Here is a 57,671-nt window from a genome sequence, read left to right on the forward strand (position 1 = left end):
CTGCCTTGTCGAGTTCTTCCTGAGTCGGGCCGTTTTGACAAATCTTGTCCAGCACCTGACCGAGAGCCTCCTCCACCTTCTCCAGATCTTCGGCATCGCTTTCCGCTTCGACGGCGAAAAGGCCGCGATCCAATGCTGACCATGCGCCGGCCCCCACCCAGTGGGCAATGCCAAGGCGCTCCCTCAGTTCCAGATTGAGACGGGAACTGCGTCCGCTGCCCAGAATGAAGCCCAGCACATCCAGCGCCGGCTTGTCAGGATGGGAGTCCCCGTGGATGGGCCAGCCCAGGCTGAGTCGGGCGATGTCGGTGTTGAACTCCTTCTCGGACTGACGCGGGGCCACCTGCACGGGCTCCTCCGGCATCAGCACCGGCTCATAGGGGCGACGCTCCCAGCTGCCGAAATGCTGCTGAATCGCCGCGCGCACCGCCGTGGAATCAAAAGCCCCCACGATCACCAGGAAGCAGTTGTTGGGCACATAGTGCCGGCGCACAAAGCCCACCACATCCTCACGTCCCGCCTGATTGAAGATCTCCAGGTGCCCGATGATCGGATGACGCAGCGGGTGCTCGCGGAAGGCCGTCGTCTGCATCAGGTGTTGCAGCACGGACTGGGGGTCATCGTTGTCCATGGCGAACTCCCGCCGGATCACCTCCTGCTCCTTCACCAGTTCGTCCGCATGGAAGTTTGAGCTGCGGGCCATGTCGGCCAGGATGTTCAGGTATCCATCCACGTTCTCGGCCACCCCATCGATCCAGTACACGGTGCGGTTGAAGGTGGTGTAGGCATTCACATAGCCGCCCAGCGCCTGGATCTCCTGGGAGATCTGCGGGGCTGTCCGGCGCTCCGTGCCTTTGAAAAACATGTGCTCCACCAGGTGAGCCAGCCCTGCCCCGGTCCACTTTTCCTCATGCAGGCTGCCCGCCTTCACCCACAGTTGCACGCTCGCCAGAGGATGCGCGTGGTCTTCCAGCAGAATCACCTCCAAGCCATTGTCCAGGGTGTGCAGTTGGGCGGCATTGGGTGGGATGGTGAGATCACTTTTCATGGAGTCAGAATGCAGAATGAGATCGGCGGGAATGCAGTCTTCACGCCGGTGGAAAGGGGCTGGATTGGGATACGAACAGAGAGTCGGAGCAGAGGACTTCAGCGACGGCGGGCGACTTGAAACGGACGCCGCAGCGCCTCCATCAAGTCCACCCCGTCGAAAAAGTCATCTATGGAATCGGTCTCGTTCTTTCCGAAATAGCCGACTCCAATGAGGTTGTACACCATGTTTCCCACGTCCTCGCTGCGTTCCAGGCCCCAGTCCCGGATGACGAATGCCGCCATGGGACCAAATTCCAGCACCGCCAGGTCTCTGAAACCCGAGAGCAGTTCCCGGCCGTTGACGTGACGGTCGTCGTCATTTTCACGCTCCAGCATCTTCACCGTGTGGCCCAGGGCCTGGCACAGGAAGGCATAGCTCTCCGGAGCATAGCGGTTGTCGCGCTGCTGCACCTCATGGACGGCAAGCTGGAGGGCAAAGGATTCTCTCATGAACGAAAATAGCTGGTGGGGGGCACCCAAGATGGCGCAAAGGCGGAGTGGGTCAATCTGGAGCCGCTTGTGGGGGCTCCACCTCCTCAATTGCGGGGATGACCGCTTGGGGGACCTCCGTCTGGACACCGCGATAACGACAGGCCTTCACACCGGCTCCCAGCAACAGCAGGGCCAGAATGCCGAGGATCAGTCGTCGTTCGTCGGGGGATACCATGGAGGAATCCGCACCTCTGGGGGCAACCTTCACACTCGTCAAGCGTCCCGCCCCTCATTCTCCATTGACTCCGCCCCCTTGCAAAGGCACTCATCTTTCCCGTTCCATGAGCAATCCGACCGAATCCGCCACACCCCGACTCGACTTCATCCGCGAGTTCATCGCCAACGATGTACGCTCCGGCAAGAATGGCGGCCAAGTGGTGACGCGTTTCCCCCCGGAACCCAACGGCTACCTGCACATCGGCCACGCCAAGTCCATCTGCCTGAACTTCGGCCTCGCGGAGGAAAACGCCCCCAACAGCCGCTGCCATCTCCGCTTTGACGACACCAACCCCACCAAGGAGGAGACCGAGTACGTGGACTCCATCATGGAGGACGTGAAGTGGCTCGGCTTCGACTGGGGCACCCATCTCTACTACGCCAGCGACTACTTCGGGAAGTTCTACGAGTTCGCCGAACAGCTCATCACCAAAGGCCTCGCCTTTGTCTGCGACCTGAACGCTGCCCAGATGCGCGAGTATCGCGGCAATCTGACCGAGCCGGGGAAACCCAGCCCTTTCCGTGATCGCAGTGTGGAGGAAAACCTCGACCTCTTCCGCCGCATGCGCGCCGGAGAGTTTCCCGATGGCAGCCGCACGCTCCGGGCCAAGATCGACATGGCCAGCTCCAACCTGAACCTGCGTGACCCGGTGATCTACCGGATCCTGCATGCGGAGCATCATCGCACCGGCAATGAGTGGTGCATCTACCCGATGTACGACTTCGCCCACCCGCTGAGCGATGCGCTGGAGGGCATTACCCACTCCCTCTGCACCTTGGAGTTTGAGGATCACCGCCCGCTCTACGACTGGCTCGTGGAGAACGTGGAAGGCCTGCCCAGCCGCCCCGTTCAGCGGGAATTTTCCCGCCTGAACCTGAACTGGACCGTCATGAGCAAACGCAAACTGCTCCGGCTGGTGAAGGAAGATCGCGTCTCCGGCTGGGATGATCCCCGCATGCCCACCCTCAGCGGCATCCGCCGCCGGGGCTACACTTCCGCGGCCATGCGCAATTTCAGCAAGGGCGTGGGCCTGACGAAGTTCAAAGCGCTCACCGACTACGGAGTGCTGGAGAACGCCGTCCGCGAGGATCTCAACAAGGTGGCCCTCCGTCGCATGGCCGTCCTGCGCCCGCTCAAGCTGGTTCTCACCAACTACCCCGAAGGCCAGGTCGAGGAGATCGAGGCCCCGAACAACCAGGAAGATCCGAACGCCGGCATGCGCAAGGTGAAGCTGGGCCGGGAGCTCTTCATCGAGCAGGAGGACTTCGCCGAAGTTCCGCCCAAGGACTGGCGTCGTTTCACCCTGGGTGCCGAGGTTCGTCTCACCAACGCCTTCTGCGTCATCTGCACCGACGTCATCAAGGACGAGGCAGGCAATGTCATCGAACTCCGTGGCACCTATGACGAGACCACCCGCCACGGCAAGAACCCGGAAGGCCGTCCCAAAGTGAAGGCCGCCGTCCACTGGGTTTCCGCCGAGCATTCCGTCACCGCCCCGGTGCGTCTGTACGACCGCCTTTTCACGGTGGACGATCCCGATGCCGCGGCCGGCGAGAACGGGGACTTTGTTGATTTCATCAATCCCAAGTCGCTCGAAGTCCTTGAAGACGCCCGCCTCGAAGCCCCCCTCGGTGAAGCCAAAGCAGGCGAACACTTCCAGTTCATCCGCGTGGGCTACTTCGTGGCAGACTCCAAGGACTCCCAGCCCGGCGCCCCGGTCTTCAACCGCACCGTCAGCCTCCGGGACGGCTTCGCCAAAGGAAAGTAGGACAGGTTTCCAACCTGTCGGTACCGCAGGATTTCATCCTGCCTCATTTCAGACCAGCCCCTCCTTCCACCATGTCCCCCACCCCCGAAGACTCCCCTTTCGGCGGCCTGAGTTCCTCAGGACTGCCTCCTGGGCCTTCGGCCAAGGGTGGCCCCGACTCGCCTCAAAACCGGTGGAAGATGGGCAAGGTCACGCTGCAACGTGAGACCGCCCATCGCGGCGGAAAAACCGTCATCGTGATCAAGGACTTCGCGTCCCATCTCCCCGCCACCGTCATCGAGCAGATCGGCAAACGCGTCCGGGCCGCCTGTGGTTGCGGCGGCACCGTCAAGGACCGCCGCATCGAGATCCAGGGAGATCAAGTGGACCGCATCCGCAAGGTCCTCGAAGCTGAGGGCCTCGAGGTCGGCGGCATCAAAAAATAACGTCGGGGCTTCTCACTCCCACTTCAGGTCCAGGCCGAGCTTGTTGGCGCCCGCACCTTCCTTCACATCCCAGACCAGAGCTTCCCCGCCCTTGTTGGAGAGGGTCGTGGTGCTCACCGAGCCAGCTGGCGCATCTTGGTCCGTGATCGCCGCAGCCACTGCTGAAGTATAGCTCACCGTCAGCTTGTTCTTTCCCAACACCGCGCCATCACGGGCGGGCAGGTTGAATTTGCCGCTCATCACCCGCGCCGTCACCTCAGGGGCATGGGGATTCTCGGGAGTGAAGGTGACGCTGCCCCAAGCCACCGGAGTGCCGTTCACACTGACGGTTCCCTCCACCGCGCCACGCTTCGTGGTGGCTGGGCTCAGGAAACCCTCGTTGCGCAACCAGTCCGCCAGATGTTTACCCCAGGTGGACAGCACCGGATCTCCCTGAAAGAGCCCCACGCCATGAGGTCCGCGACGGTAGATGTGCATCTCTGCCGGCACCTTGTTCTTGCGCAGGGCCAGGTAAAACGCCACGGCATTCTCCGCAGGCACCACCGTGTCTTCATCCGTCTGGAAGATGAAGGTCGGCGGCGTGTGAGGCGAGACGTTGCGCTCACTCGAGACCTGGCGGGCAATCTCCTCGTTGTCCTTGTCCGGACCGAGCAGATTGTTCCTTGAACCCCGGTGCATGTAGCCCTCGGTCATGGAGATCACCGGGTAGCACACCACCAGGAAGTCCGGCCGGGAGCTGAGCTTGTCGATGGGATCGGGTGCATTTGGATCCCCGTTGTCGAAGAGCGTGCCCACCGTGCTGGCCACGTGACCGCCCGCGCTGAAGCCGATGACGCCGATGCGTCCCTTGTCCACCCCCAGCTTATCCGCATTGGACCGGAGCCACCGCACCGCCCGCTTGGCATCATTGAGCTCGGTGGGATGGTGATAACCTGCGGACCCGAGCCGATAGTAGCAGACCACCGCCGTCACCCCCAGGCTGTTGTAGAACTTCGCGATCTGCCTGCCCTCGTGATCGGCAGCCAGCCCACCGTAACCCCCTCCCGGCAGAACCACCACCCCGGCGCCGCAGGATTTCTCCTTGGCCGCAGGGAAGATTTCCACCCGGGGCACATCCTTCGGCTCCGTCCCCTTAGCCCCCGGCGCTCCCTCCGGCCAGAGCGGCACGGATTCAGGGGCAGCCGCGTTGACCGCACTGTTGAAGAACATTCCCAAGGCACAAACGATGGCTGGACCAGGCAGGTAGAATTTCAGGTTCATGGAAGCAGTAGTAGCAGGTGCGATTGCAGAGAGACGAGAAGATTGTGGAAGAGAAACGCAGTTCACTGAACAAAACTTCAACGGGAGGCAATTCCCCCGCGAGAACATCCTTCGCAGCCACGCCAGCTGTATCCCACAATGAACTCTTGGGACCCCAAGGAGCGGCGGTTTGTGCTTGCACAACCGCCGATGGGAAAACGGATAGTCTGGCTAAATTACCTTGGTGAATCACGGAGTCGCGACGTTGCATCCTCGATATGCAGGAGGCAGCGATGCCACCTCAGAAGGGCCAAAGGTCCGGCTTCAAGCCAGCCTTGGGCAACGCCCAAGGAATAGATGACCAAATAACCTTTGAGGGCTGAAGGCCCGACCTCACCAAACCTGCCCGCGACGAGCAACCCTGAATGCCCCCCGGGCTTTCAGCCCGTTCGCCAAAGGGAGATCATCGGCCTCACCACTTTTTCTCTGATGGCATTGGTCCCGCATGCGGGACGGCTCAGAACAAACTGAATGAGCAATCCGCACTGCCCGGCGAACCGAGTAGGGTTCAGGATGCTCATGTCGTCAGAAGTCGGCCCTGATAGATAACGGAAAATGACCTGGCCCATGCCATATCAGGGCAACTCAACAGGTTGCGGCAAATACTGCTGACCCGTTGATCATGGTAATTCTGATGGAAGCGAATGTCGATCCGCCCCGGCACGATCGTCGCTGCCAGAGCATTGCCCCGATAATCGTCCTCGTAGGAAACACCTTCCCGCTTCACATCACGATGCTGGATCGAACCCGGAAAAAACACCGCAACCGTATCAATCAAAAGGCACTTCACGAAGTAACCTGGCTGTTCGATGCAGTGCTGTATGGACTCGATACCAGCAATCGTCATGTCATGATTGATTGGCGTCCAATGGACCGACATTCTTACGGCGAGACCTCAGTACGAAATACGAAAGGATCAACGATTGGATGACAGCAGCAATGTTTACCGCTGTCATGGACGGCGAGAAGCCAAATAGCATGCCTACGCTCGTTGTGACGAGATTCGCAGGCTGGTAAAAAAGAATGGCCAATATGACGAGCGGACTCGTGTAGCTGATATACCAGGGATGGTAGTCTTCCCTCATCATCGTGAACGGGAGAAACAAGCACGGCAAAGGAATCCAGACGGCAATCAGCAAAAACAAGCGGCGCAATGGAGAGTTTCTCATGACTTGACCACCTGCGAGTGAGACGGAGTTGTCGTTCATCGTATGTCTAACCCGTGACAACGACGAATGCAAGACTTTGCCACTGGGACCAACTCCTGCCTGAGAGTCATTTCTGAACTGCGCTGATCTACTCTCTGCTCGGCTTTCGGGAGACAGTACTCGCCACGTCCACGAAGTCAGCCTTGTTGATGTCTGCATACTCCTCCGGAGAGATCAATCCTGTACTGCCGTCTGAGTACGCCACAGCATGAGTCGGAGGCCCCGGCCACCGCCAGATTCCCACCCTATGTTCGGGGACGTTGCTGTAGGGAGTATCACAGACCGCAACGATCCTTCGCGCTGTCTCAGAAAAACTGATTTTCCCGGATGCAACGTAAAACTTGGCTTCGCGATTCCAGGAGGAGTCAACCAAAGCTGCGAGCTGATCCAATTCGGCATCGGAAAGTTCCGAGAAGTTGAAGCTCCCGTCGTGCCTTTCGGCGATCGCCATCGCAGCGAAATTTTTCAGACTGTGCACCCTGTGCAACGCAGATGAGTTCCCACCACAATTTGAAGTACGCATCATCGGCGTGAAGCTCAACCCGACAAGAATCGCCGACAAGGTCACCGTAGCAATCACGACAAATCGCCAGAGAGCTTTGAACCCATTCACGATGCTCATCCTAGAAGCTTCTTTAGTGGGCCTCGCCCTCACAGCAGCACCCGGTCTGTTGTCGAGGCGAACGCCATTTTGAACCCTATCTTAGATTCCAACCTCTAGACTCACCTTCCAGCCGTTAGGCAAAAGCGCTTGGCAGACCAGGGTGGGTTGCATGACCAACCGTACAGTGACACACCACTTCATTCACTTCTCCCGAAGCATATTCCGAGCGGACAGCCATTCGTGAAGCGCGTCAATCCTTTCGGTGTTCGGCCCTTGGGGGGTGAACGTCGGACAAAGCCAACCACCTTCGGAGTGTTCGTTCCATGCGTAAACCAGGATGGTGTTGGCGGGAGCTTTGTCTGAATTGGCATGGGTCCAGGCAAAGGCAGACTCCATACTGGCAACCAATTGCTTGGGTGTCGCCGACCAGCCGACAAAGTCCTTCTCAATGTTTTCGCGGGGATACCAAGCGACATGAGTGTCCCGAAAAGGGGTGGGATCCCAACCGGTGCCCACATTGGGGATGATTTCTTTGAGCTTGGAGTAGTCGCTCCAGTTCTTCTCCATACCGCCTGCATACATGCTGACCGCGTCAGCGCCGACCGTTTCGCAGGCCTGCGCCGCCTCCGCGGCAGTCCAGCCCATCATGGCAACGTAGGGACTCTTGCCGCAGGAGTTTATCGAGAGCTCTCGCAACACCGCAAGGTCCTTGCGGGCGATTGGCGTGAAGAGATAAATCAGGGGACGGCCGTCGAGCACCTTCTGGTACTCCGGCTTGGCAAACTCCGCGGCAAGCCAGGGCGCGTCTCGATTCATGTCGAACGGATTTGTCCCCAAAACGACACACCATTTGAGCCCCTCCCGCTTGGCCGAAGTCAGATAGAAGTTGCGCGCGAGCTCCATCCCGCTGCCAGGTGGGTACCAATCAAACGCCCAGTAGTCGATGCCAGCATGGATGGCATAGCCGATCTCTGCGTCCATGATCTCCTGAGAGAGAGGTTTGAACTTGATGGAATCCGGACCAGTCGAGCCCACAAAAAAGGGTGCGCGATGCCGATACTTCGACGGACTGAGAACTCGCTCGCAGTCCCTCCCGACCTCGCAGTTGTTTCCCCAACCATCCCACCGGATGGCACCGATCAAAGGGCGTGCTGATGACGCAGGCGGAGTCGCCTCCTCGATGCCTTCCTTCCCGCCAGCCTCCCTTCCCTCATTTTCGGGAGTTTCGGCAGCCGGAGCCCCGAGGGGCACGGCAATGCCAAGGAAAAGCGCGGTGCTGAGTTGGATGAAATGCCTGGATGTCACCGGATCGGATTGTTTGTTCGGATAGAAGGCCAGCAAGCGAAGAGTACGACAATACTGCTGTAGAACTTGCCTAGTTTCCGATCAACCTAACCAGTCGCCCTAGACTGGCGAGGATGAGCCTATCGAATGGCATATGTGCCTAGCCCTGGCTGAATCCCCCGATTATTTGAACACGCATGCTATGCACCTAGCGCCCCCGAACTCAGCTACCGCCGGAGAGTGTTTGCTATAGTTCTTGGTAGGGTGGCGAGGTCATTGGGGTGTGGTCTTCATGGCATGCTCCAGCGTCCGGAAGAGAGCAACAATGAAGTCGGTCTTGTTGTCCTCAATACGATACTGGGCGGAGGTAAATGGAAAGCTGCGAGTTGGCGGATGTTCTGCGACCAGCGCGACGTCGCTGCCATGACTGTCAGTGACCCGCGCCCAACGGACGCCCAAATGCTGGATGGAGTGTGCGCCGAGAGCACAGCCGACGATGCGGGTAACGTCCTCGGCTGCAAATGTGCCGCGCCTGCCGGATTTAAGCCAAGCCGCGAAAGCCATGTCCAAGTCCTCAAGGTCGTCGCCCGTGCGATCGGCGGCAGAAATGAATGCCGTGATGAATTCTGGAATGCGTTTGTGATCACGTTCGATGGCGGCACGCTCTTCGGGTGTGAGTTCGGTAACGGTGTCGTTGAAGTCCTTTCGGTTGGGAATGGCACCTTCCTTGAAGGTTACTTCGCCGGACGGAGTTTGGATCGTGACTGGTTTTTTGTCATCTGCCATAGCGAGGACAGTTGCGAGTAGAATGGGCGCGATGAAGTGCTTCATGGGAGAACGCGAGGACGCCTAATGACCCAGGCTCAGCGCCCCGGCCCACGGGACGCCACGAATGCATCTGCAACGCTCAAGCAGGGTTCGCTGCAGCGCATGGTTCGGCCGCAAATCTATGGTCTCAATCATTGTCAAACTCTCCTGCTTGAACCTTAGTGGCGAATTCCGGAAAAGAAGCCCCTCTGTCATCCGTGTCTCCGGTCTCGTGTGACCAGCGAACAACTGGTGACTCGCCCTGCGAATCCCGACGCGAATAGTCGAAGCAATAGTAGTCGCCAGTGCCGTAGTCAGCGAACGGAAGCAAGTGGGTGAAGTCGCGCTGCTCGTCGGCGAAGTTGTCGAGCCACCGCGTCCACCCCTCGCGAAACCTGCGGTCAATCGAATCCCAAGTCATGCGAGGGTCGCGCCGGTCCATCACGGGAAAAATCGTGACCGCCTCGATCCCATGTCCGTTATTTTGGAGCAGCCACCCCCTGAAGGATGGAGGGAACGTCCGCCCGAGCGCAGCCTCTGCGTTGGCGATGGCGTCGTCCGTTGTTCCGAAGACTCTGGGGTGTTTGCCGCTCATGGCGTGTGATAGCGGTTTAACAAGTATACTTACCAACGAACCATTTTCGACTGCGGGGACCTGTTTGCTCATGCCGTGGTCTCACTGACGTCTCCAAACCGCGGCACACAGCTCAATCGTACCGTTAGTCCGTTCGTTTGCAATCTCAAGAGTTCCTACTGCTTATCTGGGTTCAACATCGAATCAGGCGAGACTTTGGCACCCTGCGCCTTGTTCGCATTGGTTCGTTTCCCTGTGGCGTCGATCAGACACAGGTCAGAGGGCCACTTAGAATTGTCATCGAAGATGACCTCTCCGGTCTTTGTGTTGAGGTACAGCGAGGTGTACCTTGGTTCATTGGCGTCGACGATGAAATAGGCCCAATGACCAAGTTCGCCTTCTTTTGGCGTGGCGCCTGTGAGTTTGGTCAGGAACTCAATGAGTTCGGGGGTGTTCCAGTGCAAGCGATCCCCCTGCGTCCGCAATCGTATGCCTGTCGCGCCTCCGGAAGCAAACCGCTTGGCAACGAATGGATGCTTTAGCGCAACATCGACCGCAGCAAGCAGGTCTTTCGGTGTGACTGAGGCCTCAATGCGCTTGTCATCCACAACAGGAAGCACAATCTCGATTCCGACCTCGGGCTTCATCTCCTTTCTCGGCCTGAGATCTGCCGTCCAAGTCTTGCCCTCCAAAGAGCAGCTTGAATACGTGCCTCGCATCGCCTCGATTCCTGAAACCTCAAAGTGACGCTCGAACTCTGCCTTGAATGGACTTGCGGCGAAGAGCTCCTCTCCTCTCGTTTTGGCCGCAGCCCTCTCTTCTGCCCAAATCTCCCTTTCGCTCTTCGCGCCCTCATCTCGATCTCGAATGAGGATCTCACCCGTCTCGTAGTCAAAGCTATAGGAAGTCTTGTCGACCATGACCAAATGGAAGGTCCCTCCGTAAAATCCATTCGGCTTCGTCTGAATGGTGGGAACCCACCTGTAGTGACTCACCGACTCCTCCAGCAATTCAGGTTTGGCGATGAGTTCCCGAACTTGGTATTGCTTGATCAGCTTGCCCTGGTGATAAAAAGCAATCGCCAAATCCGTGTGTTTCTCCTGATCACTTGCCCAGGGCCCAAATCGAACCAGATACTGCCCATCCTCGGACAACTTGGCATTGAAGGTATACCAATCTTCGGTTCGCCACATCTCGGCAAACTCTCCTGCATCCGTGATCTTGTACGCAACACCGAACGCCTTGCGGTCGATCACAAATTCATCTCCGTTTTGGCGCCACTTCGCAGGAACCATTTTGAAAAGGTAGTCACCACGCTCGGAAAGAATCACCCATGGAAACGGGGAGGCTGGAGAATCAGCTATCGCCATTCGGAAAGGCAACACGGCGACCATGACTGCAATGATCCAAGTAAGCTTCATTTTCTTAAGGGAACTGAGGACTACAACCATAGAAGCACATCTATCGCGGGATTCTGCCATGGCGACAGGGGACCGATGAAGGGCACCTACCTCCCCCGCCCCACTGGCACAAACCGCAGCTTGGTCGCCAGGACCTCATCATGCTCGGACTCCGCCCACGGCCCTTTTGATGCTTCGCGGACATAACCGAACACCTGCCAGAAAGACGGACCTTCATCCGCCGCGGCTTGAGCCCCCAACCGGGTCGCTCCAGCCGCGATGCGATACGGAGCGGCGTACATGAACTTCACATCCAGCACAAAATCCCGGTCCACACGAAAGACCTCGGTTCCCGTCAGGACGGAGTCACTCTCCGGCCCCCGAGGTGGCGAGAGATGCTTCAAGCCCGGGAACGACTTCTTGAGATGCGCACGCAGGGCGGGATCGGGTAGCGCTGCCAGTCTGTTCCGGTAGGCGGCCTCCCGTTGTTTGACGTCGCCAGACGCTGCCGACCCGGCACAGCTGGCGAGCAACACCGGCAACAACCACACCATGCAAAGCCATGCGGACCTCATAGGAAGGCATCTCAACAGATGGCCCCCGGATTGGCAAGAAGTTGCCAGATGAAGTTTTTCTGCGGCCCTATTTTATCACTTTTCAGTTTGGCGAGTTCGACTAGCATCCCGCGCATGCGACTCCGCCTCTTGACTGCGAGCCTCCTGCTGCTTGGCACCGCATTGCGTGCCGCCGACCCCGCCCCTGCGCTGAGCCTTGAGCTTGGCAATGGTGTGACGCTCCCCGTGGTGCTCATTCCCAAGGGCACCTTCATGCAGGGCTCCCCCACAGACGAGGCAGACCGGGGGAACGATGAAATGCAGCGCTTCGTGAATCTCACGAGCGACTTCTATCTTGGCAAGACTGCCGTGACCGTGGAGCAGTTTGAACGGTTCGTGCAGGAGACCGGCTACCGCACCGAGGCCGAGAGCGGCCCCAGCGGCGGCTTCGGCTGGGCGGGAGACACCCTCGTGCAGAAGAAGGAATTCACCTGGAGGAACCCCGGCTTCACCCAAGCTCCAGATCACCCTGTCACAATCGTCACCTATCCGGATGCGGAAGCCTTCTGCCAGTGGCTTTCGAAAAAGGTAAAGCGCAAGGTCACGCTGCCGACCGAGGCGCAATGGGAATACGCCTGCCGCGCCGGGACCACCACCGCCTGGCACAACCTCGGCGACGAAGCCGCGAGCAACAGCATCGCCTGGCACAAGAAGAACGCTGGCAACCAGACCCATCCCGCCACCAGCAGCTCCGTGAACCCCTGGGGTCTTCACATCGGTGGCAACGTGGCCGAGTGGTGTCTGGACTGGTACGGTCCCTATGAATCCGGCCCGCTGACGGACCCGGTGCAGACCAACCAGAACCTCTCGGACAAACCCCGCCGCGTCCTGCGCGGTGGCGCATGGTCCCGCGATCCCAAGAACACCCGGAGCGCCGCCCGCTACCGCGCGGATGCCCGCAGCCGCAATGCAGACATCGGATTCCGCGTGCTCTGCTCCGTGGCGGAGGTCATCCCACCACCGGCTCCCAAACCCACAACGAACACCTCCTCCACCGGCGGCCTCCTACCCCGGATGGAAGGTGGATCTGAACCCTCAGTAGGCCGGCCTACCGTACCAGTTTCCACCACTCAGCCCGCTCCGTCGCCCACTTCCAGCGATGCCCAAGCCCATGGCACAACGCCCACCGAGACCAAGGGTGGCCCCATCGACTTTCTGGTCGGCCTCATGTGTCTCTTCTGCCCCGTTATTGTGGTCGGCCTCGTGATCTGGCTGGTGGTGCGCGCAGTCAAAAGCAAGAACCAGAGCGCCACGCCTTCTGCATCGTCGTCACGCGGTGGCCAGAGTGCCGGCGCGGCTCTGGCCGACGCCCTGCAGCAGCCCTCGGGCTCCGGTTCAGGCCGCGCCCCCCGCATCCGCCTCGTCGAGGACGGCTTCTGGATCCTCGTTGACATCGCTCGCGGCAGCACCGTTCGCTATGTCTACCGTCCCCACGGCGGCATGGACGTAAGCGGTCAGGTTCAGTATCAGCCAGGCCCAGAGGGTCAGTATATTTACACGGGAGCGAAACCCGAGAACGTGCGCGTGACCGAAGCAGGTGGCCAGCCCTTGGACGACGCCTTCGTGTACGACTCCGACAATCGCGACACACAGCGGGGCAATGCCTTTGACCAGGACGACGACCGTCCTCCCACCTATCCCTCGGCGTACTAACCCCGTCCTTCAGGTCGTCGCTTCACCCCTCTCGTGGAAGCACTCGTCTTCGACGCGGATCCCCGTCTTCCGCACCTTGCCGCCCGCAGTGCCCGCAGCCTGCGAGCGGCTGGGTTTGAGAAAATCACCATCCGTCATGCGGGGAGCAGCCCACCAGGTCTCACCACACCAGGTGCGGTGCTCCTGCTCCGCGCCGGCGCGTGGTTGCGCCACCCCGCCCACTTTCAAACCCCGCCGTTTCATCCCGCCAGCCACCCCGTGATGGCGGTGGGGCACGTCGCGGGCACTGGCCCGGCGGAACCCTGGTCGCGGTTCTTTGAAACACACGGGGGAGACTTCTCCACGGCAGAGACACTTCCTCCCTGTGTGTGCGAGTGGTTCGATGAATCAGCCGTTGCCATTGGACTGGCCGAGGCCCGGCTCACCGCGAGCCCGCTGCCAGTGGCCGCCGCGCTCAAGCCCCCCCGCATCTTCCACTGGTCTCCGTTGGATGCCGGGTTTGCCCCGGGGCTGCGCTGTCTCCAGATCGTCACCAGCCTCCAGCACGGCGGCGCAGAGCGCATCGCCTGGGATCTGGCCCAAGAGCTTCCACGAACTGGAGTCGCCACGCGGCTGATCTCTCTCGGCAAACCCCTGCGTCGCACCCTGCCGGAACTCCCCGGCACCCTCGACCTGAGCCAATATGATCGCTCCACCCGTGCGGAGCGCCTCCGCATCGCCGCGCATCACTTCGGGGCCGATGTCCTGCATGGTCACCTCATTGATCAGGAGGACATGCAGCTCTTCAGCGCCTCTGGCATCCCTCTGGCTACGACCATCCACAACACCCAGGCCGCCTGGCCACAGGGTCTGGAATCCCTCCGTGCCGAGGACGCCGGTCTGCTCATCGCCTGCGCCCAGACGGTGGAGAGCGAACTGGCGGAGCTGAAGCTGCCCGTACCCCTGCGCACGGTTTGGAACGGCATCTCCATGACGGAGTATGCGGGCAATCAAACGCCCGACCCTGCCAGGGATGAGTTTGTGCTCGCCTGTGTGGCCAACCCCCGCCCGCAAAAGCGCCTTCACCTCCTCCCGGCGATTCTCTCCGCCACTCAGCAGGCCTTTGATCGCTGCGGCATGAAGCGCCAAGTCCGCCTCATCCTGGCGGGCGAAGCCTCTCCACGCAGTCCCAGTGCGCTGGAGTGTTATGAGCAGATTCGTCAGGAAGCCGCCCGTCACGGCGTCACTTCAGCCATCACCTGGACACACGGGGCCATCGATACCAAGAGCGTGCTGGCCCAGGCCGATGCCGCCATTTCCTGCAGCGCCTATGAGGGACTGAGCCTCGCTCATATGGAAGCTCTGGCCATGGGGCTGCCGCTGATCTCCACCGATGCAGGCGGCACCCGGGAGCTCGCTCCTGGCAATCCAGCCCTGACGCTCCTACCTTTGGAGGCCTCCCCCACCGATTTCGCCGAAGCCATCGTTGCCCTCATTCAAACGCCCCCGGCTTCCGGAGTCGAAGCGGTGGCCCGGGATTTTTCCACCCCCCACATGGCCCGGCGGGTGGGCTGGCTGCTCCAGAGTCTAGCCACCCAGGCCGCCTCGCCCGCAGGCGAGGGCATCCTCTTTGTCACCAACAACCTCTCCACCGGCGGCGCTCAATCCTCCCTGCGTCGTCTGGCTCTGTCGCTACAGGCACAAGGCATCCCCGTCACGCTTGCCCTCCTCCAGGAGTATCCTGAGCATCCCACCCCGGGCCGCACCGCCCTGGAGCAGGCGGGTATTCCCTTCATCGTGCCGCCCCCTGCGGGCACCGTTGATCCCGCCATCGCAGTACGGCAGATCCTGGACCACATGGCCCCCACCCCGTCGGCCACCATCGTGTTCTGGAATGCCATCCCGGTTCACAAGATCCTCCTGGCCGATGCCGTCTGGTCCGCCCGCATCTTTGATGTGAGCCCGGGTGAGATGTACTTCGCCTCCCTGGATCGCTATTTCCTCAATCCCCGCCCCGCCTTGCCCGTTCGTACCGCCCGGGATTATGGTCAGCGGCTCAGTGGAGTCATCGTCAAATACCACGACGAGGCTGAGCGGGCAAAGGAGCTCCTGGGAGCGCCCACCTATGTGGTGCCGAATGGAGTCCTCCTGCCCGAGCCCTTGCCACTCCGTCCTCCAGCCCCTGCGCCATTCGTATTCGGCACGGCTGCACGTCTCAGCCCGCAGAAACGGCTCGGCGACCTGCTGGAAGCCTTCCGCATCGCCTTGCCCGAGTTGCCCAAATGTGAACTCCACATCGCGGGTGGCCCTGAGCACGATGGCGCGGAGCATGTGGCAGAACTGCACCGGCTCGCAGAAGGCCTACCCGTCATCTGGTGCGGAGAGCTGACCGACCTTCGGCCGTTCCACGCCAGTCTGGATGCCTTTGTCATGATCTCGGAACCCGCCGGATGCCCCAATGCCTCCTTGGAGGCCCTGGCCGCCGGGCTGCCCGTGGTGGCCACGGATTTCGGCGGAGCCCGGGAGCAGGTGATTCATGAGCAGACCGGCCTCCTGGTCCCGCCACGTGACGCGACAGCTCTGGCCGCGGCCATGGTCCGGATGGCCGCTGACTCAGATCTCCGGGCCCGCTGCGCAGCGGGGGCACGGGCGCATATCGAGGCCGGATTCACCTTGGAGCGGATGCTGTTCGCCTATCGACGCGTGTTGCTGGAAGATTGAAGAGGGATTCAGCCAAGCCATGTCTTTTCAGTTGCGTGAATTCCGTCCAATCTGCTTAAAAAAAGTCAGTTTCAGCCCCCAAGTCCGTTACCTGCCATCGTCTTTTCCTGAACTGATTCCCGGCTCATCCACCCAGTCACCATGCAACGTCGCGATTTCCTCTCCACCACCCTTGCCACCCTCGGTGCCAGCGCTCTTCCTGCCTTTGCCACCGGTCCTGTCAACCGCCCCGGCAAGTCGCGCCTGATGCTGGGTCTGGCCGCCTACTCCTTCCGTGAATACTTCAAGTGGATGCGGGGCAAGGAGCAGAAGCCCAAGGACGGCAAGCCACAGTGGGAAGTCTCCGACTTCATTGACTACTGCGCCGATCAAAACGTCCCCGGTGCGGAACTGACCAGCTACTTCTTCCCCCCTGATGCTACGGCGGCCACCATGCTGGAGGTCAAGCGCCGCGCCTACCTCCGAGGCGTGAGCATCACCGGCACCGCCGTGGGCAACAATTTCGCCCTGGCCAAGGGCAAGGAACTGGATGACCAGATCGCCGATGTGAAGAAGTGGATCGACTTCGCCGCGATCCTCAATGCCCCACACATCCGCGTCTTCGCCGGCAATCCGAAGAAGGACATGAACTTCGACGAGGCGCTGGCGAATTGCATCGCCGCCTATCAGGAGTGCCTCGACTACGCTGGTACCAAGGGCGTGTTCCTCGGCATCGAAAACCACCATGGGTTGGTGGCGGATCCCGCCAACCTCATCAAGATCATCGAGTCCGTGAAGAGCCCCTGGGCGGGCGTCAACTACGACAGCGGCAACTTCAACACCGAGGACCCGTACGGCGACCTTGAGAAGATCGCCCCCTACGCCATCAACGTGCAGCTCAAGATGCGAGTGAAACCCAAGGGCAATCCCGAGGGCACACCGAGCGACATCCCCCGGGTGCTGAAGATGCTGCGTGATGCCAACTACCAAGGATGGTTCACCCTCGAGTTCGAAGAGAAGGAGGACCCCTTTGTGGCCGTGCCAAAGATTCTCAATGACCTCCGCCCCCTCCTGGGTTGAGTGACTGGTAGTATGTCCATTTTGCTGCCGGGGTACGGTTAAACGAGACCCCGGCCGCCCCCTCCCCACCACAGATCAACCTCCCCTCCATGTCCACAGCTCCCAAGCTCACCACCACCCAATGGCTCATCTGCTTCATCGCAGCCTTGGGCTTTGCCTTCGATATCTACGAACTGCTGATGCTGCCCCTCATCGTGGGCCCGGCATTGCAGGAGCTGATCGGGGCCGCTCCCGGCACCCCTCTGTTCAATGCGTGGGTGGGTAAGCTGTTCTACATTCCGGCCATTGCCGGCGGTATCTTCGGGCTGTTGGGAGGCTATCTGACGGACCGGCTCGGTCGGCGGCGGGTGCTCACCTGGAGCATTCTGCTCTATGCGTTCTCAGCCTTTGCCGCAGGCTATTCCACCAGTGTGGAGATGCTGCTCGTCTTCCGCTGCCTGGTCTTCGTCGGAGTCTGCGTGGAGTTTGTCGCCGCAGTTGCGTGGCTCGCTGAGCTCTTCCCGGATCCGAAGCAGCGTGAAAAAGTGCTCGGCTACACCCAGGCCTTCTCCTCCATCGGTGGTCTTCTCGTCGCCGTCGCCAACGGGCTCTGCATCAAGTACTCCGCCAGCTTCCCGGCCATTCATTTCCCGGAGTTCCTCAGTGGGCTTTCAGGCGGCCATGTGGTGGGTGATGAGCACGCCGCCTGGCGCTACACGTTGATGTCGGGCCTGATTCCCGCCATCCCGTTGATCCTCATCCGCCCCTTCCTGCCCGAGTCCCCTGCCTGGTCGAAGAAGAAGGCCGAAGGCACGCTGAAGCGCCCGAGCATTGGCGAACTGTTCACCCCGGAACTTCGTCGCACCACCTTGGTCACCACCGCCATGTTCGCCATGGCCTACGGTGCCGCATTCGGTGCCATCCAGCACATTCCCCGCATCATCCCCGGTCTTGCGGAAGTGAAGGAGGCCTCCAAAACAGCCTCCGAGGCAGCAGCCAAGGCCAATGAAGGCAAACCCGCCGACGTGATCAAGAAGGCTTCGATTGGTGCCGGTAAGAAGGCTGAGCAGGCCATTGCTGCCAACACCACCAAGGTTCAGGAAGTGGGCGGCCTTGTCGGCCGGTTCCTCCTCGCGGCCCTCGCCGTGGTCATTGTCAGTCGCCAGAAGCTGCTGCGATTGTTCATCGCCCCTGGTTTGCTGATCATGCCCATCGTCTTCGCCTACTGCGCGGTGACCGGCTTGATACCGTTGCAGATCGGCATCTTCTTCGCCGGCCTGCTCACCGTCGGCCAGTTCAGCTTCTGGGGGAACTACCTGCCCCGCGTGTATCCGGTCCACTTGCGTGGCACCGGGGAGAGCTTCGCGGCCAACATCGGCGGTCGCTTGATCGGCACGTCCTTTGCCTGGATCACCACCACACTGGCCACCACCTCTGACGTGGCCGCCGCCCCTACCAAGCTCGCCTACACTGCTGCGGCCATCGGTCTGGGCGTCTATGTAGTCGGATTTGCCCTCTCGTTCTTCCTGCCAGAGCCCAAGGAGGAACTGCCAGAGTAACATCCCTTGCTTGAAGAGCGGCCGGACCCTTCATCGGGGTCCGGCCGTTTTTTTGTGCCCTCAACCAGGAGGCAATCCGCTCAGTCCAAGTTGTCGTCGAGCGGTGCGGGAAGGTTCATCTCATGAAGAGCCAGGGCTGCGATCGTCCGGACAGGATAGTACTTTCCAGGGTGAATCCCACAGGCGTCGTTCCGCACGAATCGGGCGTCGCCCAGCGCGTCAGTGAAGTACTCGCCCGACTCAACGTCATGCAGGCGGCGCAATACCCGGGCCGCACAGATGCGCACCGCGGGATACTCGGACAGCACCATCAGCACCCCCACCGGTCGGAGAGATTCACGATCCCCCAGCCCCAACATCAGCACCTGAAGCATTTCAGCGTATTCGGTCGTATCACTCCGATCCAGGCGCCGTCGAATCACTTCCAGCACCGGCTCTTCATCCGCCAAAAGCGCCAGCTCAGTCAGGATCTTCCCACGGGCCATTTCCGTCGGCTGGGCGGTGGTGGAGAAGACATACTCATTCGTAACAGAACGCGGATTGCATTCCGCCTTCAGCCGCTCCAGCACCGCCAGGGTCTTCTCAGCGCGGGAATGCGCCTGCGGACCAGCCTGAAAGCGCAGCATCAAGACGGGTGCTGAAGTCAGCACCGCACCAAAGAAAACTGCCGCCCAAGGCCGAAGAACACTGGATTTCATAAGCCCCCTAACGTTCCTGCCAGTCTTGTCTTAGACTTCGCCCGCTACGCCCATCACGGCTGCCTTTCCGCCTTCAGCCGGGCACAAATGGGACCGGCCCCAAAATCACGGACGAATCGATCCAAGGTGAACCGGGACTTGTCCATCTTGCGCAGATAGTCATGCGCCGCCAACACCTGCCTCACGCTCGACGCCTTCCAATTCGCCTCCGCCATGGAGCTGTAGTAGAGCGGGTAGTCAGGGCCCAGATACTCCACCACGCCAGAATTCCAGTTGATCAATAGCGGTGCCGAGCGGGCAATGCACTCCAGCACCACGTTGTTGGCGGCGGCCTCGATGACCTCAGTCATGGCCACACAACCCGTGAGCAGCTCATCGTACGCACCCGCCTCCAGGTAGCCCAGTCGCTCCACACTGCCATTTTCCTCGACCCCGGCGATGGGCTCGGACTGCTTGGCCAGCCATAGCTTGCGGACCCCGAGGCATTGCAGTTCCTGAATGGCCTGCACCCGACGAATCCACCGGCCCAGAAACACGATGCGCCGATCTGCCAGCCAGTTGTCTGGGGACCATTGCGGCACATCAAACACCGTGGGATGCCACACCCGCTCCACGGGGACACCGATGTCAGACTCGTCCAGAAACTGCTTCTGATAGTCAGTCAGCACATAGAGCCCTCTGCAGGACTTCAAAGCCCCCGATTTCTCCAACGCACCCTTCAGATCGAAGAGTCCCACGCAGGGGTCGAAAGACGCGAAGGGTTGATGAAACACACCGACCCAGGCATCAGGAAACGACTCTCCCGCCATCAGATGCCAGTCCACGCCGCTCAACAGCGCCACCGGACCCCCGCCATAGGCGGCATCCAGAGCCTCCATCACCTCCCCCCACTCGTGCCGCAGGCCAAAGGCGAATCTGCCGACAAGCCGAACCAGCCCCGCTTGCCCACCCTGTCCTGTGGTTGGCTTTTCGCTGCTGGCCGACTCTGTTGGGGCAGAGACCGCAGTCAGAGCCTGATTGCGCTCCCGATAGTGTTTGAGGAGCAGGTGCGGATGCCTCACGCATTTGGCCCCGGCATAGATGATTCGTCGGACTCTGTTCCAATCCGAAGGTTCGGCCAGCAGATGAGTATCCAGATCCAGCGGGATATTCTTGATCCAGTTCCGATAGAAGATGCTGGAGGTGGTCACCTGCCCGGCACGCAGTTCCACCGCCTCGTTGACCAGCCAGTCCCCCTGCCCAGTTTCCGCATGGAAAGGGTGGAAGACCAAGTCAGCGTCCTCCTTTATGGCAAACGCCACCAGTTGGGCGATCCGATCCGGGAGATACTCGTCATCGTCATCCAAATGGGTGACGAAGTCTCCCGTGGCAAGTTCCAGGGCGACATTCACGGGGCGACTCCCGGAGACCCGCCAGCGCCGGTCGGCATCATCCAGCGGCTGTGGGGCACGTTCGATTTCATGAATCTGCACGCGACTGTCCCCCAGAGCCCGCACGGCTGCGACCGTCGCGTCAGTGCACCCATCTGCCACCACGATGACTTCTAGATTGCGGTAGCTCTGGTTCAACACGGAGGCCAGTGAGCGTTGCATGAGCAAGTCCACCCGGTTGTGGGTGGCGATGCAGACCGTCACCAGGGGTTCCGCAGGATGCGGGGCTTCACGACGCAATGACTGGAGCCGCTTCCAGTCATCCGCCGGCAATTCGGTCTTGGATTTGAGCAGGTCCACGCTGGCTGTCAGAGCGGCCAGGGCACTTTCCAGTTCTTGAACACGATGCAAAAGTTTCCTGCCTGTGACATCCTGAACCTCACCCCCCAGAAATACCTGATCCACCCAGACATCACCCAAGAGAAACTGCAGACACAAGTTTTGTTGCACCGGCAGCCCCCGGATCAGACCGCGGAACCCGGAGATGTGGGGATACGGTTTGATCGCCCGCTGAACATCAGGACGCGGCACCAGTTCGAGCGGCTGGTCCGGGAGGTCCTTCACCCGAACCGCCTGTAGGGGGACATTTCCGGCCACCCAGCCGGAGACGGGAAACACCTGCGAGACAGGCGAGCGCGTAGGGTAGTCGAGATGAAACAGAGGACGTGCGCCCGATTTTGTCTTGGTCACTGGAGGGGATTTTTCTTCAGGCATGTTGAGGGACCGGACAAGAGAGAAGGAACTGCCTTCCGTCAAGATCGGGATGGCAACCTTGGACGCAACTCTCTGACGTCATAGACGACAAGGAGCCAACGCGACCGCAGGCAAGCCGACGGCTGGTGCCTATGCGCGCTCCCACCGGTCATTCGTAGCCATCCGCCCAGCCCAATGTAGCTGACGACGTGAGGAGACACTAACTTCCCGGTCTATGGCATATCCCGCCGATAAGACACTCGTCCGCCCAACGCTCCATCTGCCGACAACGTCAGTCGCACTTCCCCTGACGCCATAGACGGTCACGTCGAGCTTCGTTGCTTGCACGCCCCTCCCACTCCGCTCTCACGCGGGGCCGGAGCCCCCGCCTCCTTTACTCCGCGGCCAAGTCACCCTGGGGTTTGTTCACGGGTACAGGAGGCGGGAGGGCCCAGCCCAGCCCAGTCGCCGCGCTCTTGACGCCCAGCCACCATGCTGCCTCCTCCCTCCATGAAATGCATCACCGCATCTGCAACGCTCCCGCCTGCAAGGCAATCAAACCCGAGAGCTGCGTGTTGAAGTTCGTCTCCCGGTTCTTGCCTTGCGGTCCCCAATCCGCAGGATAAAAACCATTTCGCAACAGGTCTGGCTGGAGCAAAGCGCCTCTGGTCGGTGACAGCACCCGGTCCAGCCGATCCACCACCCCCGCGTGGCGCCCGTCTGCGCTCAGAGCCGTCCGCGTCTGCGCCAGATAGCGCACAAAGATGCCCTTGAACAGGCAGCCATCCCAGCCAGACGTGCCGAGTTTCTCCAGCACAACGCCAGTTTCGTCCGCGAAACCCGCCTGATTCAGCACCACTTCAGCAACTTCAGCGGCGTGATCCAGGGCTTTCTTGTCACCAGTCAGGGCAGCCAAGGCCACCCATCCTCCCATGTAGGCACCTTGGTTGTAGCTCCACCAGTCGCCCTGGTGTCCCGGGGCATCCACCACGCCGCGCCCATCAAACACGCGCTTCTCCTTGAGCCACGCACCTGCCTGCTCCGCAGCTTCGCGATAACCCCCGTCAGAGACTACCACCGCCAGCCGTGCGGACAGTATGAGGTAAAGGCTGTTGGTGATGGAATTGGGCTTCTGCTTGCCCGCCTCCTCACACCAGATGACGCCACCCTGCAGATCTGGCCGCCAGTTATGCTTCATGTGTGCCTGAATGGCCCGGGCTGTGTCCAGATATTTGGTCTCACCCGTCCTCTCGTGCATCTTCAGCCATGCGATTCCCCACCAGGCAGAATCGTCCAGGTACTCGTTGCGAAACTCTGTGTGTTTAGAGGGTCGGGCCATCCGTCTCTCCAGCGTCGCTTGATCTGCATCATTCCAATCGCCCTTGGCCTTAAGTGACTCCGCCACTCTCGGCCATCGTTTCACAGGGTCACGGTGGAGATCGTGCAGCGTCTCCAGCCTGGCATCGTCATCATTGACCTTGCGCTGGTTCATCCGGTCCACCAGCAGTTCCACTAGATTGGCCGCCGACCACCAGGGGGCGTTCACCCGCCCTTCCCAATGCGCCCGCAGCTGATCCCCTTCACGGTCCAGCCAGATGCCCGCAGGTTCACACCAATAACGTTCATCAAGCCGCTTGAGCCCGGAGCCCACCGGATCATGCTCAGGCGACATCCCGGGCAGTCCGCGGGCGGCTCCGATGCAGGCAGTGGCGGCTTGTAAAAAACGACGTCGGGTGGGGCGGAAGAACTGGGTCATGGTGAGGCGTGATCGCCCCACTGCACCTCATGGGAGAGCATCTTGTCACCTTCAAAAACAAAGTGCCCCATGAAATTCTCATCCCCCTGCAGCATACGATGGAGCCAGTGGCGGTCATCCGCCCACATCTCATCAAAGGGGATCTCGTCCACCGGGAACCAGAGAGGAGCAGCCTCCTCCGTCTCCGTGGCCTCACCTTCATAGTCGCTGCTCACAAATACGGCCACGTGCATGGCCAGCCCGTCCACGAACTGGAACCAGAGCTCACCTCGCTTGCGCACATCGTGGGCACGGATGTGCAACTCCTCCTCCGTCTCGCGGATGGCGCAGGCCAGCTCCGTCTCACCGGGGTCAAGCTTGCCGCCGGGCCCGTTGATCTTGCCTTTGCCAAAGCCGCGTTTCTTGCGAATGAGCAGCACCTTGCCGCCCTTCGAGATGAAGAGCAGCGTGGCGCGGACCGTGGGCTGCCAGGACGCCCAGTCAACTTGCATAGGCTTCCATACCCTGGCAGGTGCAGATGAGGTGACGGTCGCCATGGACGTTGTCCACGCGCCCCACGGAGGGCCAGTACTTGTCCGCCTTCACCCAGGGCAGCGGGAAGGCCGCTTCCTGTCGGGTGTAGGGCCGGGTCCACTCATCAGCCAGCAGGACATCTGCCGTGTGAGGAGCGTTCTTCAGGACGTTGTTAGCAGGATCCATCAGGCCGGTTTCAATCGACTCGATCTCACCGTGAATCTCGATCATGGCCTCGCAGAAGCGGTCCAGCTCCGCACGGCTCTCGCTCTCGGTGGGCTCAATCATGAGCGTGCCCGTCACGGGCCAGCTCATGGTCGGGGCGTGGTAACCGAAATCGATGAGGCGCTTGGCCACATCTTCCACCGTCACAGTCTTGAAGTGACGCAGGTCCAGGATGCACTCGTGCGCCACATAGCCGTTTCCACCCGTGTAAAGCACCGGGAAATACGGGGCCAGCTTTCTGGCGATGTAGTTGGCATTGAGGATCGCGTAGCGCGTGCTCTGCACCGCTTCACTGCCCATCATGGCCAGGTACATCCAGGAGATGGTGTTGATGCTGGCGCTGCCCCAGGGGGCAGAGCAGACCGCGCCTTCGCGCTGATCTTCCGGGAAGGTGGCATGACCGGGCAGGTACGGCACCAGATGCGCCGCGACCCCAATGGGGCCGACGCCGGGACCGCCACCGCCATGCGGGATGCAGAAGGTCTTGTGCAGGTTGAGATGGCAGACGTCTGAGCCGATCAATCCCGGGGACGTGAGCCCCACCTGGGCGTTCATGTTGGCGCCGTCCATGTACACCTGGCCACCCTTCTCATGGATGAGCGCGCAGATTTCCTTGATGCTCTCCTCAAACACCCCGTGGGTGCTGGGATAGGTGATCATCAGCGCGCCCAGCTTGTCCGCGTGGGTCTCCACCTTGGCGCGCAGGTCTTCCAGGGACACGTTGCCGTTTTCATCACAAGCCACCGGTATGACCTTGAACCCGCACATCACCGCACTGGCCGGATTCGTGCCATGGGCGGAGACGGGAATCAGGCAGGCGTCACGATGCAACTCCCCTTTCGCCGCAAGATAGCGGCGAATGGCGAGCAGACCGGCATATTCCCCCTGGGAGCCGGCGTTGGGCTGCAGGGACACGGCGGCAAAGCCGGTGCACTCTGCCAGCCAGGACTCCAGGCCGAAGAACATCTCGCGATAGCCCTGGCTCTGGTCAGCCGGAACGAAGGGGTGGATAGAGGAAACTTCCGGCCAGCTCAGCGGCATCATCTCCGCCGCCGCATTCAGCTTCATGGTGCAGGACCCCAGCGGGATCATGGACCGGTTCAAAGCGATGTCCTTGGCCTCGAGACGACGCAGGTAGCGCATCATCTCCGACTCCGTGTGGTAGGCGTTGAAGACGGGATGTGTGAGGTAGGTCGAGAGCCTGCCGAAGGCCGCATCAAAGGCCACCGGAGCATCGGCATCCAGGGCAGGCTCATCCTTGGGCACCACGCCAAAGGCCAGCAGCACCTGCTGCAGTTCTTTGGCCGTCACCCGTTCATCCAGGGCCACCGTCACATGGGTGGCATCCTGCTGACGCAGGTTCAAGCCCAGCTCCAGAGCCCGGGCCACCACGGCCTCGGCACTGCGGACCTCCACGGTCAGGGTATCAAAATAGTTCTGGCCCGCGATGCTCAAGCCACCGGCTTGCAGCTCGGTGGAAAGCCACACCGCTGCCCCGTGCACGCCCCGGGCAATGTTGCGCAGGCCTTCCGGACCATGCCAGACGGCATACATGGAGGCCATCACAGCCAGGAGCACCTGCGCCGTGCAGATGTTGCTGGTCGCTTTCTCACGACGGATATGCTGCTCGCGAGTCTGCAGGGAGAGACGGTAGCCGGGATTGCCCTGGGCATCCTTTGACACCCCGATCAAACGACCGGGCATGCGGCGCTTGAGGACGTCCTTCACCGACATAAACGCGGCATGCGGACCACCAAATCCCAGCGGCACGCCGAAGCGCTGGCTGTTGCCCACGCAAATGTCCGCACCAAACTCGCCCGGTGGCTTCAGAATAGTCAGAGCGAGCAGATCGGCACAAACCACAAAGAGAGCCCCAGCGGCCTTGGCCTGAGCCGCCACAGGAGCGAGGTCTTCGATGACACCGAGGGTATCCGGATAAGTGGCCACCACGGCAGCCACATCCTTCACTCCCGCGCCTTCGAATTCGAGAACGTTCACCACGTCCGTGGTCACGCCCAGCGGCTCCATGCGGGTGCGCACCACGTCGATGACGTGCGGATGGCATCGGTTCGAGACCACCACACGGGTGGCACTCGGCTTGCCCGCCAGGGCCAGTCCGCAAGCCTCGGCCGCGGCGCTGCCTTCATCCAGGAGGGAGGCATTGGCCACATCCAGCCCGGTCAGATCACAGATCATGGTCTGGAAGTTCAGCAGGGCTTCCAAACGCCCCTGGCTGATCTCCGCCTGATAAGGCGTGTAGGCGGTGTACCAGCCGGGATTCTCAAAGATGTTCCGCTGGATGACCGGCGGAGTGAACGTGTCATGGTAGCCCAGGCCGAGGAACGAGCGCACCACCTTGTTGGCACTCATCACCCCTTTGAGCTTCTTCAGCGCCTCCTCCTCAGAGAGCGGAGGGGGCAGTTGAAGCGACTCCGCCCTGCGGATCGCCTCCGGCACCACGGCTTCGATAAGCTGATCCAGGCTCTCGCACCCCACGGAGCGGGCCATTTCGAGAGCTTCGGCCGGAGAGGGGCCAATGTGACGACGGGCGAACGGCAGGACGAATGACATTTCTTGGAGACTACAATTACGCAATGTGCTGGCGATAGGACGCGGCATCCATGAGGGCACCGGTTTCGGCGGGATCTGCCACCTTAATCTTGCAGATCCAGCCCTTGTCATAGGGGTCGGTGTTCAGGAGGGAAGGATCCCCGCTGAGGGCCTCGTTGGCCTCCACGATTTCCCCGCTCACGGGCGAATAAATGTCGCTGGCCGCCTTCACCGACTCCACCACGGCGATGTGGTCACCGGCTTTCACGACCGCGCCCACCTTGGGCAGCTCCACATAGACCACGTCAGTCAGTTCGTGCTGGGCGTGGTCGGTGATGCCCACCAATCCGGTGGCTGAATCAACCCATTCGTGCGATTCGCGGTAATGCAACTGGTCTGGAACAAGGCTCATAGGAAGAATGCGTTCGGTTGGTAGTAGAGAGGGGAAAAATCTAGGAGGAGGCTTGCCGCTTGCGGTAGAACGGCTTCTTCACCGTCTCCGCAGCAAAACGCCTGCCACGGATCTCAATTTCGATGGGAATTCCGGACTTGGCGATGGCAGCAGGCAGGTACGCCATGCCGATGCCCTGGTTCAGCGAGGGAGAAAGACCAGCACTGCAGGTTTCCCCCACGACCTGCCCCTCATGAATCACCGGGTAATGAGCCCGCGGTGGCGGAGAAGGCGCCGTCATGTGGAAGCCGGTCAAGCGGGTCGGGACGCCTTCCGCCTTTTGTGTATCGAGGACAGGCTTGCCCACAAAGTCCTCTTTGGTGAGATCCACAAAGAAGCCCAGGCCCGCTTGGAGGGGCGTTTTGTCAGGAGCGAGGTCGTTGCCATTGAGCGGATACCCCATCTCCAGGCGGAGCGTATCGCGGGCACCCAGCCCCGCAGGCCCGCCGCCGGCATCCCGGCAGCCCTGCACGATTTTCTCGAACCAGCCTTCGATGACGGTTGCAGGAGCGAAGAATTCGAACCCCTCCTCCCCGGTGTACCCGGTGCCACAGAGGTAAAGCACGCCTTCGTTCGTGAGGCTGAAGAGGATCTTGTTGTGCTCAGGGAAAGCGGCATTCGGGCCGAAGACGGAGGCAAAAACCTCCCGGCTCTTGGGGCCCTGCACCGCCAGACCACCCGTAGCGCTGCTGATATTGGCAAATGTCACGCCCTCTCCGAAGCCCAGACTGCGCAGGTGCGCCTCGTCTTCAGCGATCATGGAGGCGTTGACGACCAGAAAATACTCCCGGTCACTCAGGCGATACACGATCAGATCATCAATGACCCCGCCCTGATCGTTGAGCATCAGCGTGTACTGCCCGTCACCGATGCCCAGCTTGCTGACGTTGTTGGTCAGGGCCCGGTTCAAGAAGGCCTCCGCTCCGGCTCCTTCGAGCAAAAACTGGCCCATGTGAGAGATGTCGAACACTCCCACTCTCTCACGGACCGTTTTGTGTTCGTCCACAATTCCGCTGTACTGCACCGGCATCTCCCATCCGGCAAAGGGCACCATGCGGGCGGCCAGCTTCAGGTGGGCCTCATGGAGCGGGGAACGATTCAACGTGGACTCGGACACAGGCGGCCAATTTGGCGGCCCGCCCTCCCTTGTCAAACTCTGCGAATCGGTTTGGCAACCCCCGTTTTGGGACGTACTTAGAGCTACAATGTCGGTGCTTAATTCCATGGAAAATAGGTTCGGGCGCTTTGCGATCCCGGGGTTGGTGGCCATCATTGCTGGCTTTCAAGCCGCGGTCTGGATTCTGCTACAGGTCAAACCGGAGTTCATTTATTCGTTGGTGCTTGTGCCCCAGCTTGTCTGGATGGGAGAATTTTGGCGCTTGGTGACGTGGATATTCATTCCTGGAACATTCAATCCTCTCTGGATGTTGGTGGCGGTTTATCTCATGATGACCATCAGCGCTGTAATGGATCGCGCTTGGGGGCCATTCCGCACAAATTTGTACATTTTCGGCGGCGCAGCTTCGATGGTTGCCGGCGCGATGTTTTTCAACAGCCCTCCCATCGGGCTCACCCTCTACTCCAGCATTTTCATAGCGTTCGCTTGCATCGTCCCTGACTACGAGCTTTCCCTGTTTTTCATCCTGCCAGTGAAGGTGAAATACCTCGCAATGGTCATGGGTGCGATCTTGCTGCTCACGTTCATCGGCAAACCAGATTCACGTGGATCAGTCTTCTTCTCGATGCTCAACTTCATGATCGCGTTCGGCCCGGGACTCATCAAGTCTATGAAACAAAGAGCCGTGGTGATGGAACGCCGGTCGCGCTTTGAGTCCGCCAACCGCAGCGACACGCCGCATTTCCACAAGTGCCACCAGTGTGGCAAGACGGACATGGACGATCCGCATCTTGACTTCCGGGTCACAGACGACGGCGAAGAATACTGCACCGTCTGCCGTCCGCGCCAGCAAAGTGCCGCCGTGTGATCGTGCTCAGGCCCGGTCAAGGCCCTTCGTAGCGGTACCCAGCCCCATGCACGGTGCGGATGATGCACGGGTGGGCGGCATCGAGTTCGATGCGCTTGCGCAGCTGTGAGATGTGCTGATCCAGCGCCCGGCTGCCGGGGTAGTAGTCGGCACCCCACACGTCATCAGCCATTTCATCCCGGTCCACCACGCGGCCACAGCGCCGCTTCAAAAGGCGAAGCACCTTTAGGTCCCGCAGGCTGAGCCCGATCTCCAGATCACCTCGATACGCCCGCAATTCCGGTGGAACGATGCGCAGGTCTCCCATGCTGAATTCTTCCTCGAATCCCTGAGTCCGCCGGAGCAAGCCGGTCCGCCGGGTGATCGCTCGAATACGGGCCAGGATCTCCCGCACACCAAAGGGCTTTGCCATATAGTCGTCCGCCCCCAGTTCAAGGCCCAGCACGGCATCGATCTCCTCTGACTTGGCCGTCAGAAAGAGGATGGGCACCGTGTCATCATCCCGCCGGATGCGACGGCACACCTCGTAGCCATCCAGGTGGGGCATCATCACATCCAGGCAGACGAAGTCCGGCCGCTGGCTCTTGAAGAGCTCCCAGGCCTCCCGCCCGTCTGCCGCCGGCACCACGCCGAACCCCTCTGCCGAGAGCACTTCACAAAGGGCCGCACGGGTGAAGGAGTCATCTTCTGCGATGAGGATTTTCATGACTGCTTGTTCGGAAGTGTGATGACAAATCGAGCCCCCTGGGTCCACGTCTGATCCAGCGTCAGCCCGCCGCCGTGCAACTGGGCCAGCTGCCGGGAAATGGCCAGGCCAATACCCGTCCCCGATGCTCCTTCAGCGAGGTCGTTGCGCAGGCGGACGAAGGGCTGGAAAATGGCGTCTTTCTTTGCCTTGGGCACCCCGGGGCCATGGTCCTCCACCACCAGTCTGATCGTGCGCGGCCCGTCCTCTGTGGTCAGCCGCAGCCAGCGCCCGGCCCCGGCATATTTCTCCACGTTGGAAAGGAGGTTGCCCAGCATCTGCTCCACCGCATCAGGATCGAACAGAAACGGCTCCGGGGCCTGGAGATCGGTTTTCACCTCGAACCCTTTTGCCTCCAGGCCGGGGCGCCAGAGATCCAGGGCACGACAGACGAGGTCATCCAGCACCGCCCTCTGCGGGTGCACCGCCAATTGGTCCCGCTGATGGCGGGCAAAGGTGAGCACATTGTGAATGAGCCTCCCAAGTCGCGAGGTCTCCGCCTCCACCACTGCCAGGTGGCGCACCACCGCCTCCTCCCCCGCCGCCTCGGCCTGCTGCTGTGCCATCTCGGCGTACAGACGGATGTTGGTGAGCGGCGTCTTCAGCTCATGGGAAACCTGGTTCACAAACGAAACCCTCCGCCGGGCCTCCCGCATCTCCCGGGTCCCTTCGCGATACAGCATCCAGGCGAGCCCCAGCAGGGCCAGCCCTGCTGCCCCCGCCCCCACCAGCACAGGCAGGACATTCCCCCGAGGCACCCCGCGCCGCCCCGCATAGGCCTCCAGGTGCCACATGCTCAGAGGCGCCGAGCAGGCCCGGCGCACCGCAGGTGGCGCGGCCCCCGGCTTGCCCGCGGGTGGACTGCCCCACTGGTGGATCACCATGGCCCCATCCGCATTGACCAACCGCCAAAATTCATCGGACGGCGCTGAGGCCGCGACCTGACCCAGGCGGTTCACCAGGAGAGAGAGCAGCGCGGCCATCTCCACCTCCACCCCCACCACGCGACCGTCATTGCGCTGCTGCCAGAAGAGCATCTGGGCCCCGTTCCCGTAGAACCAGACGTGCCAGCCGCTCTCCGCCGGCGCAGGCGCCTCCTTGTTGTAATCTCCTTTAACCAGCGGCCTGCCCTCCTTGTTCCGGACATAGGTCGCCCACCGGTTGTTGAAGCTGGAGCTGGCATTCAGATCCAGGGTCTGGTCGTTTGCCGCCACCACAGGAGCCTCCTTGACCTGCGGACCAAACCGGACGCCTGACTCCCACACGGGAGCCGTGCGCCTCAGGAAGGCCGCCACCTCACCGGAGGCGTCACTGGCGGGTCGAGGAAACACCAACCGCGAGCGGGCATCGAGCAGAAAGGCATGGCGAATGAGCGGCTGCTCCCGCGGCAGGGCGCGCAGCGAGGCCTCATCCAGAGCGGCCCCCTGCAACAGGGAGTCAAAGTCGCTGCCCAGCCGGTTCATCTCCTGCAGCAGCCCCCCGTCCACCAGATCGATGCGACGGCCCAGACCGGCCACCCATGCCTCACGGACCCGGGTGGCATCCTGCCGTGCCATCATGTAGCCCAGCCAGGCCAGCAGGCCCAGCGGCACCGCCACCATCAACAGAAACAGAATCGTGAATCTCCAGCGCATGAGCAAACTCCGGCCCTGCCATGAACACCCAAAACCGGGGGGTTGTCAGTCCCGAAGTGTCATGACAGGGCGGAAAGGGATGTGAAATCTATTTTTTAGCTTCGGGCCTGGAGGAGAGACCGTTCTGAGTCCGGTTCTTCAAGTCTTCGGACTTGGACATCTTCCGTGCCGCGTTGGCGCTCACGCCACCTGCATTGAACATCTGCAACCGCTCCTGCTGGCTTATCCCCAGCTTCTCCAGTTCCGGTGAAGCCAGGCGTTTGGCCTCGCTCAGGGACCACGAGCACGCGGCATTGTAGGCCTTGGTCGCCTCTTCATGCCGTCCTTCGTCGCTCAGCTTCACCGCCAGGGCTTCCTTTTCCGTGGAAATGGCTCGTGCCACCTCGACCAGCACCGCCTTGTTCACGGTATTGGCTATGAGAGCCGGATCATTCACCCGGCGGGCCACCGAACGCGTGAGGCTGCGATTTTCCGCACCCGTGAGCGCATTCACTGAGGTCACCTCCGCGGTGGCCACGGGGGCATCGGTATCCGCCGCCCCTTCGGGAATCTCCACCTCCAGGAGGAGATACTTGTGCTGCCGGGCGTAGATCTGGTTCATCTCCAGTTCCACATCCTGGCCATGGATGTCCGCCTCACGGCCCAGCACGCGCACGGGCCGCACCCCTTCCGCACACTGCACGCGCACCCGAATCCGCTGCGCGACCACGGAGAGAATGTCACCGAACTCCGTCTGAAAGATGCCCGCGAGGTTCTGGCTGTTCTCAATGAAGGCATGGTTGCCATCGCTGCGCAGGGCCAGCTCGGTCATCAGGTCCTCATTGTAGCCCAGCCCCAGCCCCAACGTGGTGACGGTGATGCCCTCCTTGGCCAGGGACGCACCGAGGCGGCCGAGATCCTGAGGGGAGGACGGCCCCACATTGGCCATGCCATCAGAGAGCAGGACCACGCGGTTCACCTGATTGGGCCGCTTGTTGCGCCGGAGTTCTTCGGCTCCTTTGCTGATACCAGAAAACAACGCGGTCGAGCCCCCGGCCTGAATGCGGTCAATCGCCGCCTTCACGCGCTCACGATCCGTCAGATCAGTGGCGGGAGAGATGAGGGAGACGGCATCGTCGTAAGCGACAACGGAGACCATGTCGCCCGCTCCGAGGCGGTCGAGCGCTTGCTTCGCGGCCTCGCGAGCGTGGATCATTTTGTCCCCACCCATCGATCCCGACTTGTCGATCACGATGGTGACGTTCACCGGAGCTCGTTTGGCCGAGGCCTCCAGTTCCTGCCCCGTCAGCCCCACTTTCAGGTAGGTGGTCATCTTGCGTCCCGCGAGGATCTGCGGGTGGGCCAGCTCCACGGAGAGATCCATGGCAGGAGCCGTGGACGGAGGCGGGGTGAGCGGTATTCCGGCGATGGCGTTCGACGGCAGCGCACCAGCAAGCGCCCCGATCAAGGCTGCGCCTGCCAAAGTGAAGAATGGTAGTTTCATGACTCAGATTTGCGTAGGAGATTCACCCCGCCCCGCCATGATTGACCGTGGCTTCAGCGTGGTTCTCCACATCCTGCGCCACTTTACGGCACCGTGAGTCAGACTGCCGTCAGCAGTGTGTAAGAAGTATGTAAGCGGGCCAAACGCTATGGTCTGGCAGGCAGCGGACCGTGGTCCAGATACTCCGTGGGATCTGGTACTCCCGCGTCTTGAAATGCCTCCCGGCGCTCGACACAGGTGCCGCAGGTGCCGCAGTGAATGTCGCCCCCTTTGTAGCAGGACCAGGTGTGGGCAAAATCGACCCCATAGGCCGCACCGAGCTTGGCAATGCCCGCCTTGTCCTGGGCAATGAATGGCCGGAGCAACTCCACCTGGGCGTAGGTGCCAAACGTCATTGCCGAGGCCATGCTCTGCATGAAAGGTTCCCGGCAGTCAGGATAGATCGCATGATCACCACTGTGCGCCGCGATCACCACGCCTCCCGCATCCTGGCTCTCGGCGAGGCCGCAGGCGATGGAGAGCATGATGCCATTGCGAAACGGCACCACCGTGCGCTTCATACTCTGTTCCTCATAGTGACCGTCGGGGATGTCTCCCCCGCTCTTCAGCAAATCTGACGCAAAGAGCTGGTCCATAAAGTCCAGCCGGATCACATCATGACGCACGCCGAGCTGCTGGGCATGCCAGGCTGCCATCGGGATCTCCTTCGCATTGTGCTTGGAGCCGTAGTCGAAGCTCACACAACCCGCGACCTCAGTCTCCCGTGCGGCCCAGTACAGAGCCGTCACGGAATCCATGCCACCACTGAGCAGGACGAGGGTCTTCATGGCAGATCTAGGATCAATCAATGGGCGTGACCGCAGCCACCACCACCGCACTCCACGGTGTCTTCATCTTCGAAGTCCGGGTAGCGAGCTTCGCAACTGAGCTGGATGCCGCCACGGGCACCGAAGTCACCGCGCACGGTCATCTGCTTGGGCGAGGTCGCCTTCACCAGATCATCCAGGATGCGGTTCACGATGGCCTCATTGAACGAAGGGAAATTCCGGTACGCAGCGAGGTAGAACTTCAGCGACTTGGTCTCCACACACAGCTGATCAGGCACATAGACGATCTCCACATGCGCGCAGTCAGGCTGCCCGGTCACGGGGCAGAGGGAGGAGAACTCCGGACAGTTGAGGGTGATCCGGTAGTTCCGGCCAGGCGTGCGATTCGGAAAAGTCTCCAGCTTGGCCTCATCCGGAGAAGCGGGCAGTCGGGATTCGGAACGCCCCAGAAGGGAGAGGGAGTCAGCGGCAGCAGTCATAAAAACGCTTAGCCCCAGAGGGGGCAAACTTCAAATGCCAAACTTCAATCTTCAAACATCAAGGAGAGCCCGCGAGACCGGTCCCCACCTTGAAGTTTGATCTTTGAATTTTGAAGTTTTGCGAGGCCTTAGAACCGTCCCGCCAGCAACTCGCGCTGGTAAACCAGCTCCTTGGGCAGGTAGTCGTACAAGTCCAGATACAGCTCTTCCGCATTGAGCAGCTCCTGGCGCAGCTCTTTGTGTTCCACCTTCATGAGTTGCTCGAAGCGTTCCGGCGTCATGCCTTCCAGCCCGCTCATGTTGATCTCGTCGTAGTTCGGCATCCAGCCCAGCTGCGTTTCATGGCCACGGCCGCGCCCGCGTCCGCGGTTCACGATCCACTCCAGTACCCGCATGTTCTCGCCGAACCCGGGCCAGATGAACTTGCCGTCGGCATCCTTGCGGAACCAGTTCACATGGAAAATGCGCGGCAGATCCTTGATGCGACGCCGCATGTGCAGCCAGTGCTTGAAGTAGTCGCCCATGTTGTAACCGCAGAACGGCAGCATGGCCATGGGGTCACGGCGGACCTTGCCCACCGTGCCAGCGGCAGCAGCCGTCATCTCGCTGCCCATGTTCGCCCCTACGAAGACGCCGTGGACCCAGTTGAAGGACTGGAACACGAGCGGCATGGTGGTGGCGCGTCGCCCGCCAAAGATGATGGCGTCAATGGGCACGCCCTCCGGTTTCTCCCAGTCAGGATCGATCGTTGGGCACTGGGAAGCAGGGGCGGTGAAGCGGGAGTTCGGATGCGCCGCCTTGCGCCCGCAGTCCGGGCTCCACTTCTGCCCTGTCCAGTCGATCAGATGCGCAGGCGGTTCGCTCAGGCCCTCCCACCAGACATCGTTATCATCTGTGAGCGCAACATTGGTGAAGATGGCGTTGGCCCGCATGGAGGCCATGGCGTTGGGATTGCTCTCCCACGAGGTTCCCGGTGCCACCCCGAAGTAGCCCGCCTCAGGATTGACCGCATGCAGCTTGCCATCGGCTCCGGGGCGCAGCCAGGCGATGTCATCGCCCACCGTGGTGACCTTCCAGCCTTCATAGCTCGGCGGAGGCACCAGCATCGCGAAATTCGTCTTGCCGCAGGCGCTCGGGAACGCGGCCGCCACATAGCTCTTCTTGCCATCGGGGGACTCAACGCCGCTGATGAGCATGTGCTCAGCCATCCAGCCTTCATCACGGCCCATCACGCTGGCGATCCGCAAGGCGAGGCACTTCTTGCCCAAAAGCGCGTTCCCACCATATCCACTGCCGTAGGACCAGATGGACCGATCACTGGGGAAGTGCACAATGTACTTCTCGCTGTTGCACGGCCACGTCACATCCTTGGCCCCGGGCTCAAGCGGCGCTCCGACGCTGTGAAGACAGGGCACATAGTCACCATCTTCATCGAGCTGCTCGACGACGGCACTCCCCATGCGGGTCATCAGCCTCATGTTCACCACGGCATAGGCAGAGTCGGTCAGCTGCACGCCGATGACGCTGAACTTGGAACCCAGCGGCCCCATGCAGAACGGCACCACATACATGGTGCGTCCCTTCATCGAACCACGGAACACGCGCTTAAGCGTGGCCTTCATCTCATTGGGCTCCACCCAGTTGTTGGTGGGGCCGGCATCCTGCTTGCGCTTGGAACAGATGAAGGTGCGGTCCTCCACACGGGCCACATCGTTGGGATCACTCCAGGCGAGAAAGCTGTTCGGACGCTTCTCGGCATTCAGTCTGCGAAAGGTGCCTGCCTGGACCAGCTTTTCACAGAGCAAGTCCCACTCTTCCTGCGATCCATCACACCATTGGATGTGATCCGGCTGGCACAGGGCGGCACATTCATCCACCCAAGTTTGAAGACGCTGATGACGGGTCATGTTGGCAGTATCGTTCGGAAAGCTCCACCTTCTCGGCAATGCTTGCAAAAGTGCAAGCAGCCATTGTGAGCACCTTTCCGCCCAACGTCGCCGGGCATTTTCAAAGCCACTCTAACTCAACGGTATGTGCCCACTCCGGGGCGGCTGCCCGTTTGCTGAAAAAACAGCGGCGGCAGTGATTCATCTCCATCCGTGGGCTGGCAGTTTGCCAGATGCGGATGCGTCTCCAGCATCAGTGCCATGAGGGGGTCCAGCTCAGAGCTGATGACAGCCGGGAGCTTCATCGTGTCCACCGAGCCCAATCCAAAAACTTGCTCCTGAAACCCCTCAAAAATAAACGACGCAAAGGGCATCTGCGGGATCAGCGCAAACACCAATGAAGGAGCCATCGAGCGGATCAAAGCCAGGGCCGCCAGCGGCAGCAATCGAACCGCTGGATGACCATGGTACGCGGATGCCACCGCGAGTCCGCTCACCTCCACGACCCATCGCCCTTCACTGCGCCCCTCCGCCACCGCTGCATTGATGGTGCTGGTGTAGAGCACCCCTTGAGCAGGCGGCATGCGCCTCACTGACTCAAACAACTTGAGCCCGGAGGCGGTGGTTCCCGGCTGGTAGAAGCGGAAGCGCAGGCTGGCTGCCAGCGGTCCGTTGGACTCATTCAGCACGAGGTGGAAGTTCTGCGTGTCGCAGGCCAGCGTGTAACGCCGCCCCACACGCATCGCGTCCAGCGGCAGGGTCCCCTGCTCCTCATAGACACTCCCACGGAAACGCTGAATCCTCGCCAGCCCCTCGTCATGGACCCACAAACTGTTGGTCGCCAGCTGGCTCTGCACGCTGGGCGGCAGCACCGTGAGCACCAGCCCGGCAGACCCGAGCAATCTGGCTGCGGAGAACCCCTGCGCCAGATTTCCCGCAGACGGCAAAGCCGCCTCTGCGCTGGAACTGGCCAAAGATTCGTTGCGGGTGCTCATGAAAAAAGGGAGGGCTTTTTGGAGGCGGTTCTGGGGGAGAAAAAGCAAAGTCAGGGCCAGAGTTCGATTTCAATGAAGAGGACCGGCGGCCAGACTTATGTAAGGAATTCGCCAGCTGTGACGCCCAGTTGAAAAAACCTCGTGATCATGGTGACTCACAGATAGAAGGGCTGAATTCACGCGCAGGAAACATACCGCAGGGCGCGCCGAAGGGTATCCGTAGGATTACGTATTTTCCGTCCTAAGTGGCTCGATCTCAATCCGATCAGCGATTTGCCAATCCCGTATCCTGCTAGGACAGGATGCCTTGCCCCCTCGGGAATATTCCATAGCGAATGTAAGGAGGACACGCTTCATTCTCTTTCTCAGGCAAGCTTGCAAGCCCGGCCAAAAACACGCAGTGTTCCAGCCCTGTGTCCGCCGCTTCCCGTAAAACTCAGTTCACGGTAGTCTTTCTCACCATCCTGCTCAGCACCATCGGATTTGGCGTCTGCATTCCGGTGCTGCCGCTCTATGCCAAGACCTTTGGCGCGAGCGAATTCCTCAACGGACTACTGATTGGCGTCTTCCCTCTGATGGTGTTTCTCGCCTCCCCTCTCTGGGGCAAGCTTTCCGACCGCGTGGGTCGCCGGCCTGTACTCATCTTCAGTGTGCTGGGGTCCGCCGCAGGATATTTCCTCATGGGCTTCGCCCACACCCTGACTCTCCTGTTCATCGCGCGGATTGTGGACGGCGCGTCCGGCGGCAACGTGGCGGCGGCTCAAGCGTACATCGCAGACATCACCAGCCCCAAGGAGCGCTCCCGCGCCATGGGAATGATCGGCGCGGCCTTTGGGTTGGGTTTCATCATCGGCCCCGCTTTGGGAGGCATTGCCGCCCAGATATCCCCGAATGCGCCCTTTTTTCTGGTCGGCATCCTTTGCCTGATCAACGCGGTGCTGATCTGGACCTCTCTGCCCGAGAGCCTGACTCATGAGCGCAGGCGCCAGCATGGCGCCCCCCAACCTCTCTCGGCACTGCCGAGCCACGCCGATGGGCCCGTGTACTTCACGGTGGCGGCATCCTACCTGGTGTGTCTGGCCGCGTTCTCCATCATGACCGCAGTGTTCTCGCTCTTCGCGCAGGAGCGCTTCGGCATGGATGAACAACACGTGGGGTACGTCATGGCAGCGATCGGAGTCGTGGGCGTGGTCATGCAAGGCGGGGTGATGCGCAAGCTGCTACCTGCTTACGGCGAGATCCGGCTCGCGCTCAGCGGCATGGCCATCCTGCTCGTCAGCTTCATTCTGCTGCCCCTGGATACTGGCCTGTATGGTCTCTACGCCGTGAGCTGCCTCATCGCGGTCGGCAACAGCCTGGTGCAACCCACCCTCAACGGGCTTGCCTCCCGATGTGTCACGAGTGCCTGGCAAGGGCGCGCCATGGGCCTTCTGCAATCCTCCGCCAGCCTGGGGCGTACCGTAGGTCCAGTGCTGGGTGGCTGGCTGCTCGGGTTTGACCGGGGAAACTCCCACTACGGCCGCACACCCTTCTGGGTGGCCGCCGCTCTGATGGCCGTGACCATGGTCATTGCCTCCCGCCTGCGGGACCCGCAGTGCCCGCCGGACTAGCAGCGCGAAGTTTCAAACCAGCTCGCTTAGAACCTGTTTGGATAAAACGCTGGGTGTGTTGCGAGGCATTTTGAGTCTGGACAAGGCGCGAAGAGGGCGTGAATCGTGATTCACAACCGATGAGCAACGCCGTCCCGGCTCAAAAGGACCGCAACCCGGAGGGGCAGATTTCAGTTTCGGCGAAGCCTCTCTTATCTCAATCCCTTAAATTGTCCTGCCACACCTAGATGTTTTTATCCAAACAGGTTCTTAAGGAATCAACAATCGGATCATGCTCTTTCAGATGCGCGATCTGAGGGTGCCTGCAATTGCTCCGTGATGCGAAGTCGACGCACAACGAGTTCGTCGATTTCAAGTCTTCTGATGCGGGCGCGCCCGATCACGAGACGACCAATTGCGATCGCGCCAATGGCCATCGCCCCCACGGCCACAGAGGCGATCACGAGAGCGCCGATCGCCTGCGAACCCGTCGCTTGGGCACCAACACTGACCGCCGGGTAATGCGTGGGCCGGGCAACTTGAACACTTCGATCCAGATGGCCGAGGCTGGCAGTGTTTTCACGAGAAGTCTTCATGGCGCTCGAGTTTGTTCCCAACGACTCAAACTGGGCGACCACAAGGAGAATGCAAGAGGGTTCGGCTTCTGAATCCCGCCTCCATCACGCATCCAGACTCACTATCCCGGCACCTTCTTGAGGGATTCTTTGAGCTCCTTCGTCAACCAGTCGGCGGCCGCCCTCGCGTGGGGACGGATGCGCAACAGGCGGGGGTGAAACACCAGCGCCAGCTTGCGCGCCACGGCCGTGAGGAACGGCGGCTTCAAAACCAGAACCTTCTGCCCACTGAAGTCGGGCCGCGCCGCCACGGGCAGAATGCCGGCAAAGGCACCCGTGGCCACGGCCCTGGCCGCTTGCGGAAAGCTCTCTGCCTCCAGCAGCACTTCAAAGTTGTACCCCTGCCGGGCGGCGGCATCCTTCACACGAGGCAGGAAACTGGCATCCGTGGCGAGAGTTGCCCACGGGAGATTCCCCAGCATCCAGGCCACATCCTCCCGGCGCGACTTGGGCACCAGGGCTTCAGGAACAAACAAGGCATAGGGCAGCTGTCCGATCACCACCTGCTTCAAGGGCTCCACCGCAGTGCCAGCCCGGACGATGCCAAAGTCCAGCCGGGCGTGGAGCAGTTGTTCCACAATTTGATCGGAGCGCAGGTTCTTCAGCCCGAGGCGGCTCTTCGGCATATGCTCCACCCAGCCTCCCAGTGCGGGAAGCACCAGCCATTGCAGGATGCTGTCTCCTGCTCCCAGGGTGTAGAGCACAGGCTGGCTCTGGCAATCACACTTGAAGTCATGCAACCCTGCGAGTTGCTCCCGCACCACCGCCGCAAGACGGCGACCATGCTCGTTGAGGGCCAGATGCTTGCCACGGCGCTCCGTGAGCGCCACGCCAAAGAACTGTTCCAGCTCGGAGATCTGACGGCTGAACTGGCTCTGCCGCACCGCATCATCCTTGGCCGCACGGGCGATGCCGCCCGCCTCCGCCACCTCGAGGAAAGTACGCAGCCGGTCCAGCGACAGACCGCGCTCTGAAAACAGCTCATCAAACATCTTTGCCAGCGCCTCTGGTTCGAGGACAAATCAGGTCACTTCACAGCCGCATACACCCGGTGGACATCCGCATGGCCGTCCAGCGTCTGGAGGAACTTTGTCACCTCTTCACGCTGCGCCTCTGTCAGCTCAGGATAGTCCTTGGGTTGGTAGTGAAGCTCTGAGGTGGTCACCAGCCATCCCTGCGCCTTGAGCGCCTTGGTCACGGCATCAAGACTGGCCATCGGGCAGAAGAAACGCGCACCCGCGTGACCGGCGGTTTCCTCGTCTTCCAGTTCCATGGGCTCCACGTTGTCCGCCTCCGCTTCCAACGCAGCAATTTCGATGTCCGTGCTGGCATCGGGATGATGCGCCTCCACCAGGCCGCAATGGTCAAACATCCAGGCGACCGAGCCGGGCGTGCCCAGAGTGCCAGCCTTGAAGATCATCTTTATCTCCGTGGAAGTGCGGTTGTTGTTATCCGTGAGGCAGTCCACGACCACCGGCACCCGGTGCGGTGTGAAGCCTTCATAGATCACAGTTTGGTATTGCACCGCGTCAGCCCCGGTCCCGGAGCCTTTGGCAATCGCCCGCTCAATGGTATCACGGGTCACACTCTGCTTCTTCGCCACGGCAATCGCCGCCGCCAGACGGGCGTTGAATTCCGGGTTCGGCCCACCCAGTTTCGTCGCCACTTGAATTTCCCGTGTCAGCTTGCCGACGGTTTTGCCTTTTTGGTCGGCGGCCAGTTCCCGCCATTTCTGTTTCCATTGTGCACCCATGCTCCGATGGTGGGCGGAATTGCGGCGCTTGCAAGGCGATTGATTGTCAGGAGCGCCCGCCGGAGGTGCGGAGACCGGGGATGACCGTTTTTTCAATCCACGTCTTCACCAGCACCTTCTCGCTCTCGGGGAACTCATGGGCCACGCCGTCCATTTCATGCTCGGTGATTTGCAGTTTGGCGTCCTTGGCCGCCTGCATCATGGCCCTCATGTACTCCTTGGATCCGTTGCCCGTGTTACCCCAGGCAAAGTAGCCATACTTGTCCCGCAGCTTCTTCTTGGCGGAGTTGGTCTGGGCCCCGCCCTCAATGACGACGAAGGCATTGAAGAATTCCGTGTACTCCTTCCGCCCCGACACCACCGCGCTGCCGATGGTGTGGGCTCCATTACTAAATCCTGCCACGACTTTGACCTGCGGATCCAGATTGGGCAGGAGCTTGATCAGCTCCGCCAGCATGGTCTGCTGATAGTCGAGAATGAGGTCCATCTTCCCCTCCCCCATCGCCTTGTTGGGCGACGGTGCCGTGTCGGGATAAGGCAGCCCCGCGATGACGTATTGCGACTTGTCCACCAAGGGAAAACCGCCGCCGGGTTGATTGCTCCCCTTGCCACCACCGATCCAGACCAGCAGCGGCACGGGTTTCGCTGGGTCAAACGACTCCGGGATGCGGACATTGCAGGCGGCCGCCTCCCCATTGTGATCCTTGGGCAGATCAGGGAAAGTCAGCGTGACCGTCGCCCCAGGCTTGAGTCGGGCATCTGTCGCAGGGGTCACGGGGGCAGTCGAGCCCGGCGTCTGCCAGGACTGCACAAACTGCTGATCTTCCGGCGACAACAGATTCACGGCCAACGTGAACTCCCGGCCATCAGCACGACGGATCTTCACCTGATCCCCTTGCTTGGCCACAATCTCGGCCTCGATGATTCTCCCGGACTTGTCTTTGAAGGCCCGTCCGTACCCTGACGGAGCCAGCAGAACGAGGAGAATCCCAACAACCGACGAGGCAAAACAGAAGGGGCGCATGGCCACTTCCTACCAGAAACTCATGCAATAGGAAGGAAAAACCTTTCCCCAGGAGAAGTGGAACGCGCCGCCTCATCGCACATCGCCAGCATCCCTTCAGGATGCATTCCTGATCCAGGCTTCCGGAGGCATCGGGGACAGGCATTCGCCCCGTCATTCACCACTTACCGCTAACCTCTCACCATTTACCGAATTTCCGATTCCACCACCGCCCACGCATTGTGGTTGTGAATGGACTCGTAGTTCTCCGCCTCCACACGGAACCAAGTGATGCGGGTATCTTCCTTGGCCTTGAGGGCCACATTGCGGACCAGATCTTCCACAAACACCGGATTGTCATAAGCCCGTTCGGTCACGAGCTTTTCATCCGGACGCTTGAGCACGCTGTAGAGCTCACAGCTCGCGCTGGCCTCCACCAGTTCGATGAGGTCCTCAATCCAGACCGGCTCCGTGAAACGGACCGAAAACGTGACCATGCCACGTTGATTGTGCGCACCCCGTTCACTGATCGCCTTGGAGCAAGGGCACAGGGTAGCCACAGGGACTTCCACCGTAGCCACAAAATCCACGTCCTTCCCCTGGGCATTCACCTGAAAATTCACGCCATAGTCCAGCAACCCTTCTGCACCAGTGGCGGGAGCCTTCTTTGTGCGGAAGTAGGGAAACTTGAACTCCACATGCGCTTTCTCAGCGTGAAGCCGTGCGAGCAACTCTCTGGGCATCCCGGCGATGTCCGCGACAGTCAGCACGTTCCCATGAGCGTGCAGGACCTCCACAAACCGGCTCATGTGAGTGCCCTTGAAGTGATGAGGCAGATCCACCGCCAGGGAGACGACGGCCACCGTGCTCTGCTCCGCGTGATCACGATCCCGAATCTTCAGCGGAAATCTGAGGTTCTTGACGCCGACACGATCAATGGGAATTCCCCGGACGTCGCGTTGGTTTTGGGTGTCGTGAAGCATGATCAGAGGCAAACGGGAAAAGACGACACCACGACTACCGTGGCATCAGAACAAAAAACGTTCCAGCCGCCAAGCCGGAACGTTTTTCTTGAAAAAAACCGTGACGGGCGAATCCCGATCAGGGCATGAGGTTCAGCGAGCGAGCACGCTTGATCTCACGGGTGATGGTGCGATGCACGTATGCGGACACACCGGTAACGCGGCGGGGAAGAATTTTGCCGGTTTCGGTAGCGAACTTGGCAAGGATCTCAGGATGCTTGTAGTTCAGCTTGTCCATCGGGATGTCCATCCGGCGACGCGGCAGCTTGCGGTTGGCGCGGCGGAAGGCGGAGAGACGTTCGCGGGTCTTAGGTTGCATAACAGGATTCTGGGCAGGGCTGCGTTCAGCTTAGCGAATTTCGCGATGAAGCGTCCGGCGCTGGAGGAAGGGGTTAAACTTGACCTTTTCCAAACGGCCAGGCGTGCGCACGCTCTTTTTGTTGCGCGTGGTCACGTAGCGCGAGGTCGGCTTTCCTTCCGCCTTGGCTTCGGTGCATTCGAGGGTGATGATGTCGCGGGGCATAAACGGGGCGCTAAATTGTCCTACTCCTTCATGAAGTCAAGCGAGGATTCGTTCTGATTATTGTTTGCGGGGCGATCTTCGTCCTCACCGTCCTCGCCTTCCTCACCGTCTTCCTCAAGTCCGAAGACTGAGCGGACTGGGGCGCGGCGCAGGCGACCACCCATCTGATCGCGCTCAATCAGCTCCTGCATTTCCCGGGTGTAGCGGGTGTACGGGAGGGCCTCGAGGCGCTCATCGTTGATTTTCTCGCCGGAGAGTTCGCAGACGCCGTAGACGCCCTGACCCACACGGTCGAGAGCTTCGTTGATTTCATAAAGCGCGTCCTGTTCCTTGCTCAGCATGCTCAGCGCGAAGTCGCGGTCATAAGCGTCGCTGCCTGCGTCAGCCATGTGCATGCCGCCGACGGAAGCCTCGCTGCCCTCTGGGCGGTTGCGGAGGCTGTCCTTGGCCACAATGTCCATGGAGTCCAGCAGGGCACTGCGCAGCTCGATGAGGCGCTGCTGCTGCTTTTTGATGAACGGAGGAAGTTTGGTCGGGTTGTAGGCCTGCTTGATCACCACTTCAGGAGCGGAATCCAAGATGGATTTTTTGATCTTCGGCGGAGGCACGGGCTTGCTCGCGGGAGCAGGAGCCGCCAGCGGAGCGCTGGTCTTCGATGACTTGGGCTTGGCCGCTTTGGGGGCCGGAGCCGGCGCAGCCTCATCCTTCGGAGCGGGAGCTTCAACCTTGGCCTTCACGGCCTTGGGGGCGGGAGCGGGCTCGTCTTCGGCGCCCTCTGCTTTCACCGCAGCTTTTTTCTCAGGTGCCTTGGCTTCCTTGGCTTTGGAGGCTGGGGCGGTGGCTTTTTCGGTCTTAGGGGTCGCTGTTTTTTTCACGCTGGAAGGAACTGGGATGCCCGCTGAAGGGGACTGCTTGACTTTGGATTCAGCGGGTTTCTTGGATGGTTGAGGGGCAGGAGTGCCCTTTGATGCTACCGACGCACTCTTCTTTTTCTCAGGCGGCGCTTTGACACCGGGTTCCTGCTTGTTGTTCGTTGCGGCCTTGGAAGCAGGGGCTGACTTGGCCCCGTCCTTGGCGTCCGCCGCGGTGTTTTTCGAAGGTTTCGTGGCCATGGCAGTGAGGAATAAAGTGCGCAAGCCGGGAGCCTGCACTCCTTCCAGTGGACCTTTGTATTCAAACACGGGCCGCTGAAAAAAGTGGCGCGGATTGTAACGGGTCTTGATGCCGGTGCAAGCTATTTAAATTATACGCCCTCAGCTCGATGGGAGTTTTATTTTTTCGCAATGTCGCCGCCCAACATCCGCGTATCGGATTCCACGATGCCCCCAATGCCCCTCCCCGCGAGCGGTCAGGAAGAATGAAGCTTGCCAAGCAGGGAGGAAACCGCTGTTCTGTTGCGCCCGAGTCCGCGTCCTTCATGTTGCCAAGCCTGCTCCGTCCCTCTCCCCTTCGCACCGCGTTCCTTCCTTCGCTGCTGCTCGTTGGATTGACATCGTGGAGCCGGGCCCAGTCCCCCGCCACCCTGCCAGAGGTCACGGTCATCGCTTCGCCCGCCTCGGAATCGGGAGATGCCTCCGGCTCGACCACCGTGCTTCAGGGCAGGGATCTGGCGACCTTTCACGTGGACGAATTGGGGGAGACCGTCCGCCGTGCTGCCAACTTTGCCGCCAGCGACTCCGGCTCCGGCTCCTTTGGCGACATCCTCAGCGTCCGCGGCCTGGGAAACACGACCTTTTTTGGCCCTCCGGCAGTCGTGGCCTATGTGGATGACGTGCCCGCCGGAGCCCCCATTTCCCAAGCGCTTCAGGCATCCGCCATCTCCTCCGTCGAGCTCCTGCGCGGCCCCCAACCTCTTTCAGGCGGATCCAATGCGTATGGAGGCGTGGTCAATGTGCGCACCCGCCGCCCCACTGGCCAAATGGAGGGTGAAATTGCATCCGAAGTGGGCTCCTACAACTTCACCAAGACGTCCGGTTGGCTGATGGGCCCACTGATCAAGGACCTGCTGTCATTCCGAGTGGGTGGCGGCTACGAGAGCCGGGATGGTTATCTCAAAAACCCAGAGACTGGCACCCGCTTCGATTCCATCGAGCACTCCACCATCGACGGTGCCCTCTACCTCACCCCTGCGGAAGGCTGGGAAATCCAGCTGTCCGGGGCCTGGAGCCGCGACAAAGATGGCGCACCACGACTTACCTCCCACGAGCGCGAGGGGTTCTATGACGCCTCTCCTGATCACGAAGGCAGCCAGCATCGCGAGACAGAGCAGCAAGCCCTCCGCATCGCGTATGAAAATGACCAGTGGAAGTTTCTGAGTGTGACTTCCCGCAGACGCTGGTTGCTGTCCCCCTTCACGCTGGATGCCGACTACACTCCAGAACCCTTGGGCGTGTTCGACGTGGACCTGGATCAGGAAGTGTGGAGCCAGGAGTTCCGCTGGAGCAGCGCAGACGCCACCAAACCCTTCCAGTGGACCGCCGGACTGTTTGGTTCGACCACCGAGGTGGATGGAGAGAATGTCCGCACCTTCTTCGCGGAGCGGCAGGATGTCACCATCACACCGCTCTCCCTGAGCATCACCCTTCCCCGTTTGGGCAGGATTCCGCTACCCGTCGTAGAGATCGTCGCCATCTCCGACTCCGAAATTTCGGCCACCCGCGTGACCCGCTACCATCTGGAAGAGGAAACAGCGGGATTTTTTGCAGGAGGCAGCTGGTCAGGCTGGGAGCCTTTCACCTTCCATGCTGGCACCCGCCTCGACTGGGTGCGGAGGACCATGGAGCGAAACAGCGTCGCGACCACGGACATCACCACCCTGACACGCGTCCAACCGGCACCACCCCTGGTGATCCCGCTTCCCCGCCGCGCGCCGCTGGTCATTCCGGTGCCAACGCCGGATCCCTTCACGACCAATACCACTCTTCGCGATGCGACGCCCCACACGAAGGTGGAAGACGAGTGGACCTTCCTCACCCCCACTGCCGGCGTGGAATGGAAGCTCTCTCCGAAGGCCCAGGCCTACATCAAGGGCACCCACTCCTTCAAGCCAGGGGGCTACAGCGCCTACGCCGACAGCGAGGAGCTCATGGCATTTGACCCAGAGAAATGCTGGAACACCGAGGCAGGCCTCCGCACCCAATGGCAGGATGGAAAGCTGCTGCTCACCGTGGCCGGCTTCTACAATGAAATCCGCGACTACCAGACCGAGCGAGGCCTGTCCCTGGCAGATTATGTCGTGCTGAATGCCGACCGCGCCATGACCTATGGAGCCGAAGTCGAGATGCTCTGGAGCGCTCATCGAAGGCTCGATCTGTCCGGCTCATTCGGCTGGACCCATTCCGAATTCAAGCGCTTCACCGATCCCGTCACTGGAGCTTCTCTGGATGGCAACACCCTCCCCTACGCCCCGGAGTGGAACGGCCTGCTGGCCGCCGACTTCCATCTGGAATGCGGATTCTTCACCCGCGTGGAGTATCTCATCACCGGCCCCACGACCTACGATGATCGCAACCGGCCGGAGTTTGAGCAAGGCACGTTTGGCCTCCTCAATACCGCCATCGGCTGGCGCAAAGGACCACTCACCGTGACGGCGTACGCCACCAATCTCACGGGCGAAGAGTACTACACCAATATCAACACCACCCTCCGCGCACGGTCCGTGGGAGCCCCTCGGGAGTATGGATTGCGCATGACCTTGAGCTTCTAAAAGCCCCCCAAAAAACTGGTATGATAAGCAGTCTCAATTTCGGCGTTCAAAAACTCTGCCATTGCCCCCGCTTGCACACTTAGTTCTTTGTTGAAATCCGGTCATTCACCTGCTTAACACTACAAGTGTGAAGATATTCGAATGCATCCACGCACTAAAAGCCCTGGGCGAGGAAACGCGCATTCGCATCGTGCAGATGCTGCTGGAGAGAGAGCGCAGTGTGAACGAGATCGCTGAGACCCTGACCATCACACAATACAACGTCTCCAAGCACCTCCGGGTGCTGCGTGAAGCTGGATTGCTCGAGATCAAAAAAGAGGGGCAGCAGCGCTTCTACTCGCTGGCAGAAGACTTCCAGTCCCACCTCTCCAAGAACGACAACGTTCTGGATCTGGGTTGCTGCACCTTCCGCTTCGACAAGCCGACAAAATAAGCTGCTGGAATCGGATTGGGTGAAGTCACGCTATTTTCGCTTGCCAGAAAATATGTATACATGCTCAATTGCGCACTCATGAAACCATTTTCCTTCCTGACCGCACTGGCCATTGCGAGCTCCCTCGTCTCCACTGCGGCGGCAGACACCCTCAAGATCAATGGCTCCACCACTGTGAATCTCGTGGTGGCAGAAGCCGCTGAGATCCTGCGGGCGGAGAACAAGCTCGACATCCAGGTGGACACCCAGGGCGGCAGCGCGGGTGGCATCTCCATGCTGGGTGACGGCCTGGTTCAGCTCGGCATGATCTCCAAACACGTCAACGAGGACGACAAGGCCAAGTATCCCAAAGTGAATTTTGTAGAGAACACGATTGGCGTGGACTCCGTGGCCATCATCGTTTCCAAAGACGTCTGGGACAACGGGGTTAAGGCCCTTTCCAAGCAGCAGCTCAAGGACATCTACGAAGGCAAGGTCACCAACTGGAATCAGGTGGGCGGCACCAAGTCCCAGCGTATCGCGTTCTTCAACAAAGAACCCGGCCGCGGCACTTGGGAAGTGTTCGTTCACTGGGTCTATGGCGGTCCGAAGCTGGCGCCCCAGGTGAGCTTCCCCGAAGTGGGTGGCAACGAAGAAACCCGCAACAAGGTCGCAGGCACCCGCGGTGCGATCTCCCAGCTCTCCGCCTCCTGGGCTGACGGCAAAAAGGTGTTCGCCCTGGCCATGGTTCTGGAAGACGGCAAAACGGTGGACTCCTCCAACGCCCACATCGCCAACAAGACCTACCCCCTGAGCCGCCCGCTGACCGTACTCTCCAATGGTCCCGCCACCGGCAGCGCCAAGGTCATGCTGGACTTCCTTCTCAGTGACCGCGGTCAGGCCCTCCTGCCCAAGCACGGGTACATGAGCCTCAAGGACGTCGGCGGTCAGAAGTACTGAGACATACACCGCACGTCACCAGACATCGGTAAATCAGGCAATTTCCTCCGTCCGCCGTGAGACCCACGGCGGACTTTGCGTAAAAGGTCTCCCCTCCATCACCACCCCACCCGGCTGGGAGCAGACCGCGACAGGATATCACATGACAAAAACGCTAAGCTGGTTGTTCAGCCTTCTGGCCGTGGCCACGATGGGGCTGTTACTGGGGATCTTCATCTGGCAGAGTGTGCCCGTCTGGAAGCACGAAGGATGGAGCTACCTGTGGGAAAAGAAGTGGTACTTCCGCCAGCACGAATTTGGCGTGATGTCCATGGTCTACGGCACGCTGATCGTTTCCATCATTGCCCTGGTGCTGGCGGTGCCCGTGGGCTGGGGCGCAGCCGTCTTCACCTCAGAGTACCTGCCCCGCCGCGTGCGAATGGCGGTGAAGATTCTGATCGAGCTCCTGGCCGGCGTCCCGGGCGTGATCTATGGCCTCCTCGGCATCCTGCTGCTGCGCGACTGGGTTTACGATACTTTTGAAGCGTTCGAACCCCTCAGTGGAGACACCCTGCTGACCGCTGGCATCCTGCTCGCCGTCATGATTCTCCCGACGGTGGTGACGCTGAGCGATGACGCCCTCCGGGCCATCCCCTCTGCACAGCGCCTCGCCGCACGCGGCCTCGGTCTGACACGAGCCGAGACCATTTTTTCCGTCATCATCCCACAGGCCGCACGTGGCCTGGGTGCCTCAGTCTTGCTCGCCCTGGGGCGGGCCATGGGGGAGACTACCGCCGTCTTCCTGGTGGTGGGACGTCAGGACAACAACCTGCCGGACAGCTGGTTTTCCCTCCGCGCCTGGCTCGACTCCGGACAGACCATTACCAGCAAGCTGGTGAGCTCTGAAACCAACATCGCCTACGGCGACTCCATTCACTGGGGGGCCATGGTCGGCCTGGGCCTCATCCTCCTGGTCATGACCGGGGCCGCCACTCTCGTGGGAACCTTCTTCACCCGCAAACCTCATGCGTAAGTTCCTCGATGCTGTAACAGCCCTGATCGCCTTTGCGTGCGCCCTGCTGGCCCTGGCCCTGCTGGGTGGGCTGGTTTACGTGATCGTTCAGAAAGGGGGCCCGGCCATCTCCTGGGGCTTCTTCACCGAGCAGATTCGCCTCGTTGGCGCTGCGGGCGGCATTTTCTGGAACCTCATCGGCACCCTGATCCTACTGTTGACCGCCTTCCTGGCCAGCGCCCCCATTGCCATCGCGCTGGCCCTGATGGAACGCGTGTGGCTGAAGAGTGAAACCAGCCGCAGCATCCTGCGCACCGGGCTGTATGCCATCAACGGCGTGCCCAGCATCGTCTTCGGCATCTTTGGTTTCATTGTGCTGGTGCAGTGGTGTGGATGGGGCAAGTCCTGGCTGGCGGGCGGCCTGATCTTGGCCATGGTCATTCTCCCCACCGTCACCGTGGCGCTGATGGAACGTCTCAAAGCGATTCCTGCAAAGTATGTGGAAGCGGCCGCAGGGCTTGGCCTCTCCCGCTCCCAGATCATCTGGGCGGTGCTCCTGCGACAGTCGTGGGGAGGCTTGATCACTGGCAGTCTTCTCGGCCTGGCCCGTGCGGCCGGGGAAGTGGCCCCCATCATGTTCACCGCGACCATCTTCGCCGGTGCCGCAATGCCCCACGCGATCAAGGAAAGCCCGGTTCTCTCCCTGCCCTATCACATCTTCATTCTCGCACAGGATTCCTTCGACCCCGGCGTAGGGTCCAAGCTCTGGGGTTCTGCGCTCGTTCTGCTCGGTCTTGTATTTTCCCTCAGCCTTGCCGCCCTGCCCACCCGCCTGCGGATTCACGAAGAAGCCCATCATGGATAAGCGTCCCAACATTTTGCAAACCTCCCAGCTCAGTGTCAGCGTTCCCAGCCGGACGCTGGTTCGGGATGTCACCGTGGGCATCACGGAGAACCAGGTCTTTGGTCTGATCGGTCCTTCCGGCGCGGGTAAGAGCACCGTGCTACGCGCGCTGAACCGCATGACCGACCTCGTCCCCGGCCTGAAGGTCACGGGCGACGTACAGCTGCATGGAAGGTCCATCTTCGCCCCGGGCACGGATGCCAATGCCCTGCGCGCCAAGGTAGGGATGCTTTTCCAGCAGCCTGTAGTGTTCCCCGCCTCCATCGTGGACAACGTGCTCTTCGGCGCCCGTCGTCTGCAGAGCCTGAGCAAATCCGTCCAAGCCGAGCTGGCGGAGTCCGCCCTGCAGGAAGCCGCCCTCTGGAGTGAGGTCAAAGACCGTCTCAAGGCCCCCGCTGCCAAGTTGTCAGTCGGGCAGCAACAACGCCTCTGCCTGGCCCGTGCCCTGGCCACCAAGCCGGAGGTGATCCTGATGGATGAACCGACCAGCGCCCTCGACCCACGCAGCACCGAGGCGATCGAAGCCCTCATCAAACGACTCAAGTCGCGACATACCATCGTGCTGGTGACTCACAACCTGCGCCAGGCCCGCAATGTCGGTGATCAGCTCGCGTTCATCGGCGTTCGCGACGGCGTCGGCCAACTGCTCTGCGAGGGCACCGTGGAATCCGTGCTCAACCGCACGGATGTCGCCGAGGTGGACGAGTACGTGTGCTGCCAGTAGCCGCACTGCACAGCAGATCCAGCTGTTTACTCAGCGCCAGAGCCGGACGAGCGATCAGGTTGCCCCATCGCCGCGTCCGGCTTGGCTGCGCCATCAGAACGGGTTCCCGTACCGCAAGACGTCCGGCACTTGATCCACTTTTTCGATGAACACTTCGCCCCGCGGAGTCTGGCTTTCCCAGAGCAGGGTGCTCCCGGGGGCCTGAGCGCTGCGCTGCTTGCCGCCCACCGTGATTTGCTGCGAGGCCTGTCCGGTCACGAGGGCGCAGGTGGAAGCGCGATCATGCACCTCGAGATAGGAAGGCTTGCTGGGGTCCAACTCCACCGTCACCGCATAGTCACCTACCTCGACTTGTGTCCGGTCGGTCGTCCGAGGCAGCAAGAGAGCTGGCGCGTCACTTAGCCCCTTTTTTGGGCTGACACTGATCACCGTCAGGAATCGCGTCGCCTTGAGGGGCTCCTTGGTAGTGATGGTCGCGTGCCAGTTGGGTGGGTTCTGTCCCTTGCGCTTGTTTTCTTCATCCACCGCTGCCTTCACGAACTGGTCCGTGAGCGCCCCCTTCACCGGTGAGGCACAGAATAACTGGGCACCACCCAACGCATGCTCGTTGGCTGTTTTGAACGAGGAGTCGCTCAGTTGCTTCATTTCCATCTTTGAATGGAGCTGGAAGGTCCAGGGGATCGGAGCCGCCGCTTCCAGTTCGTCATAGATCAGGATGTGGTGCGGCCGCAGCATCACCATGTGACGGCGGAACCGTTTCACCCCAGGATTGCCAAAGCCGTTTTCCGCCGTGGCCTCCTTCCAGTTGCGGCGCTGTTCCACCTTGTTCGTGGATTTGAGGTTCGGGTCGTACGGGATGGTGAAGTAGTGGTGCTTGCCATTGTAGGCACCAGAGGCGTCACCCAATGCGTAGCTGATGCGCTCGCCATTCGCGAACCTGGCGATCCAGGCGAAGGCGCTCTGAGAGAACCCCTGCATCATGCCATTGGCCGCGATGGTGTTGTGCGCCTGGGAACTCTTGTAGCTGTATATATTGTGCGGCCCGCCTCCGTTGTAGTAGCCCGTGCGCCAGAAGAGTTCCTGCCCGCCGTAAGCCACCGTGAAGGCATTCTGGGCTGGATGAGTATGCCCCTCTGATCCATAAGGACCCGCACGGAAATTGAGCATCAGGTTGTTGGAGGCCTGGGTCAGGTCCGTGTGCATGCAGACCAGACCGACGTCTCCGAAGGCAGCCGCTTTTTCCAAGGGTGCCTGCATCTTGCTTGTGTCCGGTTTGGGAAACTTCCGCCAGATCGCCAGCAGGTCCAATGCCTTGGATCCTTTGGCCAGATCTGCGCTGAAGTAGTGATTCTCGCGTCGCCCAGCCGATTTGTACTGCCACAAATTCCACGGATTATCCGGACGCATGTAGGCCAGCGCCTCGGTCAAATACTGCATGTCCGATCCCCCATCGGCTCCGGCGTCCTCAAATGAGATGCCGGGATTCCCCGCAGGATTGGAAAGCGCCATGTAGCGGGCGAAGTTCTGGAACCAAGGCTTGTTCCGGTAGAGGTTGTAGCCTGTCAGCCTGTAGATGAGCCAGGGGATGTCTGTCAGCGGATCATCATGGACGCCAAGGTAGCCATTGCCTTCACTGCTGCCGCCATCTGTCCGGCTGAAAGCCGGGGCACGGTAGAGATAGAGCTCATAGCCGTACTTCACCCAGTCGTCGAAACGCGAGTCATAACGACACAGGATGACCGAGCCCTTGATCAGGCCAGGGATGCGTCCCTGCCAGCCGTGGTTGTCATACAACTGGTGCTCAATGACCTCATGCATGTCAGGGCTGTCACTGCCTTCATCGCAAAGGGAGTAAAAGTGCTGGGCATATTTCAGGCGATCTACCTTCGACAAGTCGTTGTAAAAAACGTCGAGCGGCAAGAACCCTCCAGGAAGGCCTTTGTAGCCCTCAGGTCTGCGCAGGGCCAGCAACTCACCAGGAACGGGCGGATCCGCCTTGCCACTGCTCGACAGGTATTTGAGAGCGAGGTCCTTGTACTTCTGGTCCCCCGTAAAAAGGTAACCGCAGACGATCGTGTGGACCCTTCGCCATTCGACAAGATCACGCGGCCCCTTCGGAGGCGGGCTTTGTTGGCTCAGGCTGGCGAATGCCTTTTCGCAGTCTGCCATCATTTGTTTGGCCAGCGCTGGATCCGTCTGTGTCGGCAACAGGTTGCCAAGGTCTTCCGCAAAACAGGTTGTAATCGGGCCCTTGGATCGCTTCTTTATCGCCGCCAGGAACTGTTCCGGGGAGGGAGGAATCTCGGGGCTGTACTCCCGACCGGTGATGGTGAACGAGTAAGTCTCCTTGCTCCAGACTGGCTTGTCGGGCGTCTCCGCGCGGGCAACGCCGTAGGTCCAGTACCAGGTTCCCACTGGAAGCTTGCGGTAGGGATTGAAAAACGACCAGCGCTTCGGCTCGCTTTGCAGCACGCCTCTGGTGAAAGTGGGATCCTGGGAGAGCTTGAAGTAATACCGGCGCTTCCACTTCTGCGCCTCGCGTTTGGCCTTGCGCTCCGGGTTCGTTGCCTCGTTGCCATCTAGAATCGGCACGCACACATGAAGCCACGGCGGATTGAGATCCACCTCACCCTGCGGCAGGGGCTTGGGTATCCAGCCCGGAGTGATTGCAGGCCGGTCGATTTTCAGTTCAGAAGGGCTGACGCGAATCACCCCTTCTGGCAGCTTCTCAGCGGGAGGCTTCGGCAGGGGGCCTTGCGCCCGGGTGGGCGGGGGAAACACGGCCATCATCGCACACGCGATGATTCCAGCGATGGAGGTTGTAGTGAGGTAGCGTGGCGTGGTCATGAAGGCATGGGCAGGACCCAGGACATCCGCCGAAGGGACATGGCACAACGCGACGACGCGCCAAGCCCCCCGGTTTCATGATAGTTTCCTAGATCAAGTTATCTGCCTTGCCACAGCTCCGCCGGCCGCCTGATCCATCTGGAACAGGCACACCGCGGACAGGAAAACCAAAGAAGTGGCAGGCATCTGGTGGTTATCCACTGCGCCCGCAGAATATGACGGAAAAACAATGCGACGTGAGGAGAGCCAACCAACCGCGCGAGTTTTGGAGTGGCCGCCTGGAAACCGACGCCTTCCAAGCGCTCGAAGTTCTTCCTCGAAGAGGATGGGGCTACAAGCCCAACGTTGGCGAGCTTCCAGCGAGTCTACGTTGGGTGCCGCCCAACGATGATCCTCAGGTGGGAAGGCCGACAGCATCCGCTTTTCCGCCCACCATCTTCAACGCCGCCATGTCGCTCGAAGGCTCGGTTGTCACGTCGCAAGGCACACGCTGACTGACGTTCCCGGCAAGATGCCGGAAACAGCACGCAAGATGCGTGCGCTCCCCTGGCATCTCCATTCCGGCCCAGACGTCAATTACTGAGAATCGCCTCGTCCCAGTCCTTCCAGACTGGATCAAACCCACGCTTGGAGAGCACGGCGGCAATTTCCTCGGGGCTGCGATGATCAGAGATGTCGAACTGCCCGGTCGCCTCGTCTTCAGGTTTGTGTTCGGCGAGCTCCACCCGGCGACCACGCACGGTGAGGTGCAGATCCTCCCTGCCCTGTCCGGTGTAGCCGCCAGGCTCAGTGTGGCTGCCCGCACTCATGGTGGTGATACCGATCGGGATCAAGGCATCCCGCAAAGCCGCTGACTCACGCGTGCTCATGACGATCCCCACCTGTGGGAAGCAGAGCCGGAAGGCACAGAGCAACTGAATGAAACGGGCATCATCCACCGGGAAGCGGGGCTGGAAACCGCCCGCCGCCGGCCGCAAACGCGGGAAAGCGATGGTGTACGAGGCCTTCCACCCGTGATTCTGCATGTACTCGAGATGGGCTGCGAGTCCCAAGGCCTCCGTCTTCCAATCCGCCAGCCCCAACAAGGCTCCGAGACCCATGCGACGGAATCCACCTGCATAACCTCGCTCCGGACACTCCAGACGCCAGTCGAAGTCCCGCTTCGGCCCCATGGTGTGGTACTCGTGGTAGGCGTCCCGGTCGTAAGTCTCTTGGTACACCACCAGACCTTCCGCTCCCTCGTTCACCATGCGGGCATACTCTGGCTGCTCCATGGGACCGACTTCGATGCCGATGGTTGGCACGAAGGGTTTCAACACCCGGATGCATTCCTCGAGATACCCGTTGGAAACAAACTTGGGATGCTCCCCTGCCACCAGCAGGATGTGGCGGAAGCCCAGCCCGGTGAGGTGCTTGGCCTCCTTGATCACCTGATCAAGCGTCAGCGTGACGCGGAAGATGGGATTGTCCCGGGAGAACCCGCAATAGGCGCAGTTGTTGACGCATTCGTTCGAGAGATACAGCGGGGCGAACAACCGCATCGTCTTGCCGAAGTGCTTGCGCGTCAAAGCCGCGGCTTCAGCTGCCATGGACTCAAGCTGCTGAGGCGTCTTGGGTTCCAGCAGACTCAGCAGCTTGCGCAACAGCGGCGATTTCCGCTCGGGAAGCGCATTGAACGTTTCAACAAAGGACACAGGGCAGAGGAATGGAAAAAGGGATGAAAACTGACGGATACGATCGCGCTCAGGCCGTTTCCGGCCACTTCATGTCATGCGGATAATAACGCCTGCGGAACAGCGTCTGATGCTCAGGAAGCTCTTTGAGCAGTTCGGTGTTGGGGAAGGAGCCCAGCCACACGCAGGACGGCGGCCAGTCTGGACGCTGGGGGAACTTCTCGTTCAGCTTGTCGTGAATGCCCTTGATGGCGGCATCCTGAAGATGACCCTCCACTTCCACGAAGAACATGTACTCGAAGTCCCGCTCCACCCGGGGGAAGGGATAGATGATGGAAAGGAAAACATCATGCGCGCTGATGACACCCAGCGCGTCATAGAGCGTGCCCGTTTCGTTGGGCAGGCTCAGCAGAAAACAGGTCTTGTTCAGGCTCTTGTCCACGTCCTTCACGGTGGCGTTGTCCATCCGCTGGATGAGCTTCTCCTCACCCAGGATCCAGAAGCGCGTGAAGCCGTTGGAATAGTCAGAAAGGCTGCGGGTCTGTTCCAGGCCGAGCTGATGATCATGCTCCAGTTCCGCCAGATCCACCGCCCTGAGGCTGCCGGAGTACACGTCCAGAGCTTCACGGGAGGCGATGGCGGCCACCGTCGGATTAGCCACCGCTTCCAGGGTGGCGGCACCGGTGCTCTCCGCCTGCTCCACCCGGATTTCCAGATGGTCCTTGATCCGCTGGAGCGTCTTGGAGCACTGGCGCAGGGCACTGGGGTGGCTGCGAATGACATCGATGCCAATCAAGCCCCCGCTCTGGCTCATGAGGAAATGCTGGATGGGCAAAAGCTCCTCCCACACCACAAAGGTGCGGCGCTGGCGGGGCGTCTCGAAGAGGCGCTCCAGTTCCTTCACCGACTCGACGATGATGCCGTCGAGCGTGTTCTCGATCGCGATGACGCCAAAGTCGATGTCCCCCCTCGCCTGCGCCGCGATGATCTCCGGATGAGAGGAGTACGCCACGGGTTCGAAGACCGTCCCCATGGCATCGACCCGGCCACTGTAGTGCGCCGCAAACCGCGCCGCCGCCGTGTAGCCGTTGGTGAGCCGGGCAGGCCGGAGGAAGCCGATGCGAGGGCGGCTGGGAGGAGAAACGACGTCACTCATGATGTGCACTCAGTCCACCGACAACAGGGCATAGTTGCGCTTGCCCTTGCGGAGCAAGACGTATTGGCCGTGCAAGGTGCTGTCCACCGTGAGGCGGTCCGTCGGTGCCGTGGCGCGGTCTCCATTCACATACACTCCGCCCCCTTCCACGTCCTTCCTCGCCTGCCCCTTGCTCTGCGAGAGCCCGGAAAGCACAAGCGCCTCCACCAGCGGCAGGCCTTCGCCGCCCAGCTGGTCACCGGTCAAAGCGGCATTGGGGACCTCTTCGCTCAAGGTCTGGAGCGTGGAGGCAGAGATGCCTTCGAGGCTGCCTCCGAAGAGGATCTCGCTGGCACGCACCGCATCGTTCGTGGCCTGCTCTCCATGGATGAGCGTGGTGATGGACCGGGCCAGAGCCTGGTGCGCCTTCCGCGCCCCTGGATTGGCCTCGTGCTCCGCCTCCAGCGCACGAATCTCGTCGTGCGGCAGGAAGGTGAAGAACTTCAAGTACTTCACCACATCGCGGTCGTCGCTGTTGATCCAGAACTGGTAGAACTTGTAGATGCTCGTCTTCTTGGGATCGAGCCAGATCGCCCCGCCCTCAGACTTGCCAAACTTCGTGCCGTCCGACTTCGTGATGAGCGGCATGGTCAGACCGTAGGCGTGACGCCCCAGCTTCTTGCGCACCAGATCAATGCCAGTCGTGATGTTCC

51 protein-coding genes and 1 pseudogene (2 of these 52 only partly in view) are annotated in these 57,671 nt (G+C 60.8%); 14 read left to right on the forward strand and 38 right to left on the reverse strand.

Annotated features, from left to right (window positions below):
* The 3 genes from BV106_RS32590 to BV106_RS39115 form a co-directional block, all read right to left on the reverse strand.
* Positions 1-1,048 carry the beginning of a pitrilysin family protein gene (locus BV106_RS32590; protein WP_038171897.1) on the reverse strand. It extends 1,484 nt beyond the left edge of the window, so 1,048 of the gene's 2,532 nt are visible here — the first part of the coding sequence; the start codon lies at positions 1,046-1,048; its stop codon lies beyond the left edge, outside the window.
* A gap of 98 nt (positions 1,049-1,146) precedes the next feature.
* The gene (locus BV106_RS32595; RefSeq protein WP_038171898.1) at positions 1,147-1,539 is read right to left on the reverse strand and encodes a Minf_1886 family protein; all 393 of its coding nucleotides are present in this window, start codon (positions 1,537-1,539) and stop codon (positions 1,147-1,149) included.
* A gap of 52 nt (positions 1,540-1,591) precedes the next feature.
* Positions 1,592-1,756, reverse strand: a complete 165-nt coding sequence (locus tag BV106_RS39115; protein ID WP_265596315.1) for a hypothetical protein — start codon at positions 1,754-1,756, stop codon at positions 1,592-1,594.
* Between the two features lie 106 nt (positions 1,757-1,862).
* Here BV106_RS39115 and BV106_RS32600 point away from each other — a divergent pair, with 106 nt between their 5' ends.
* A complete protein-coding gene (locus BV106_RS32600; RefSeq protein WP_038171899.1) occupies positions 1,863-3,566 on the forward strand; it encodes a glutamine--tRNA ligase/YqeY domain fusion protein in 1,704 nt (567 codons plus the stop codon).
* Positions 3,567-3,637: 71 nt separating this feature from the next.
* The gene (locus tag BV106_RS32605) at positions 3,638-3,991 is read left to right on the forward strand and encodes a translation initiation factor (RefSeq protein WP_038171901.1); all 354 of its coding nucleotides are present in this window, start codon (positions 3,638-3,640) and stop codon (positions 3,989-3,991) included.
* Between the two features lie 12 nt (positions 3,992-4,003).
* Here BV106_RS32605 and BV106_RS32610 read toward each other — a convergent pair whose 3' ends face one another.
* The 9 genes from BV106_RS32610 to BV106_RS32650 all read right to left on the reverse strand — a co-directional run bounded on the left by BV106_RS32610 (position 4,004) and on the right by BV106_RS32650 (position 11,742).
* Entirely contained in the window at positions 4,004-5,251 is a 1,248-nt protein-coding gene (locus BV106_RS32610; RefSeq protein ID WP_063768039.1) for an alpha/beta hydrolase, read from the reverse strand.
* A gap of 556 nt (positions 5,252-5,807) precedes the next feature.
* A complete protein-coding gene (locus BV106_RS32615) occupies positions 5,808-6,137 on the reverse strand; it encodes a hypothetical protein (protein WP_038171904.1) in 330 nt (109 codons plus the stop codon).
* Between the two features lies 1 nt (position 6,138).
* Entirely contained in the window at positions 6,139-6,498 is a 360-nt protein-coding gene (locus BV106_RS32620; RefSeq protein WP_038171906.1) for a hypothetical protein, read from the reverse strand.
* 88 nt (positions 6,499-6,586) lie between these two features.
* Positions 6,587-7,120, reverse strand: coding sequence for a hypothetical protein (locus BV106_RS32625; protein WP_038171908.1), 534 nt, complete (start codon positions 7,118-7,120; stop codon positions 6,587-6,589).
* Between the two features lie 183 nt (positions 7,121-7,303).
* Positions 7,304-8,083, reverse strand: coding sequence for a hypothetical protein (locus tag BV106_RS32630; RefSeq protein ID WP_265596316.1), 780 nt, complete (start codon positions 8,081-8,083; stop codon positions 7,304-7,306).
* A gap of 576 nt (positions 8,084-8,659) precedes the next feature.
* Positions 8,660-9,217: a DUF3806 domain-containing protein gene (locus tag BV106_RS32635; RefSeq protein WP_265596317.1), complete on the reverse strand. Its 558-nt coding sequence runs from the start codon at positions 9,215-9,217 to the stop codon at positions 8,660-8,662.
* A gap of 124 nt (positions 9,218-9,341) precedes the next feature.
* Positions 9,342-9,788, reverse strand: coding sequence for an SMI1/KNR4 family protein (locus BV106_RS32640; RefSeq protein WP_063768040.1), 447 nt, complete (start codon positions 9,786-9,788; stop codon positions 9,342-9,344).
* A 155-nt stretch (positions 9,789-9,943) separates the two neighbouring features.
* Positions 9,944-11,188 (reverse strand): hypothetical protein, encoded by a 1,245-nt coding sequence (locus tag BV106_RS32645; RefSeq protein WP_265596318.1) that lies wholly within the window; start codon positions 11,186-11,188, stop codon positions 9,944-9,946.
* Between the two features lie 86 nt (positions 11,189-11,274).
* On the reverse strand, positions 11,275-11,742 hold the full coding sequence (locus BV106_RS32650; RefSeq protein ID WP_265596319.1) for a hypothetical protein: 468 nt from the start codon (positions 11,740-11,742) through the stop codon (positions 11,275-11,277).
* 114 nt (positions 11,743-11,856) lie between these two features.
* Between BV106_RS32650 and BV106_RS36625 the strand changes: the two genes are divergently transcribed.
* The 4 genes from BV106_RS36625 to BV106_RS32675 all read left to right on the forward strand — a co-directional run bounded on the left by BV106_RS36625 (position 11,857) and on the right by BV106_RS32675 (position 18,731).
* On the forward strand, positions 11,857-13,434 hold the full coding sequence (locus BV106_RS36625; protein WP_051946758.1) for an SUMF1/EgtB/PvdO family nonheme iron enzyme: 1,578 nt from the start codon (positions 11,857-11,859) through the stop codon (positions 13,432-13,434).
* 33 nt (positions 13,435-13,467) lie between these two features.
* On the forward strand, positions 13,468-16,134 hold the full coding sequence (locus BV106_RS36630; RefSeq protein ID WP_265596320.1) for a glycosyltransferase family 4 protein: 2,667 nt from the start codon (positions 13,468-13,470) through the stop codon (positions 16,132-16,134).
* A 141-nt stretch (positions 16,135-16,275) separates the two neighbouring features.
* A complete protein-coding gene (locus BV106_RS32670) occupies positions 16,276-17,193 on the forward strand; it encodes a sugar phosphate isomerase/epimerase family protein (protein ID WP_038171918.1) in 918 nt (305 codons plus the stop codon).
* 89 nt (positions 17,194-17,282) lie between these two features.
* Positions 17,283-18,731: an MFS transporter gene (locus BV106_RS32675; protein ID WP_038171919.1), complete on the forward strand. Its 1,449-nt coding sequence runs from the start codon at positions 17,283-17,285 to the stop codon at positions 18,729-18,731.
* 80 nt (positions 18,732-18,811) lie between these two features.
* Here the strand turns inward: BV106_RS32675 and BV106_RS32680 are convergent, their stop codons facing one another.
* The 7 genes from BV106_RS32680 to gcvT all read right to left on the reverse strand — a co-directional run bounded on the left by BV106_RS32680 (position 18,812) and on the right by gcvT (position 28,149).
* Positions 18,812-19,429 (reverse strand): hypothetical protein, encoded by a 618-nt coding sequence (locus tag BV106_RS32680; RefSeq protein ID WP_265596321.1) that lies wholly within the window; start codon positions 19,427-19,429, stop codon positions 18,812-18,814.
* 53 nt (positions 19,430-19,482) lie between these two features.
* On the reverse strand, positions 19,483-21,573 hold the full coding sequence (locus BV106_RS36635) for a glycosyltransferase family 2 protein (protein ID WP_265596322.1): 2,091 nt from the start codon (positions 21,571-21,573) through the stop codon (positions 19,483-19,485).
* 499 nt (positions 21,574-22,072) lie between these two features.
* Complete coding sequence (locus BV106_RS32690; protein WP_038171922.1) at positions 22,073-23,308, reverse strand: glycoside hydrolase family 76 protein; 1,236 nt, start codon at positions 23,306-23,308, stop codon at positions 22,073-22,075.
* Positions 23,305-23,799, reverse strand: coding sequence for an 8-oxo-dGTP diphosphatase (locus BV106_RS32695; RefSeq protein ID WP_038171924.1), 495 nt, complete (start codon positions 23,797-23,799; stop codon positions 23,305-23,307). Before BV106_RS32695 ends, BV106_RS32690 begins: the two co-directional genes overlap by 4 nt.
* Positions 23,789-26,617 (reverse strand): aminomethyl-transferring glycine dehydrogenase, encoded by a 2,829-nt coding sequence (gene gcvP / locus BV106_RS32700; protein ID WP_038171926.1) that lies wholly within the window; start codon positions 26,615-26,617, stop codon positions 23,789-23,791. The genes BV106_RS32695 and gcvP overlap by 11 nt, the downstream gene beginning before the upstream one ends.
* A gap of 16 nt (positions 26,618-26,633) precedes the next feature.
* The gene (gene gcvH, locus BV106_RS32705; RefSeq protein ID WP_038171928.1) at positions 26,634-27,008 is read right to left on the reverse strand and encodes a glycine cleavage system protein GcvH; all 375 of its coding nucleotides are present in this window, start codon (positions 27,006-27,008) and stop codon (positions 26,634-26,636) included.
* Positions 27,009-27,048: 40 nt separating this feature from the next.
* The gene (gcvT, locus tag BV106_RS32710; RefSeq protein ID WP_038172078.1) at positions 27,049-28,149 is read right to left on the reverse strand and encodes a glycine cleavage system aminomethyltransferase GcvT; all 1,101 of its coding nucleotides are present in this window, start codon (positions 28,147-28,149) and stop codon (positions 27,049-27,051) included.
* Between the two features lie 121 nt (positions 28,150-28,270).
* Here gcvT and BV106_RS32715 point away from each other — a divergent pair, with 121 nt between their 5' ends.
* Positions 28,271-29,032 carry a hypothetical protein gene (locus BV106_RS32715; protein WP_038171930.1) on the forward strand — a complete coding sequence of 254 codons (762 nt, stop codon included), beginning with the start codon at positions 28,271-28,273 and terminating at the stop codon, positions 29,030-29,032.
* Positions 29,033-29,048: 16 nt separating this feature from the next.
* On the opposite strand, the gene BV106_RS32720 is transcribed toward BV106_RS32715, so the two are convergent.
* From BV106_RS32720 to BV106_RS32750, 7 genes are all read right to left on the reverse strand, one after another.
* Complete coding sequence (locus tag BV106_RS32720) at positions 29,049-29,738, reverse strand: response regulator transcription factor (protein WP_038171931.1); 690 nt, start codon at positions 29,736-29,738, stop codon at positions 29,049-29,051.
* Positions 29,735-31,411 (reverse strand): HAMP domain-containing sensor histidine kinase, encoded by a 1,677-nt coding sequence (locus BV106_RS32725; RefSeq protein ID WP_038171933.1) that lies wholly within the window; start codon positions 31,409-31,411, stop codon positions 29,735-29,737. Before BV106_RS32725 ends, BV106_RS32720 begins: the two co-directional genes overlap by 4 nt.
* Positions 31,412-31,499: 88 nt before the next feature.
* Positions 31,500-32,894 (reverse strand): VWA domain-containing protein, encoded by a 1,395-nt coding sequence (locus BV106_RS32730; protein ID WP_081892526.1) that lies wholly within the window; start codon positions 32,892-32,894, stop codon positions 31,500-31,502.
* Positions 32,895-33,040: 146 nt separating this feature from the next.
* A complete protein-coding gene (gene queC / locus BV106_RS32735) occupies positions 33,041-33,721 on the reverse strand; it encodes a 7-cyano-7-deazaguanine synthase QueC (protein ID WP_038171936.1) in 681 nt (226 codons plus the stop codon).
* Positions 33,722-33,738: 17 nt separating this feature from the next.
* Positions 33,739-34,200 carry a preQ(1) synthase gene (queF, locus tag BV106_RS32740; protein WP_038171938.1) on the reverse strand — a complete coding sequence of 154 codons (462 nt, stop codon included), beginning with the start codon at positions 34,198-34,200 and terminating at the stop codon, positions 33,739-33,741.
* A 128-nt stretch (positions 34,201-34,328) separates the two neighbouring features.
* The gene (locus BV106_RS32745; protein ID WP_038171940.1) at positions 34,329-36,107 is read right to left on the reverse strand and encodes a phosphoenolpyruvate carboxykinase (GTP); all 1,779 of its coding nucleotides are present in this window, start codon (positions 36,105-36,107) and stop codon (positions 34,329-34,331) included.
* 116 nt (positions 36,108-36,223) lie between these two features.
* Positions 36,224-37,081, reverse strand: a complete 858-nt coding sequence (locus BV106_RS32750; protein WP_265596323.1) for a hypothetical protein — start codon at positions 37,079-37,081, stop codon at positions 36,224-36,226.
* Positions 37,082-37,482: 401 nt separating this feature from the next.
* On the opposite strand from BV106_RS32750, the pseudogene BV106_RS32755 reads away from it, so the two are divergent.
* Positions 37,483-38,691, forward strand: a pseudogene (locus BV106_RS32755) (MFS transporter); the annotation flags it as partial.
* Positions 38,692-38,960: 269 nt separating this feature from the next.
* Here the strand turns inward: BV106_RS32755 and BV106_RS32760 are convergent.
* The 8 genes from BV106_RS32760 to BV106_RS36650 all read right to left on the reverse strand — a co-directional run bounded on the left by BV106_RS32760 (position 38,961) and on the right by BV106_RS36650 (position 44,718).
* On the reverse strand, positions 38,961-39,266 hold the full coding sequence (locus tag BV106_RS32760; RefSeq protein WP_265596324.1) for a hypothetical protein: 306 nt from the start codon (positions 39,264-39,266) through the stop codon (positions 38,961-38,963).
* Positions 39,267-39,367: 101 nt separating this feature from the next.
* Positions 39,368-40,297, reverse strand: coding sequence for a LysR family transcriptional regulator (locus BV106_RS32765; RefSeq protein WP_051946776.1), 930 nt, complete (start codon positions 40,295-40,297; stop codon positions 39,368-39,370).
* A gap of 35 nt (positions 40,298-40,332) precedes the next feature.
* Positions 40,333-41,058, reverse strand: coding sequence for a YebC/PmpR family DNA-binding transcriptional regulator (locus BV106_RS32770; protein ID WP_038171944.1), 726 nt, complete (start codon positions 41,056-41,058; stop codon positions 40,333-40,335).
* A gap of 46 nt (positions 41,059-41,104) precedes the next feature.
* Positions 41,105-42,082 carry a hypothetical protein gene (locus tag BV106_RS36645; RefSeq protein WP_051946779.1) on the reverse strand — a complete coding sequence of 326 codons (978 nt, stop codon included), beginning with the start codon at positions 42,080-42,082 and terminating at the stop codon, positions 41,105-41,107.
* A 185-nt stretch (positions 42,083-42,267) separates the two neighbouring features.
* Positions 42,268-43,044: a GTP cyclohydrolase FolE2 gene (gene folE2, locus BV106_RS32780; protein WP_038171947.1), complete on the reverse strand. Its 777-nt coding sequence runs from the start codon at positions 43,042-43,044 to the stop codon at positions 42,268-42,270.
* Positions 43,045-43,162: 118 nt separating this feature from the next.
* Positions 43,163-43,402, reverse strand: a complete 240-nt coding sequence (rpsR, locus tag BV106_RS32785) for a 30S ribosomal protein S18 (protein WP_009964263.1) — start codon at positions 43,400-43,402, stop codon at positions 43,163-43,165.
* Positions 43,403-43,432: 30 nt separating this feature from the next.
* Positions 43,433-43,606, reverse strand: a complete 174-nt coding sequence (gene rpmG, locus BV106_RS32790) for a 50S ribosomal protein L33 (protein WP_038171950.1) — start codon at positions 43,604-43,606, stop codon at positions 43,433-43,435.
* A 20-nt stretch (positions 43,607-43,626) separates the two neighbouring features.
* Positions 43,627-44,718: a TraR/DksA C4-type zinc finger protein gene (locus tag BV106_RS36650; protein ID WP_265596325.1), complete on the reverse strand. Its 1,092-nt coding sequence runs from the start codon at positions 44,716-44,718 to the stop codon at positions 43,627-43,629.
* Between the two features lie 305 nt (positions 44,719-45,023).
* Here BV106_RS36650 and BV106_RS32800 point away from each other — a divergent pair, with 305 nt between their 5' ends.
* The 6 genes from BV106_RS32800 to BV106_RS32825 all read left to right on the forward strand — a co-directional run bounded on the left by BV106_RS32800 (position 45,024) and on the right by BV106_RS32825 (position 51,303).
* Positions 45,024-47,312 carry a TonB-dependent receptor gene (locus tag BV106_RS32800; protein ID WP_265596326.1) on the forward strand — a complete coding sequence of 763 codons (2,289 nt, stop codon included), beginning with the start codon at positions 45,024-45,026 and terminating at the stop codon, positions 47,310-47,312.
* A gap of 127 nt (positions 47,313-47,439) precedes the next feature.
* Complete coding sequence (locus BV106_RS32805; protein WP_038171956.1) at positions 47,440-47,745, forward strand: metalloregulator ArsR/SmtB family transcription factor; 306 nt, start codon at positions 47,440-47,442, stop codon at positions 47,743-47,745.
* Between the two features lie 78 nt (positions 47,746-47,823).
* On the forward strand, positions 47,824-48,684 hold the full coding sequence (locus BV106_RS32810; RefSeq protein ID WP_265596327.1) for a phosphate ABC transporter substrate-binding protein: 861 nt from the start codon (positions 47,824-47,826) through the stop codon (positions 48,682-48,684).
* 142 nt (positions 48,685-48,826) lie between these two features.
* Positions 48,827-49,696: a phosphate ABC transporter permease subunit PstC gene (pstC, locus tag BV106_RS32815; protein ID WP_038171960.1), complete on the forward strand. Its 870-nt coding sequence runs from the start codon at positions 48,827-48,829 to the stop codon at positions 49,694-49,696.
* Positions 49,689-50,540, forward strand: a complete 852-nt coding sequence (locus BV106_RS32820) for an ABC transporter permease subunit (protein ID WP_038171961.1) — start codon at positions 49,689-49,691, stop codon at positions 50,538-50,540. Before pstC ends, BV106_RS32820 begins: the two co-directional genes overlap by 8 nt.
* On the forward strand, positions 50,533-51,303 hold the full coding sequence (locus tag BV106_RS32825) for an ATP-binding cassette domain-containing protein (protein WP_038171965.1): 771 nt from the start codon (positions 50,533-50,535) through the stop codon (positions 51,301-51,303). The genes BV106_RS32820 and BV106_RS32825 overlap by 8 nt, the downstream gene beginning before the upstream one ends.
* A 93-nt stretch (positions 51,304-51,396) precedes the next feature.
* On the opposite strand, the gene BV106_RS32830 is transcribed toward BV106_RS32825, so the two are convergent.
* From BV106_RS32830 to tyrS, 4 genes are all read right to left on the reverse strand, one after another.
* The gene (locus BV106_RS32830; RefSeq protein ID WP_081892528.1) at positions 51,397-54,150 is read right to left on the reverse strand and encodes a DUF4962 domain-containing protein; all 2,754 of its coding nucleotides are present in this window, start codon (positions 54,148-54,150) and stop codon (positions 51,397-51,399) included.
* A 572-nt stretch (positions 54,151-54,722) separates the two neighbouring features.
* On the reverse strand, positions 54,723-55,844 hold the full coding sequence (gene thiH, locus BV106_RS32835) for a 2-iminoacetate synthase ThiH (protein WP_038171970.1): 1,122 nt from the start codon (positions 55,842-55,844) through the stop codon (positions 54,723-54,725).
* A 49-nt stretch (positions 55,845-55,893) separates the two neighbouring features.
* A complete protein-coding gene (locus BV106_RS32840) occupies positions 55,894-56,979 on the reverse strand; it encodes a prephenate dehydratase domain-containing protein (RefSeq protein ID WP_038171972.1) in 1,086 nt (361 codons plus the stop codon).
* A gap of 9 nt (positions 56,980-56,988) precedes the next feature.
* Positions 56,989-57,671 carry the 3' portion of a tyrosine--tRNA ligase gene (tyrS, locus tag BV106_RS32845; RefSeq protein WP_038171973.1) on the reverse strand. The gene runs 619 nt beyond the window's last position, so 683 of the gene's 1,302 nt are visible here — the last part of the coding sequence; its start codon lies off the right edge, out of view; it ends in the stop codon at positions 56,989-56,991.

It is taken from the genome of Verrucomicrobium sp. BvORR106 (assembly GCF_000739655.1).
Classification (GTDB): Bacteria; Verrucomicrobiota; Verrucomicrobiia; order Verrucomicrobiales; family Verrucomicrobiaceae; genus Verrucomicrobium.

Bases quoted from the DNA above. Each gene is read 5' to 3' on its own strand.
- BV106_RS32675 (WP_038171919.1), top strand. From the start codon at position 17,283: ATGTCCACAGCTCCCAAGCTCACCACCACCCAATGGCTCATCTGCTTC.
- BV106_RS32825 (WP_038171965.1), top strand. From the start codon at position 50,533: ATGGATAAGCGTCCCAACATTTTGCAAACCTCCCAGCTCAGTGTCAGC.
- BV106_RS32765 (WP_051946776.1), bottom strand. From the start codon at position 40,297: ATGTTTGATGAGCTGTTTTCAGAGCGCGGTCTGTCGCTGGACCGGCTG.
- BV106_RS32750 (WP_265596323.1), bottom strand. From the start codon at position 37,081: ATGAGCACCCGCAACGAATCTTTGGCCAGTTCCAGCGCAGAGGCGGCT.
- BV106_RS32630 (WP_265596316.1), bottom strand. From the start codon at position 8,083: ATGGACGCAGAGATCGGCTATGCCATCCATGCTGGCATCGACTACTGG.
- BV106_RS32645 (WP_265596318.1), bottom strand. From the start codon at position 11,188: ATGAAGCTTACTTGGATCATTGCAGTCATGGTCGCCGTGTTGCCTTTC.
- gcvH (WP_038171928.1), bottom strand. From the start codon at position 27,008: ATGAGCCTTGTTCCAGACCAGTTGCATTACCGCGAATCGCACGAATGG.
- folE2 (WP_038171947.1), bottom strand. From the start codon at position 43,044: ATGCTTCACGACACCCAAAACCAACGCGACGTCCGGGGAATTCCCATT.
- BV106_RS32600 (WP_038171899.1), top strand. From the start codon at position 1,863: ATGAGCAATCCGACCGAATCCGCCACACCCCGACTCGACTTCATCCGC.
- BV106_RS32650 (WP_265596319.1), bottom strand. From the start codon at position 11,742: ATGAGGTCCGCATGGCTTTGCATGGTGTGGTTGTTGCCGGTGTTGCTC.
- BV106_RS36625 (WP_051946758.1), top strand. From the start codon at position 11,857: ATGCGACTCCGCCTCTTGACTGCGAGCCTCCTGCTGCTTGGCACCGCA.
- queF (WP_038171938.1), bottom strand. From the start codon at position 34,200: ATGACTGCTGCCGCTGACTCCCTCTCCCTTCTGGGGCGTTCCGAATCC.
- BV106_RS32830 (WP_081892528.1), bottom strand. From the start codon at position 54,150: ATGACCACGCCACGCTACCTCACTACAACCTCCATCGCTGGAATCATC.
- BV106_RS32715 (WP_038171930.1), top strand. From the start codon at position 28,271: ATGGAAAATAGGTTCGGGCGCTTTGCGATCCCGGGGTTGGTGGCCATC.
- BV106_RS32615 (WP_038171904.1), bottom strand. From the start codon at position 6,137: ATGACGATTGCTGGTATCGAGTCCATACAGCACTGCATCGAACAGCCA.
- BV106_RS32770 (WP_038171944.1), bottom strand. From the start codon at position 41,058: ATGGGTGCACAATGGAAACAGAAATGGCGGGAACTGGCCGCCGACCAA.
- BV106_RS32610 (WP_063768039.1), bottom strand. From the start codon at position 5,251: ATGAACCTGAAATTCTACCTGCCTGGTCCAGCCATCGTTTGTGCCTTG.
- BV106_RS32840 (WP_038171972.1), bottom strand. From the start codon at position 56,979: ATGAGTGACGTCGTTTCTCCTCCCAGCCGCCCTCGCATCGGCTTCCTC.
- pstC (WP_038171960.1), top strand. From the start codon at position 48,827: ATGACAAAAACGCTAAGCTGGTTGTTCAGCCTTCTGGCCGTGGCCACG.
- BV106_RS32635 (WP_265596317.1), bottom strand. From the start codon at position 9,217: ATGAAGCACTTCATCGCGCCCATTCTACTCGCAACTGTCCTCGCTATG.
- BV106_RS32730 (WP_081892526.1), bottom strand. From the start codon at position 32,894: ATGAAACTACCATTCTTCACTTTGGCAGGCGCAGCCTTGATCGGGGCG.
- BV106_RS32760 (WP_265596324.1), bottom strand. From the start codon at position 39,266: ATGAAGACTTCTCGTGAAAACACTGCCAGCCTCGGCCATCTGGATCGA.
- BV106_RS32625 (WP_038171908.1), bottom strand. From the start codon at position 7,120: ATGAGCATCGTGAATGGGTTCAAAGCTCTCTGGCGATTTGTCGTGATT.
- BV106_RS32800 (WP_265596326.1), top strand. From the start codon at position 45,024: ATGTTGCCAAGCCTGCTCCGTCCCTCTCCCCTTCGCACCGCGTTCCTT.
- rpsR (WP_009964263.1), bottom strand. From the start codon at position 43,402: ATGCAACCTAAGACCCGCGAACGTCTCTCCGCCTTCCGCCGCGCCAAC.
- BV106_RS32745 (WP_038171940.1), bottom strand. From the start codon at position 36,107: ATGACCCGTCATCAGCGTCTTCAAACTTGGGTGGATGAATGTGCCGCC.
- BV106_RS32595 (WP_038171898.1), bottom strand. From the start codon at position 1,539: ATGAGAGAATCCTTTGCCCTCCAGCTTGCCGTCCATGAGGTGCAGCAG.
- BV106_RS32620 (WP_038171906.1), bottom strand. From the start codon at position 6,498: ATGAACGACAACTCCGTCTCACTCGCAGGTGGTCAAGTCATGAGAAAC.
- BV106_RS32695 (WP_038171924.1), bottom strand. From the start codon at position 23,799: ATGCAAGTTGACTGGGCGTCCTGGCAGCCCACGGTCCGCGCCACGCTG.
- BV106_RS32680 (WP_265596321.1), bottom strand. From the start codon at position 19,429: ATGAAATCCAGTGTTCTTCGGCCTTGGGCGGCAGTTTTCTTTGGTGCG.
- rpmG (WP_038171950.1), bottom strand. From the start codon at position 43,606: ATGCCCCGCGACATCATCACCCTCGAATGCACCGAAGCCAAGGCGGAA.
- BV106_RS32690 (WP_038171922.1), bottom strand. From the start codon at position 23,308: ATGACCCAGTTCTTCCGCCCCACCCGACGTCGTTTTTTACAAGCCGCC.
- BV106_RS32720 (WP_038171931.1), bottom strand. From the start codon at position 29,738: ATGAAAATCCTCATCGCAGAAGATGACTCCTTCACCCGTGCGGCCCTT.
- BV106_RS32725 (WP_038171933.1), bottom strand. From the start codon at position 31,411: ATGCGCTGGAGATTCACGATTCTGTTTCTGTTGATGGTGGCGGTGCCG.
- gcvP (WP_038171926.1), bottom strand. From the start codon at position 26,617: ATGTCATTCGTCCTGCCGTTCGCCCGTCGTCACATTGGCCCCTCTCCG.
- BV106_RS32810 (WP_265596327.1), top strand. From the start codon at position 47,824: ATGAAACCATTTTCCTTCCTGACCGCACTGGCCATTGCGAGCTCCCTC.
- BV106_RS32640 (WP_063768040.1), bottom strand. From the start codon at position 9,788: ATGAGCGGCAAACACCCCAGAGTCTTCGGAACAACGGACGACGCCATC.
- BV106_RS36635 (WP_265596322.1), bottom strand. From the start codon at position 21,573: ATGCCTGAAGAAAAATCCCCTCCAGTGACCAAGACAAAATCGGGCGCA.
- BV106_RS32820 (WP_038171961.1), top strand. From the start codon at position 49,689: ATGCGTAAGTTCCTCGATGCTGTAACAGCCCTGATCGCCTTTGCGTGC.
- BV106_RS32670 (WP_038171918.1), top strand. From the start codon at position 16,276: ATGCAACGTCGCGATTTCCTCTCCACCACCCTTGCCACCCTCGGTGCC.
- queC (WP_038171936.1), bottom strand. From the start codon at position 33,721: ATGAAGACCCTCGTCCTGCTCAGTGGTGGCATGGATTCCGTGACGGCT.
- BV106_RS36650 (WP_265596325.1), bottom strand. From the start codon at position 44,718: ATGGCCACGAAACCTTCGAAAAACACCGCGGCGGACGCCAAGGACGGG.
- BV106_RS32605 (WP_038171901.1), top strand. From the start codon at position 3,638: ATGTCCCCCACCCCCGAAGACTCCCCTTTCGGCGGCCTGAGTTCCTCA.
- BV106_RS39115 (WP_265596315.1), bottom strand. From the start codon at position 1,756: ATGGTATCCCCCGACGAACGACGACTGATCCTCGGCATTCTGGCCCTG.
- BV106_RS36645 (WP_051946779.1), bottom strand. From the start codon at position 42,082: ATGCGCCCCTTCTGTTTTGCCTCGTCGGTTGTTGGGATTCTCCTCGTT.